Here is a 56564-nt window from a genome sequence, read left to right as displayed (position 1 = left end):
ATGAATCGGGATAAGTTCGATTCGCTCTGCCGCGAATTTGATACGCCGCGAAGAGTCGCGATTTCCGGCCTTCACCTTCAGGCATCGAGAGCGTTTCGATACGCTGGTCTCTACTAGCGCCTCAGCGTAAACTCGTCCGCACTGCGCCGGTGCTCCCATTTCGCCTGCTCCAGTTCGGGCTGGTCGCATTGGACTTCCGGATAGCCGATGCAGAGATAGGCGATGAACTTCCATGATTCCGGCACGTCAAGAATGGCGTGAACGCGCGCAGGATTCAGGATCGAGATCCAGCCGAGCCCGATGCCTTCGGCGCGCGCGGCGAGCCACATCGCGGTGATCGCCGCGACGACCGAATATTCCGTCGTCTCCGGCATGGTGGCACGGCCGAGGCCGTGACCGATGTCGCTGGCCTTGTCGGCAAACACGGCGAGGTGGCCAGGAGCCTGTTCGAGACCCGCCAGCTTCAGCGTGGCATAGCGGGTCGCGCGCTCGCCGGTATAGGCGTTCAACGCATCGGCATTGCACGATTGGAAGTCGTCGATCACGGCCTGGCGCCGTGCGGCGTCGTCGACCGTGACGAAGCGCCAGGGCTGGCTGAGACCGACCGATGGCGAGAGACAGGCGGTCTCGATCAGGCGCTCCACCGCGCCGCGTGGTAACGGATCGCTGCGAAAACGCCGGACGTCCCGGCGCCATACGAACAGCTCGCGTAATTGTCGGCGGAAGGCGTCGTCGAACTCGACCATGGGTCAGCGTCCGATCTGGAAGGCCGCGGCAACCAGCAGGATCATGATCTCGCCTGTCTGCTCGAACGCGCCGAGGATATCGCCGGTTTGCCCGCCGATTTGGCGGATGGCGAGCCGCGCCAGCATGAACCCGGCGAGCGACAGCAGGATCAGGGCGACCAGCGCCTTGCCCGGCCCGAGCGCGAGGGCGAGAGCGAGTGTCCCAAGTGCGAAGGCGATGGCGACACTGCGGCCCGGCGGCGGCCCCGCGCTCGCCGAAAGCCCATCCGGTCGCGCCAGCGGGACAAGCGACATGAAGGCCGGCACGCCTGCGCGGGCTGCGATGTGCGCCGCGCACAGCGCCAACGTGACCGTCCATGGATTGGCGATCGCCGCGAGCGCACTCCAGCGCAGGCCGAACGACAGGATCAGCGCGCAGACGCCATAGGTCCCAATCCGGCTGTCGCGCATGATCTCGAGCTTGCGCTCGCGCGTTCGGCCGCCGCCGAGGCCATCGGCGGTATCGGCAAGCCCATCCTCGTGTAGCGCGCCGGTGATGAGGGCGGTGGCGGCCAGCGCCAGCAGGGCGGCAAGGTTCGGCGTCAGTCCGAACCGGCTGCACATCTTATAGACCAGCGCGCCGGCAAGTCCGACCAGCAGTCCCGCGACGGGCAGCGCCCAGGTTGCACGCGCGATGGCGCCGTCGCCTGCAGGCTTCGACGATGCCGCCGGCAGGATCGTGACGAACGATGCCGCCATCCTGAGATCGGCGATGACGTCTCGCAGAAATTCGGCGCGCGGCATCATTTCAGTTTCATCGGCAGGCCGGCGACGACGAACTCGACCTCGTCGGCAGCCACCGCGATAGTCTGATTCATGAGGCCGGCGGCGTCGCGAAAGCTGCGTGCCAGGGCGTTGTCAGGAACGATGCCGAGACCGACCTCGTTGGTGACGAGAACAACCGGGCTTTTCAGCTTGGGCAGGGTGCCGGCAAGCTCTTTTACCTCGCTCTCCCAATCGCGCTCCGCATGCATCAGATTCGAGAGCCACAGCGTCAGGCAATCCACCAGCCTTGCGCCGCCGCCATCGCTTGCGACCAGCACCGGCACGAGATCAAGCGGCACCTCGCGCTCGATCCAGTCAGTTCCGCGCCGCGCACGATGCGTGGCGATGCGCGTCTCCATTTCGGCATCGAGCGCCTCGGCCGTCGCGACATAGACGGGCTGCCCGGGAAAGGCCCTCGCGCGCGCTTCCGCACGCGTGCTCTTGCCCGATCGCGCTCCGCCCGTGATCAAGATGACGGCCATGAAGGTCTCCTATCAGCCCTGACTAATCACCAAACACGGCCAAAGACAAAGCCGAAATCGGGCCTGTAGGGGCTTGCGCTCTGCCTTCGCTTTGCGCAACAGGGGCGGAACAGGAGGCGCGTGTGGGCTTTGCGGGGGCGATGGTGGTGGCGATGGCGGCGGATGCCCTGCTGGGCTGGCCGTCGTGGCTGTTCGCGCGGATCGGCCATCCCGTGACCTGGCTGGGCCGCCTGATTGCGACTGTCGACACCGCCTGGAATCGCGCGTCTGACCCGCCGGCGTTTCGCCGCGCCGCCGGCGTTGCCGGAGCGCTCGCGGTGATCGCGGTCTCAATCGCGCTCGGCTGGGTGCTTCAGTCCGTGCTTCCCTGGGGCTGGATTCAGATCGCGCTGGTCGGCGTCCTGGCCTGGCCCCTGGTCGCGCTGCGCTCGCTGCATGACCATGTCGCGGCTGTCGCGACGCCCTTGCAGGCTCGCGACATCGCCGGCGCGCGCGACGCGGTCTCGCGCATCGTCGGCCGCGATCCCGCGGCGCTCGATGAGCCCGGCATCGCACGCGCGGCAATCGAGAGCCTTGCCGAGAACGCCTCCGACGGCATCGTGGCGCCGGTGTTCTGGGGCGCGGTGTTCGGCCTCCCCGGCATTCTCGGCTACAAGGCGATCAACACACTCGACTCCATGATCGGCCATCGCAGCGAGCGGCACGAAGCGTTCGGCTGGGCCGCAGCGCGCATCGACGATGTCGCCAATTTCGTTCCGGCGCGCGTGACTGGCTTCCTCTTCGTGCTGCTGGCGCAGCGGCGATTAGAGGCGCTGTCGTGCATGAGGCGCGATGCGCGCCGCCACCGCTCGCCCAACGCCGGCTGGCCGGAAGCGGCCATGGCTGGCGCGCTCGGTGTGCGGCTGAGCGGCCCCCGCATCTATCACGGCAGCGTCACGAACGAGCCCTGGCTCAACGAGGGCGCGCGCGATCCGCTCGCTGCGGACATCAATCATGGATTGGCGGTCTATCGCAGGTCCATGCTGCTTCTCGCCGCGGTGCTTGCGATCCTGGCCTTCGCGTGAAAGAACGGGGGATGCGCGAGCACGGTGGAAATCTCGATTTGGCCCAGCAGCGTTTTGGCGGACGCGCAGAGGATTGGATCGACCTCTCGACAGGGATCAACCGGCTGCCTTATCCCGTAGGCGAGGTAAGCACGCGCGCCTGGGGCGCGTTGCCGTCGCGCGCCGAAATCGATGCCTTGCATCAGGCCGCGCAGTACGCCTACCGCACGAGCGCACCTGTTGTCGCGATGGGCGGTGCGCAGGCCGCCATTCAATTGTTGCCGCAGCTCGCGGCGCCTGGCCGCGCGCGCATTCTCGCGCCGACCTACAACGAATATGCCGGGGTCCTGTCGGCCGCGGGCTGGGATGTCCAGGAGGCCGGCGAATTTGACGCGATGGCCGGCGCAGACCTCGCGATCGTCGTCAATCCCAACAATCCCGATGGCCGGCGCCATATGCCGAAGGATCTGCTCGCATTGCTGCCGCGCGTCGGCCGTCTCGTGATCGACGAGAGCTTTGCCGACGCCGTTCCGCAGCTGTCGCTTGCTTCGGAAGCCGATCGGCCAGGGCTGTTGATCCTGCGCTCGTTCGGTAAGTTTTATGGCCTTGCCGGCCTTCGGCTTGGCTTTGCAATTGGCAATGCGGCGGACATCGGCAAGCTTGCGTCGATGTCGGGTCCATGGCCGGTCTCGGGAGCGGCGATCGCAATCGGCTGTCGCGCCTTGCGCGACGATCCCTGGGCTGAGGCTACCTCAGCGCGGCTCGCACGCGATTGTGTTCGGCTCGACGCCATGGCGCAGTCGCAAGGCTGGACGCTTATCGGGGGCACGCCGCTGTTTCGTCTTTACCAGACACCTAACGCGCTGGCCGCGCAGGAAAAGCTCGCGCGCGCCCAGATCTGGTCGCGCGTTTTCGCGCGAGAGCCGGCATGGCTGCGCCTCGGGCTTCCCGGCAGCGAATCCGAATGGACGCGCCTTGCCGAGGTGCTAGCGCGCTAACGCGAGCAGGCCTTCGAGGTCGAGGTGCCTTTCGATGTGATCGGCGAGGGCATCGAGCGCGCTCTCGATCCTGGCATGATAGGGCTCGTTACCCGCGGGAATATCGAGCTTTGCCAGATATGCCTTGCGGAAATCATCCGACGTGAACAGGCCGTGCAGATAGCTGCCCTGGACGCGGCCATCGCGCGAGATCGCGCCTTCCGGCTCGCCGTTCAGTTTCGCAAATGGCCGCGCGCGATCGGGCCCGTCGGTGTGGCCGATGTGGATCTCGTAGGCCTCGATCGGCCGATCTGTGGCGGCATGCACGGCCGCGACCCGCGTCAGCGTCTTCTCCGCGCTCATTTCCGTTGTCACGTCGAGCAGCCCGAGACCCGGCGTGTCGCCCGTAGGTCCCTCGATGCCATCAGGGTCGGCAACGCTGTGTCCGAGCATCTGATAGCCGCCGCAGAGCCCGAGCACATGGCCGCCCCGGCGGTGATGCGCCACGACATCAATGTCCCAGCCCTGTGCGCGCAGGAAGGCGAGATCGCCGCGGGTGGATTTGGAGCCGGGGATGATGACCAGCCTGACATCGCCGGGGATTGCTTCGCCCGGACGCACCATGACGAGATCGACGCCGGGTTCGAGCTTGAGCGGGTCGAGATCGTCGAAATTGGCGATCCGCGACAGGGCGAGGCAGGCGATCTTGCATTGGCCCGGCTTGCGCGCGTCACGCAGGCCCAGCGCGTCCTCGGCCGGCAGCTCGCTGGCGCGCGCGAACCAGGGCAGCACGCCAAAGCCGCGCCATGCGGTTTTCGCTTCGATCAGCCGGTAGCCGTCGTCGAACAGCGTGGGATCGCCGCGGAACTTGTTGATGACGAAGCCCCGGATCATCGCGGCATCGTCGGGGTCGATCACCGTCTTGATGCCGACGAGCTGGGCGATGACGCCGCCGCGGTCGATGTCGCCGACCAGCACGACCGGTACGTCGGCTTTGCGCGCAAAGCCCATGTTGGCAATGTCGGCCTTGCGCAGGTTGACCTCGGCCGGGCTGCCCGCGCCTTCGACCAGCACAAGATCGGCGCGCGTCTTCAAGCGCGCGAAACTCTCCAGCACGGCGCCCATCAGCGAGGGCTTCATCGCCGCATAATCACGCGCACGCGCGGTTGCGATGCGCTTGCCATGGACGATGACCTGCGCGCCGACATCGGTCTCCGGCTTGAGCAGCACCGGGTTCATGTCGGTGTGCGGTTCGACGCGAGCGGCGAGCGCCTGAAGCGCCTGGGCGCGGCCGATCTCGCCGCCGTCGATGGTGACGGCGGCATTGTTCGACATGTTCTGCGGCTTAAAAGGGAGCACGCGCAGGCCGCGCCGCGTGAAAGCGCGCGCAAGGCCGGCGACGATGAGCGACTTGCCCACGTCCGAGCCGGCTCCCTGGATCATCAGCGCGCGCGCCATGGCGAGATCGTATCAGAACTCGACGCCGGCTTGCGCCTTGATGCCGGACCGGAAGGGATGCTTGACCAGCGTCATCTCGGTAACGAGATCGGCGATCTCGATCAGTTCGTCCTTGGCGTTGCGCCCGGTGAGCACGACATGCGTCATCGGCGGCTTTTGCGTCGTCAGGAATTCGACCACCTCGGCGACGTCGAGATAATCATAGCGTAGCGCGATGTTGATCTCGTCAAGCACGACCATGCGCAACGCAGGGTCGCGAATCAGCTCCTTCGCCTTGTCCCAGCCGGCGCGCGCGGCGGCGATGTCGCGGGCGCGGTCCTGCGTCTCCCAGGTGAAACCTTCGCCCATGGCGTGGAATTGGCAGAGGTCGCCGAAATGGCCAGTGAGAAGGCGGCGCTCGCCGGTGTCCCAGGCGCCTTTGATGAACTGCACCACCGCGCAGGGCAAGCCATGGGCGACGCAGCGGACGATCATGCCGAAGGCCGAGGACGACTTGCCTTTGCCGGCGCCGGTGTGGACGATAACGAGGCCTTTTTCGCCGCTCTTGGTCGCCATGATCTTGTCGCGGGCGGCCTTCTTCTTCGCCATTTTGGCGGCGTGGCGGGCGTCGGTTTCCTCGCCCGTTTGGATATCCGGTTCAGGCGTCATCGTACCCGGTCCTTCGGCTTGACAAGTGGCGGCCACCGGCAAATGGTGGGCCTGCGCTGGTTCCTGTCCTATGACAGGCGAAGAGGGAATGCGATAGGGTCCGAATCGGCAAGATTTGGGTCCAAAATGCAGCCGCCCCCGCGACCGTGACCGGAGAGATGCCCGAAGCCACTGACCCCTAGCAGGATCGGGAAGGCGGGGATCGAAGGGCAAAAGCCCTGCTCCGCAAGCCGGGAGACCTGCCAGCGCGGACGATTTTGGACCGGCGGACGGGGTGTTCCGCGACGGGGAAACGGGCCTCTCACAATGGTTCGTGCGCCTCTTCGCCTCCCGCTGTTATTCTGGAAGAGGCGATGACGGTCACACTTCACGTCTGCATTACCTGCCGTGCCGGCGAGACGCTTGGCGAAGGCGACGTCACGCCGGGCAAGCGGTTGCATGGCGCGATCCTGGGCGCCGGCGTGCCCGATGGCGTCAATGTGGTTCCGGTCGAATGCCTCTCTGCCTGCAGCCAGGGCTGCTCGGTCGCGTTGAGTGCGCCCGGCCGCTGGTCCTATGTCTATGGCCGCCTGTCGGAGACGAATGCGCGCGACGTGGTCGCCGGCGCTGCGGCCTATGCGGCCGCGCCCGATGGCCTCGTGCCCTGGCGCAGCCGTCCCGAAATTTTCCGCAAGCAGTCGCTTGCCCGCATTCCCCCCATCGCCGTCGTGCCGGAGGCCGCCGAATGAATTCGCTCGCAAAAGTCCCGGTCACGGTGATCACCGGTTTTCTGGGCTCCGGCAAGACGACGCTGATCCAGCATCTGCTCGCCAATGCCGACGGCAAGAAGCTCGCCGTGCTCGTCAACGAGTTCGGCAGCGAGGGCGTCGACGGCGAGATTTTGAAGTCGTGCGCTGCCGCCAATTGCCCGGAGGAGAACATCATCGAGCTCGCCAATGGCTGCATCTGCTGCACCGTCGCCGACGATTTCATTCCAACCATGGAGCAATTGCTGGCGCGCCCCGTGAAGCCCGATCACATCCTGATCGAGACCTCGGGCCTGGCGTTGCCGAAACCGCTGCTGAAGGCGTTTGACTGGCCGGAGATCCGCTCGCGTATCACTGTCGATGGCGTGATTGCGCTGGCCGATGCTGAGGCCGTCGCTGCTGGCCGCTTCGCGCCGGACCCGATTGCAGTCGAGGCGCAGCGCGCGGCGGACGACAATCTCGACCACGAGACGCCGCTGTCGGAAGTGTTCGAGGACCAGATCGCCTGCGCCGACATCGTGCTGCTGACCAAGGCCGATCTTGCCGGCAGCGCTGGGATCGAAGCCGCCAAGGCGGCGATCACCGCCGAGATGCCGCGCCGCGTGCCGATGCTTCCCGTCACCGACGGCGCGATCGATGCGCGCGTCATCCTCGGTCTCGGCGCCGCCGCCGAGAACGATCTTGCCGCGCGTCCCTCGCATCACGACGGCGAAGAGGAGCATGAGCATGACGATTTTGCTTCCGTCGTGATCGACCTGCCGGAAGTTGCCGATATCGATGCGCTGGTCGCCTCCGTTCAGCGCCTGGCGCGCGAGCAGAACGTGCTGCGCGTCAAAGGCTATATCGCAATCGCGGGTAAGCCGATGCGCCTCTTGCTGCAGGCGGTCGGCGAGCGTGTGCGCCACCAGTTCGACAAGCCCTGGGGCGCAGGTGTCAGGCAATCAAAACTCGTCATGATTGGCGAGCACGGCGATATTGACGAGGCCGCGATCAGGTCAGGGCTAGCAACCTGATGCACGTCGTTTTCCGCGAGAGCCGCGGTCTTGAGGAGACCGCGACGCCAAGGGACATCGGCCAGGACCCGGCCGATCTCGTGGTGCTCTCATATTCGGATTCCGACCTTGCCGCCTTTGCGGCCGGCTGGCGGCGCGGCCGTACCAGCCTGCCGTCGCTGCGGCTCGCAAATCTTGCGGAACTGCGTCATCCGCTCTCGGTGGACACCTATATCGAGCGCACGCTCTCCCATGCGCGTGGCATTCTGGTACGTCTGATCGGCGGTGAATCCTATTGGCCGTATGGTCTCGCAACGCTCCAGCAACTTGCTAAGGACCGCAACATCGTGCTGGCCGTGCTGCCGGCCGACGGCCGTGACGATACGCGGCTCGACGCGTATTCGACCTTGCCGGTCTCGACCCTGCGCCGGCTCAAGGTGCTCTGTGACACCGGCGGCCCGGTCGCGGCCCAAGCCGCGATCGCGCAGCTCGCGCTGGCCTCGGGCCTCTATGCCGGGCCAGTCGTCGGCGAAATGGATGTGCCCGAGACGGGATTTTATGATCCCGCGCGCGGCGTCATTGCTGCGCCGGCGGGCGGCGAGGGGAAGCCGCTCGCGCTGGTGACGTTCTATCGCTCCTATCTCACCGCTGCGGACACCGGGCCGGTCGATGCCTTGATCGCCGCGCTGCGCGATAAGGGTTTTGGTGCCTATGGTGTCTTCGTCACCTCGCTGAAAGCCGCAGGCGTCGCGGATTGGCTGCGCGCGCATCTCGCGCGAAATCCTCCGGCGGCGATCGTCAATGCGACGGCGTTCTCGGCCGTAGGCGACGATGGCACGACGCCGTTCGACGTAGCCAAGTGTCCGGTGTTCCAGGTTGCGCTCTCGACGGCACGGCGCGAGGATTGGGCTACCTCGCTGCGCGGCCTCTCGCCGGGCGACCTCGCGATGCATGTGGTGCTGCCCGAGGTCGATGGCCGCTTGTTCGCGGGCGTGGTGAGCTTTAAAGCCGCTGCGGAGCGCGATCCCGATCTGCAGTTCTCCCATCTTGCGCATCGCGCTGACGAGGAGCGGGTGAAGGCCGTCGCCGCACGGGTTGCGGCCTGGCGGCGGCTCGCCGAGACGCCCGTCGCCAAGAAGCGTCTGGCGATCGTGCTTTCGAACTACCCGGGCCGTCCACACCAGATCGCGCATGCGGTTGGTCTCGATGCGCTGGCGTCCGTCGAGGTCTTGCTGTCCGACCTCGCGCAGACGGGCTTCGATGCCGCGCCAGTTCATGCGCTCGGCGAAACGCTGCTGAGGCAGCAGCTGACCTGGAGCGTCGCTGAGTACCGCACGGCGCTCTCGCGTCTGCCGCAAGCATTGCAGGATGATCTCGCACAAGCTTGGGGTGCGCCGGAGGATGATCCGAGCTGTCGCGACAGCGCGCTCCACTTCGCCGCGATTCGGTGCGGCCAGTCGATCATCGCGGTTCAGCCCGAGCGTGGCGATGCAACCACGCGCGATGTCGATTATCACGATCTCGCCCGCACGCCGCGCCATGCCTATGTTGCGTTCTATCTCTGGCTTCGAGAGCAGGGCTGTGACACCGTCGTGCATATGGGCGCGCACGGCACGCTGGAATGGCTGCCCGGCAAATCCGTGGCGCTGTCATCGAGCTGTTGGCCGGAAGCCCTGATCGGCGATCTGCCGGTCATCTATCCCTTCATCGTCAATGATCCCGGCGAGGCTGCGCAGGCCAAGCGGCGCGTCGGCGCCGTCACGATCGGCCATCTGCCGCCGCCTCTTGCCGCATCCGTCGTTCCGGAGGGCTTGCGCCGGCTCGAACGACTTCTGGACGAATATTCCACTGCCGATGGTCTTGACCCCGCCCGCCGCCAGCGGTTGATCGCGGCGATCCGCGACGAAGCCCGTGCCGCGGGCCTCGAAGACGATCTTGGCCTCGATGCATCGGCCACACCAGCCGAAGCGATTCCACGGATCGATCGTTTCGTCTGCGACCTCAAGGAAAGCCAGTTCGGTGACGGCTTGCACGTGTTCGGCCGCGGCGCCTGCGGCGACGCGGAGCGGGACGCCTTGCGCGCCGCGCTTTCGGGGCAGCGCATTGCGCCGGGGCCGTCGGGCTCGCCTTATCGCGGGCGCCAGGACGTGCTGCCGACCGGGCGCAATCTCTTCGCCGTCGATCCGCGCGCGGTGCCGACGCCGTCGGCGCATGCGCAAGGCATCAAGCTCGCGGAAGAGCTGCTGCGCCGTCACTTGCAGGATCATGGTGACTGGCCGAAGGGGCTCGTGGTCGATCTCTGGGGCTCGGCGACGATGCGCACCGCAGGCGAGGAGTTCGCGATGGCGCTGCATCTGGCCGGTCTTGCGCCGCACTGGGACCACGCCTCCGGCCGCGTCACCGGCTACGACATCATCGCGCCGGCCGAGCTCGGCCGCCCCCGTATCGACGTGACGCTGCGCGTATCCGGCCTGTTCCGCGACGTCTTTTCGGGTCTGGCGCAGTTGTTCGAGGCTGCGTCCGAGGCTCTCGCAAACCGCGACGAAGAGGGCGAGGAGAATCCCTATCGCCACCGTGCCTCACGTGTCTTTGCGCCGCGGCCCGGACAATACGGCGTCGGCTTGTCAGCGATCCCTGGTACCTTCACGCCCGAAACGCGTGATGCCGCCGGGGAAGCGTGGCTGTCGGCATCGTCCTTTGCGTTCTCGGCGGATGGCGCGATCAAGCCGGATCGCGCTGGCATCGAGGCGCGGCTTGCGTCCGCCGATGCCTTCGTCCATGTCCAGGATCTGCCAGAGACCGATCTTCTGCTCGCCGCGGACTATGCTGCGCATGAAGCGGGGGTCGCCGCAGCTGCGGCACATCTCGGCGCGGCAGGACCATCGCTCTATCACATCGACACGACGCGTCCCGAGCAACCGCACGCGCGCACGCTGACCGAGGAAATCTCGCGCGTCGTCCGTGCGCGCGCGGCCAATCCCGCCTGGATCGCCGGCATGATGCGCCACGGGTTTCGCGGCGCGGCCGAGATCGCCGCGACGCTCGAGCACATGGCCGCCTTCGCGCATCTCGCCGGCGCCGTGCCGCCGCATCTGTTCGATATCTATTATGACGCGACGCTTGGCAACGCCGACGTCCGCGCTTTCATGACGCGCGAAAATCCGGCGGCGCTCGCAGCAATGGAGACGTGCTTCATGCGGTTGCATGACGCCTCGCTCTGGCGGACGCGCCGCAATTCGATCGCCGCTGCGTTGAAGGAGGCCTCATGAGCGCTTCCGCGGTCAAGGGCTGGTGTCCCGGCGCGCTGCGGCCGATGCAATCGGGCGACGGGCTCGTGGTCCGCGTGCGCCCGTTCGGCGGTCGCCTTACAGCGGCACAGACTTCCGGCCTTGCTGACCTGGCCGAACGCTTCGGCAATGGTCTCCTCGACGTGACGAGCCGCGCCAACCTCCAGATCAGAGGTGTCAGGGACGAAAGCCACGGTCCGCTGCTCGATGGCCTTGCGCGACTGGCGCTGCTCGATCCCGATGCCGACATCGAATCCCGGCGCAACATCCTGGTAACGCCGTTCTGGAACGAGGGCGACGACACGCAGGCGCTCGCCGCCGAGCTCGAAGAGGCGCTTGCCGACAGCGCGCTCGAATTGCCCACAAAATTCGGCTTCGCCATCGATGACGGGACCTCGCGCGTGCTCGCCGGCGACTCCGCCGACGTGCGCATCGAGCGCGATCGTGCGGGCCGGCTTCTCGTGCGCGCCGATGGTGCGAGCTTCGGTCGTTGCGTCGGACGCGGAGGCGTCGTGAGCACGGCGCTCGCGCTCGCAGACTGGTTCATTACCTCCGGCGGGGTCCGCAGCGGGCGAGGGCGCATGGCGGCCCACATCGCTTCCGGTGCGGCATTGCCGGGGACCTTGCGCGGCGAGACCGAACCTGCCCCCGTGATGGCTGCGCTGCAGCCCGGACATTATCCGCAGGGCGCCATGGTCGGGGTCGCATTCGGGCAGATGCTGCATACGACGCTGCATCAATTCGCCGGTTGCGGAGATGCCCTGCGCATGACGCCATGGCGGATGGTCTTGAGCGAGGGCAAGCGTGCGATGCCGAACGGGGCCGGTCTCATCACCGAACCCTACGATCCCGCGCTGCGCGTCATCGCCTGCAGCGGCGCCCCGCGTTGCCGCGAGGCGCATGCCGACACCCGCGCGCTCGCCGCCGCGCTCGCGCCGCGCATTGCACCCGATACGCGGCTTCACGTCTCTGGCTGCGCCAAGGGCTGTGCGCATTCCGGCGCCACCGCCGTGACGCTGGTTGCGACCGGTGCCGGATTCGATCTCGTGCGCGGTGGATCGGCCCGCGATGAGCCCGCTCTGCGCGGCCTGAACCGCGATGACATCGTCAGCGATCCCTCCATTCTGGTGGGAGGGCACTGATGCCGCACAGTTACGAAACCGACGGCGCGGCGATCTACCGGCAGTCCTTTGCGACCATCCGCGCCGAGGCTGATCTTGCGCGCTTCTCGCCGGACGAGGAGCAGGTCGTGGTGCGGATGATCCACGCCGCCGGCATGGTCGGCCTTGAGGCGCATATCCGCTTCACGCCCGGCATGGTCGCCACTGCGCGCGCGGCCTTGCAGAATGGCGCGTCGATCCTGTGCGACGCGCGCATGGTCTTGGAAGGAATCACGCGCGCAAGACTTCCTGCGGCCAACCCGATCATCTGCACACTCGGTGATGCCACCGTGCCGGCGCTGGCGCAATCCATGCGCAACACGCGCTCGGCTGCGGCGCTGGAGCTGTGGAGGCCACATCTGGGCGGCGCGATCATCGCGATCGGCAATGCGCCGACTGCGCTGTTTCATCTCCTCAACATGCTCGAGGACCGCGATTGCCCGCGGCCCGCGGCGATCATCGGCTGTCCGGTCGGCTTCGTCGGTGCCGCCGAATCCAAGGCCGCGCTGATGGCCGATCCGCCGGCACCTGCGCTGACGGTCGAAGGCCGCCTCGGCGGTTCCGCGATCACGGTTGCCGCCGTGAACGCGCTGGCGAGCGGGAGCGAATAGTCATGGGACGCATCATCTGCTGCGGTCTCGGCCCCGGCGATCCGGATTTGATGAGCGTGCGCGCCGACCGCATGGTGCGCGGTGCCAGGCACGTCGCCTATTTCCGCAAGAAGGGAAGGCCGGGTCAGGCGCGCAGCATCGTCGAGGGCATGCTCGCCGCCGACGTCACCGAATACCCCATGGAATATCCCGTTACGACCGAGATCGCCTTCGACAGCCCCAACTATGTCCATCTGCTCGCCGGCTTCTATGACGAATGGGCCGAGCGCCTGGCGCGGCTTTCGCGCGCGGTCGACCTCGTCGTGCTCTGCGAGGGTGATCCCTACTTCTACGGCTCTTTCATGCATCTGCACACGCGCCTGCAGGGCCGCGTCGAGATCGAGGTGATCGCGGGCATTCCCGGCATGGTCGGCTGCTGGAACGGCGTGGGACAACCGATTGCGCTCGGCGACGATGTGACGACGGTGCTGATGGGGACGCTTGGCGAAGACGAACTCGAGCGGCGCATGCGCGATTCCGATGCACTCGTCATCATGAAGACCGGCCGCAATCTTGCAAAGGTGCGCCGCGCGCTTGCATCCGCCGGCCGGCTGGACGATGCCTGGCTGGTCGAGCGCGGCACCATGCCGGGCGAGCGCATCGCGCGGCTCGCCGAAGTCGATGCCGCCGATTGTCCCTATTTCGCGATCGTGCTGGTGCACGGCAAGGGCCGGCACCTGGACGCCGCCGAATGACGGGTACGCTGACCATCGCAGGGCTCGGCCCTGGCAGTGACGCGCTGGTGACGCCGGAAGTCTCCGCCGCGCTCGCGGCCGCGACCGATATTCTCGGCTACGCGCCTTATGTCGCCCGCGTCTCGCCGCGACCGGGGCTTACACTGCACCCGTCGGACAATCGCGAAGAGCTGCAGCGCGCAAGCGAAGCCTTGCGGCTTGCCTCCGAAGGCGGCCACGTGGTCGTCGTCTCCTCCGGTGATCCCGGCGTGTTCGCGATGGCCTCTGCCGTGTTCGAGGCGCTCGAGCAGGCTCCGCAATGGCGGGAGCTGCCGATTCGCGTGCTGCCCGGCATCACCGCGATGCTGGCGGCGGCCGCCCGCGCCGGCGCGCCGCTCGGCCATGATTTCTGTGCGATCAATCTTTCCGACAATCTGAAGCCCTGGGCGGTGATCGAGAAGCGCCTGCGGCTTGCGGCGGAGGCCGATTTTGCCATTGCGATGTACAATCCGCGTTCGGCGAGCCGAGCGGAGGGATTTGGCCGCGCGCTTGCGGTGCTGAAGGAGTCCGGTTGCGGCGAGCGCCTGATGATCTTTGCCCGCTCGATCAGCGCGCCCGATGAAGAGATCGAGACCGTCGCTCTGAACGAAGCGACACCCGAGATGGCCGACATGCGCACGCTGGTGATCGTCGGCAATTCGCAGACGCGCCGCGTCGGCCGCTGGGTCTATGCGCCGAGGCAGGTCCGATGACCGAGCCACTGCATAACCTCGGAAACGCTCTCCACCCGCAACCGCTCGGGCAGGTTTGGTCGCGAGATCAGGATCACGGGCAGGCCGAGCATGCGGGCCGCATCGATCTTGGCGCGCGCACCGTCTCCGCCGGAATTACGGGCAACGATCCAAGTGATCCCGCGCCCCCGCAGCAGCTCCAGCTCGCTATGAAGCGTGAACGGCCCGCGCGACACGATCACGTCGGCCGGAAAGGGCAGGGTTGTTTCGGGCGGATCCACGAAACGCAGCGTGTAGCGATGCTGCGGCGTCATCGCAAATGGCGCGATGTGTTGGCGGCCGATCGCGAGGAACACTTTGGCCGGCCTTTCGGGCAGCGTCGCGACGGCGGCGTTGACGTCGACGACCTCGATCCAGTTGTCGCCAGGCGCTTTGGTCCAGGGCGCGCGCTCCAGCGCAATCAATGGCGTGCCCGTCTCCGCGCAGGCTTCGACCGCATTGCGGCTCATCTCCGCCGCGAAGGGGTGGGTCGCGTCGACCACATGTGTGATGCCTTCACGACGAAGGTATTCGGCAAGCCTGCCCACGCCGCCGAAGCCGCCGATGCGGGTCGGCAGCGGCTGATCGGCGGGCGTGCGGGTGCGACCGCCATAGGAATAGACGGCCTTGATGCCCGCGCGCGCGATCGCCGCGGCGAGCAGGCTCGCATCGGCTGTTCCGCCCAGAACGAGGGCGCGCATCATGGCTGATCCCTGGCTGACCATCATCGGTATCGGCGAAGATGGCCTTGCCGGGCTGTCCGAAGCAAGCCGAAAGGCGCTTGCCAAGGCAGAAACCGTCTTCGGCGGCGAGCGTCATCTTGCGCTTGCGCAAGTTGGCAGCCGCGGCCGTCCGTGGCCGGTGCCGTTCGATGCAGATATGGTGCTGAGCTGTCGCGGCCGGCCGACGGTCGTGCTCGCCTCAGGCGATCCGTTCTGGCATGGCGCCGGTGCAAGTCTTGCCGACAAGCTGCAGGCTGGCGAGTGGATTGCGCACTCCGCGCCGTCGACGTTCTCGCTCGTCGCCGCGCGGCTTGGCTGGCGTCTGGAATCGGTGATCTGTCTTGGACTTCACGCTGCGCCATTCGAACGTCTCGTGCAGCATCTGGCGCACGGGGCGCGGATCATCTGTCTCGTCCGTAATGGCAAAGCGGCCGGCGATCTCGCGAACTGGCTAACCGAGCGCGGCTGGGGCCCTTCCGCATTCTGGACTCTCGCCGCGCTTGGCGGGCCGAATGAAAGCGTCAGAGAGTATCGCGCTGACAGCTTTACGCGCGCTTCGTCCGGAAACCTCGTTGCGGTTGCGCTGGAGGCGAAGGGCGGGCAGGGGCTGTCTCGCGGTTCGGGCCTGCCGGACGATCTCTTCGCTCACGACGGCCAGATCACCAAGCGGCCGATGCGCGCCTTGGCGCTCTCGGCGCTGGCGCCGTGTCCCGGCAGGACGCTGTGGGACATCGGCGCCGGTTCGGGCTCGATCTCGATCGAGTGGGCGCTGTGCGGCGGAACGGCGGTGGCCATTGAGGCGCGTGATGATCGAACTGCAAACATCCGCAGCAACGCGGCCGCGTTTGGACTGGAGCATCGGATCACGGTCATCGCGGGCGAAGCACCCGATGCTCTGACAGCGCTGGACGCGCCGGACGCTGTCTTCGTCGGCGGCGGCCTCGATGGCGCGATGTTTGACGCCATCTGGTCGCGGTTGGCGCCTGGGGCGCGGCTCGTCGCGCATGCGGTGACGCTGGAGACAGAGGCGCTGCTCGGCGAACTGCACCAGCGCCACTGCGGCGAGCTGATGCGGGTGGAGATCGCGCATGCAGCCCCACTCGGCCGCTACCGGTCATGGGAGGCGGCGCGGCCGGTGGTGCAATGGAGTGTGGTCCGATGAAAGTTGCCGGGCTCGGATTCAAGAAGGATGTGACGCTGGCTTCACTGCGCGAGGCGCTGCTGGCCACCGGCGGTTTCGAAGGCCTTGCTGCGGTGGCAACCGTCAGCGACAAGGCCGATGCCGAAGCGCTGAAGCAGCTCGCGCGCGAATGCGGTGTGCCGATCAAGGCTGTTCCTGCCGATGTGCTTGCGAGCGTCGACACGCCGACGCAGTCGAAGCTTATTGCGGAAAAGTTCGGCACGGGATCAGTCGCCGAAGCCGCGGCGCTTGCCGCGGCTGGCCCTCGCGCGCGGCTGATTGCGAGGCGGGTTGTCTCGCAGGATCGCACCGCGACCGCCGCGATTGCGGAAGGAGACGGCTTATGACCGTGCATTTCATCGGGGCCGGCCCGGGCGCGCCCGATTTGCTGACCTTGCGCGGCCGCGACCTGATCGCCGCCTCTCCACTGTGTCTCTATGCCGGCTCGCTTGTGCCGGCGGGTGTGCTGGCGCATTGCCCGCCGGGCGCGCGGATCGTCAACACCGCGCCGCTGTCGCTCGACGAGATCATCGCCGAGATCGTCGCCGCGCACGCGGACGGCAAAGACGTCGCCCGTCTGCATTCCGGCGATCTCTCGATCTGGTCGGCGATGGGCGAGCAGCTCCGCCGCCTGCGCGCGCTCGGCATTCCCTATTCGGTCACGCCGGGCGTGCCGTCCTTCTCGGCTGCTGCCGCTGCGCTGGAGACCGAACTGACGCTGCCTGGTCTCGCCCAGACGGTCGTGCTGACGCGCACGCCGGGCCGGGCCAGCGCCATGCCCGAGGGCGAGAAGCTTGCTGCGTTCGCCGCGACGGGCGCGGTGCTCGCGATCCATCTGTCGATCCATCTGCTCGACAAGCTCATCGCCGAGCTGACGCCGCATTACGGCGCAGACTGCCCGGTCGCGATCGTCTGGCGCGCGAGCTGGCCGGACCAGCGCATCGTCCGTGCCACACTGGCAACGCTCGATGCGGCTGTAGGCAGCGAGATGGAGCGCACCGCGCTGGTCCTGGTCGGCAGGACGCTGAACGCCACGGATTTTGACGAGAGCCGCCTCTATGCCGCCGACTATGATCGCCGCTATCGGCCGGTTGGCGCCGAGCCGCGCTTCCCGGAGGCGTCCTGATGGCGGCAGGTCTCGTCATCTCCGCACCGGCCTCGGGGGTCGGCAAAACCACGCTGACGCTGGCGCTCGCCCGCGCTTGGCGCAATCGCGGCTTGAACGTGCAGTGCTTCAAGAGCGGGCCCGACTATATCGATCCCGCCTTTCACGCTGCGGCGACGGGACGGGCCTCCGTCAATATCGATAGCTGGGCGATGGATCGCGGGGCGATCGCGCATCTCGTCAGCCGCGGCGCGGATGCCGACGTCGTGCTCGCGGAGGGCTCGATGGGCCTGTTCGACGGCGTCGCCGCGCGCGGCGTCTCCGGCACCGGCGCCACCGCAGACATCGCCGAGATGCTGGGCTGGCCCGTGCTGCTGGTGATCGATCCCTCCGGCCAAGCGCAGACCGCGGCAGCAATTGCCGCGGGCCTTCGCGACTACCGCCCTGGCGTGCGCCTTGCCGGCGTGGTGCTCAATCGTGTCGCCAGCCCGCGCCACGAAGATCTCGTGCGTCGCGCGCTGAGAGACGCCGGCATCGCCGTGTTCGGCGCATTGCCGCGCCATGCCGAGATTGGTCTGCCGAAGCGCCATCTCGGCCTGGTGCAGGCCGAGGAGCAGGCCGGGATCGGCAAGCTGATCGACGAGGCCGCGCGCTTCGTTGCCGAGCATGTCGATCTCGATGCGGTGCTGCGGGCGGCCGCCAACTGGTCGCCGGCAGCGAGCAATGGTTTGAACGTGACGCCGCCCGGGCAGCGCATTGCGCTCGCCCGCGATGCGGCGTTCTCCTTCGTCTATCCGCACATGCTGGAGGCCTGGCGCGCGGCCGGCGCCGAGATCGTGCCGTTCTCGCCGCTGGCCGACGAACCGCCTGACGCGAGCGCCGATGTCTGCTGGCTGCCCGGCGGCTATCCCGAGCTTCATGCCGGCAAGATCGCGGCCAACGCACGCTTTCGCAGCGGCGTGCGGTCCTTCGCCGAGACACGGCCGGTCCACGGCGAATGCGGAGGCTATATGGTGCTGGGGACCGCTTTGACCGATGCCGATGGCGTGCGCCATGAGATGGCGGGGCTGCTCGGCCTGGAGACCAGCTTTGCCAAGCGCCGCATGCATCTGGGCTATCGTCTCGCCGAACTGGCCACGCCGATGCCGGGGCACCGGGCCGGCGCACGCCTGCGCGGCCACGAGTTCCATTATTCGACGATCATCGCCCAGCCCGACACGCCGCTGGCCGTGGTCCACGACGCAACCGGCGCGGTCATTGCCGAGACCGGCTCGCGGCGGGGCCAAGCCACCGGCACGTTCTTCCATCTGATTGCGGAGGACCGGTGAGCGGTTTTGTCAGTTTCGTCTCCGCCGGCCCCGGCGACCCCGAACTCCTCACGGTGAAGGGGACTGCACGGCTGCGCGAGGCCGACGTCGTGCTCTATGATGATCTTGCCTCCGGCGCGATCCTCGATCTCGCCCGTCCCGGCGCCAATCTCGTCGCGGTCGGCAAACGGGCAGGGCGGCCCTCGACCAAGCAGCACCACGTCAACCGCCTCTTGGTTGACTATGCCGCAACTGGCGCGCGCGTGGTGCGGCTGAAGTCTGGGGACGCCGGCATTTTTGGCCGGCTCGAGGAGGAGCTCGAGACGCTGCGCGAGGCCGGCATCGGCTACGAGATCATTCCCGGCGTCACATCCGCCTGCGTCGCCGCCGCGCAAGCCGGCATCCCCCTGACCCGGCGCCACACCTCGCGGCGGGTGCAGTTCGTGACCGGGGCCGACGTCACCGGCGAGCTGCCGCAAAACCTGAATTGGGTGGCGCTGGCAGATCCGGAGGCAACCACCGTGGTTTATATGGGTCGGCGCACCTTTCCGGCCCTTGCCGCAAAATTGATCGAGCATGGCCTCGCCGCAGATACGCCGGCGCTGTTTGCGGAATCTCTTGGCCGTTCCGACGAGCGGCTGGTGCGCACCACCATTGTCGAGCTTGCCGAGCAGCTTGCCCGCGGCGGCGCCGCTTCCACCGCCGCCGTCATCCTGTTCGGGGCGCTGGCAGGAGACGATCTGTCATGATGGCCGCGGCCGCCCTTGGCCCCTTGACGCCCGGCTCGCGAAAGGGGCACACAGGAGAGGCATGGTGCTCGACGCGGCGCAAAGCGCCGGAGCATAATCGGGAATGGGGGCGGGCGGACCCAGTTGCGGCGCCCAAATCCCCAGCCGCCCCCGCGACTGTAAGCGGTGAGGGGCTCCGATCAGCCACTGGGCCGCAAGGCTCGGGAAGGCCGGAGAACCGCAAGTGAACCGCGAGCCAGGAGACCGGCCCTGCACGTTTTGAGGCCAAGGCCGTCGGGTGTGACGGCAGGAAGGATCTGAGCCATGCATATCGAACCCGGAATCGTGACGGGCGCCAAGCTCGTGTTGAGTTACGCAACCGGCATCGCCGCAGGCGGCGTTGCCTTGAAGCTCGCCGTGGGGACCGTGCGCGAGCAGGGCATCGGCTCGTTCGCGACGCGCACGCTCGCCACCACCGGCCTCGTCTTCAGCTTCTTCCAGGTGCTGCCGCACTTCCCGGTTGGCGTCTCCGAGGTGCACTTCATCCTCGGCTCGACGCTGTTCCTGCTGTTCGGTGCTGCGCCCGCCGCCTTCGGCCTTGCGTTCGGGCTGCTGCTCCAGGGCGTCTTCTTCGTGCCGACCGACCTGCCGCAATACGGCATGAACATCACGACACTCCTGGTGCCGCTGTTCGCGATTCAGGCGCTGGCCACGCGGATCATTCCGCGCAACACCGCTTACGTCGATCTGCAATACCGCCAGGCGCTGGCGCTCTCGACCGCCTATCAGTCCGGCATCGTCGCCTGGGTGGCGTTCTGGGCCCTCTATGGCTCCGGCTTCGGCGCGACCAACCTCGCCAACATCGCGGCGTTTGCGGCATCCTATGCGCTGGTCATCGTGATCGAGCCGCTCGCCGATCTCGCGGTGCTGGCGCTGGCGAAGTCGCTGCGCGGTGTCACCGCGCCCGGCCTCGTCACGCCGCGCCTTCATAACGGCGCTTGAGAGACAAGCGAAGGGCGGCCGGTGCGGCCGCCCTTCGCGCTCGCGATGCTCACGCTTTCCTTAATAGGCATCGGTTGCGGCGATCCCGGGCAGCTCACGCGCGCCGCGGCCCGTGCCATCAACGCCGCCGATCTCGTCCTGATCCCGCGCAAGGGGACGGCGAAATCTGATCTCGCAGATCTCAGGCGGACGATCTGCGCGGATGTGCTCACCAGCGCGAGCACGCGCATCGCCGAGTTCGACTTGCCAGTGCGGGACACGACTGAGGCGGACTACCACAAGGGCGTGGACGATTGGCACGATGCCGTGGCGGCAACCTGGTCGCAAACCATCGCAAATCATCTCGGCGGCGAGGGCAAGGTCGCGCTGCTGATCTGGGGCGATCCTTCGCTGTACGATTCCTCGCTGCGCATTGCGCGGCGGCTCCATCCGTTGCCGACGATCGAGGTCGTGCCCGGCATCACCTCGATCCAGGCGCTGTGCGCCGCGCATGCGCTGCCGCTCAACGATATCGGCGAGCCATTCCTGGTCACGACGGGGCGGCGCTTGCGCGAAGGCGGCTGGCCACAAGGGGTCGATACCGTCGCTGTGATGCTCGACGGCGGCACGGCGTTCCAGTCGCTCGATCCGGCTGGTCTCCACATCTGGTGGGGCGTCTATCTTGGCATGCCCGATCAGATCGTCATGTCCGGTGCGCTGGCCGAAATCGGCCCGCGTATTGTCGCTGCGCGGCAGCAGGCGCGCCAGCGGCATGGCTGGATCATGGACAGCTACATTCTCAAGCGCACGCGTTAAGCGAGGCAGCATGCTCCCCGAATGGGTCTACCAAGAGTGTCCCGACATCTCCGCGATGCACCGCGAGGCAGCGATCGCGCGGCAGACGCAATTGACAAAGCCGACCGGCGCGCTCGGCCGGCTTGAGCAACTGGCGATCGAGCTTGCGGGCCTGCAAGCGACGGAATCTCCTCGCGCCGCGCGCGTGCCGATCATCGTCTTCGCCGGCGATCACGGCATCGTCGCGCAGGGCGTGTCTGCCTATCCGCAAGGAGTGACGATCGCGATGATGGCGAATTTTGCCTCCGGTGGCGCCGCGATCTCGGTGCTGGCGCGTGAGCTTGGTTCCAGCCTGGAGGTGGTCGACGCCGGAACGCTGGCGCAGGAACAGATGGCGGGCGTCGTCACCGACAAGCCGCGGAGCGGCACGCGCGATTTCAGCGTGGAAGCTGCACTCGAGCCTGCGGAACTGGCATTCGCCTTCGCAGCCGGGCAGCGCGCGGTTGCACGCGCGGAAGTCGGCCGGCCTGATCTGGTGATCTTCGGCGAGATGGGCATCGGCAACACCACGGTCTCGGCGGCCATTGCGGCGAGCCTGCTCGGCATCAGCGCCGAGGAGATCGCGGGCAGCGGCACCGGTATCGACGCGGCCGGCCGCGCGCACAAGGCGCGGGTGATCGATGCCGCGATTGCGCGCCATGGCATTGCGGGCGCTTCGTCCGAACACATCTTGTGTGCCGTCGGCGGTCTCGAGATCGCGGCGATCTGCGGCGCTATCATCGCGGCGGCGCAACGCCGCCTTCCCGTATTGATCGACGGCTTCATCGTGTCGGTCGCGGCGCTGGTGGCGGTGCAGATCAACCCCTCGTGCCGACCGTTCCTGCTGCCGTCGCATCAATCGGCGGAGCAGGGGCATCGGCTGGTGCTGCGTGCGCTGAACGTGCAGCCGCTGATCAGCCTCGATCTTCGGCTCGGTGAGGGCTCCGGCGCTGCGATCGCGTTGCCGCTGGTGCGGTCGGCTTGCGCGCTCCACAACGGCATGGCGACTTTTGCGCAAGCCAATGTGCCGGATCGCCCGGCCTGATCGGGCTCAGGCCATCCGCTGATTGACGGAGACGACGCGCCACCCAGTGGCGAGCCGGTCGATCCGGGTGAGCGACAGCGGATCGATCACGAAGCGCAAGGCGGCCTGCGGCGTCAGATCCAGCGCGATGCACAGCGCGGCGCGGATCGTGCCGGAATGCACGACGAGCGTTGCGGAGCCCGCGCTGATCCGCGAGAGCCCAAGCCGGACGCGCGCGACCTGATCCGCAAAGCTCTCGCCGCCCGGCGGACGTTCGCGCGCCGGATCGCTCCAGAATTGCGCATAGGCCTCGTCCCCGGCCGCGCCGATCTCGTCATGCCGACGCCCGGTCCATGCGCCGAAATCCTGTTCGCCGAATTCGGGGATCAGCTCGGGCGTGAGTCCCAGCGCATGCGCGGTCTCGATCGTGCGCCGCGCTGGGCTCGCATGGCTCGCCGCGCCTCTCGGCAGAGACTGCCGCAGCGCCTCTAGCTGCGCGCGATCGCGAAGATCGGCCGGCGCATCGGCGGCATGGATCGTCCCTGTGACGCCATCGACCGGCGCATGCCGTATCAGCCAAAGGAAGGTCTCGCCTTCCATGCTCGTCTCCAAGGAAGTTGGTTGCTGTGGCAATAACGCCGCAGCTTGCACATTGACTCTGTCTTGATCGTAATCCTAGATGCTGGCGACGGTTTCCCCGAGAGGGGATGAAAAGGGAATGCGGTGCGGGGAATTCGTCCCCAATGCCGCGGCTGCCCCCGCAACTGTAAGCGGTGAATCCTTCGTCAGAAGCCACTGGGTCCTCGGTCCCGGGAAGGCGACGAAGCGGTCACGACCCGCGAGCCAGGAGACCTGCCGTCAGCCGTGGTCACACGCGAAGATGTCGGTCGGGGAGTACAGACATTCGGCTTCATCGAAGGGCTGACAGGCCAAAGGTGAGACCTCGTTCGCTGTGACGTGCCACTGACGTCATACCGAGGTTTCGAAACCGTGTCTTCTCTCCGTTTTATACGACCGTACCGCTTCCTGCTTGCCTCCGCGGCGCTTACGTCACTGGCCGCCGTCGATGTATCTGCCGCCCTGGCGCAGCAGGTCCGCGAGTCGCTGCCGCCGGTCGAGGTGTCGCCCGCCCAATCCCGCAAGCAGGCCAAGCCGGCGGGCCGGGAGGCGCCGAGCGCCCGCCGTGCAACGGCGCGCAGGCCAGCGACTGCATCCACAGCGCCAAAGCCTGTCGTGCCGGCCGCCGCGGCACCAACGCCGCTCAACAGCAATGCCGTGGCTGAAAGCGCCTCGCGGCTCGGCCTCACCGTGCGTGAAACGCCGGCGACCGTCGAAGTCATCTCGGCCGAGACGATGCGCGAGCAGAGCTATCGCACTGTCTCCGAAGTGGCGCAGGGCGCGGTCGGCGTCACCTCCGGCGACAATCCGGCTGAACCTTCAGCCTTCTCCATGCGCGGCTTCACCAACAGCCAGATCAACACGCTCTACAACGGCATCAAGATCGGTCCGCAGAACATGACCTCGCGGATCGTAGACACCACCAATCTGGAGGCTGTTGAATTCCTGAAAGGTCCGGCCTCGCTGATATCAGGCGAGGGCGCTGCCGGCGGCGCCATCAACTTCGTCACCAAGCAGCCGCATACAGGACTGGTCCGGAACGAGGCTGATTTCTCTTGGGATTCCCTGAACTCGTTCCGCGTTCACTACGGCTCGGGCGGCAGCACCAACGTGCAGGGCCTGGACTATCGCGTCGACATCAGCCGTTCCACCCTCAACGGCTTTGCCGACGACACCAACGTCAAGACGTTCGGCACGTCCGGCCAGCTCAATTACCGCATCTCGGACAGACTCAAGATCTGGGGCGCAATCGAATACAGGGAGGATCGCTCCAAAGCCTACTGGGGCGCGCCGCTGGTGCCGATCGCCTTCAGCGGCTCGCACGCGACGACGGGGATCGTCTCCGGCAATTACGTCTCCAACTACAACGGAAGCAATCTCGGCGCCGTCACCATTGACGACCGCACCTTCAACACCAATTACAACGTCCTCGACAATCGCAACGCCGCGCAGGAGGTGTGGCTGCGCGGTGGCTTCGAGCTGAAGCTCGCGCCGGACCTGACGCTGAAGAGCCAGGCCTATGGCTACGGTGCAGAACGGACCTGGTTCAACAACGAGATCGAGGCGTTCAATTCCACGACGAACATGGTCGATCGTGAACGCTTCTATGTCGCGCACAGCCAGCGGCTGGTGGGCAACATCACCGACCTGATCTGGGACACGAACATTGCAGGCTTCGACAACCGGCTGGTCACGACGTTGTCGTCAAGCTATCTCGATTTCGTCAGGCCGGGTGCGGCAAACTTCCCAGGCGATTCCGTTTCGCTGGTCAATCCCGACCGCGGCTTTTACGGCCCGCTCACGATCCAGCAGCAAACCGCGCGCATCGACAACGAGGCGCTGTCGTTCGAGGACCGGCTGAAGCTGACACGTACCTTCGCACTGGTCGGCGGCCTGCGCGTCGAGCATATCGGGCTCGACCGCAACTCGACCGATAAGAACGGCCTGGAGAAGGCTGGCTTTCCGTTCACGAAAGACTGGGCGCCGGTCACCGGTCGCATCGGCTACACCTGGGAGGCCGTGCCCGGTCTGACCTTCTTCAGCCAGTACGCCACCGGCGCCGATGTCTCCGCCACCAACATCTTTCTGCTCGGGCCGACCCAGCCGCTCGAACTGACGACCGCGCGCACTTATGAGACCGGCGTCAAGCATCTGTTCTGGGACAACAGGGCGGAATGGTCGTTTTCCGCCTACGACATCGTGCGCAAGAACGTCTACGCCGCGGCCGGCGGCATGCAGTTGAATATCGCCGGACGACAGGAGTCGAAGGGCGTGGAGCTCGCGGCGTCCGTGCGCCCGATCGAGCCCCTGCGTCTCTGGGGAAACATCGCCTATGTCGATGCTCGCTACGCCGACTACAATTTCGTGGGCGGCTCGTTCACCGGCAATATGCCGCCGAACGTGCCGCGCATCGTGGCCAACGCCGGCGCGTCGTATCGGTTCTTCACGCCCTGGCAGGTGGAGCTCGGCATCACCGGCCGTCACGTTGGCGACCGCTACAACACCGATGCCAACGTGGTGACGATGAAGGCCTACACTGTGGCCGACGTCTATGCCTTCGTCGACATCCCCAAGACGGTGTTCAATGCGGTCGACCAGGCTCGCTTGATCTTCCGCGTCCGCAATATAACCGACAAGCGGTATGCGATCTGGGGCGATCCGTTCTACCCCGACCAAATCCTGCTCGGCGCGCCGCGGACCTACGAAATCTCCGCGGCGTTCAAATGGTGAGGTGTTAGACGGATGATGAGTGCGATCGTCCTGCTGCACCGCTGGCTCGGGATCGCCTTCTGCCTGCTGTTCGCGATGTGGTTCGCGACCGGGATCGTGATGCACTTCGTTCCGTTCCCGTCATTGACGGAGGCGGAACGCTTTGCCGGACTCGTGCCGCTGGATCGCGAAGAGACGAGAATACCGGTTGCCGGCGCCGTTGCCGCGAGCGGAATCGCGGATGCCACGCGCGTTCGGCTGATCCAGCGAAGCGACGGCGCGGTTTACATCGTCTCGGGTCCATCGCGTCAGCGCGCAATCCGCGCGGCCGACGGGAACGACGCGTCGGTGAAATCCGCCGATGTCGCGCTGGCTATTGCGCAGGCTCATGCGCGCCAGCGCGAGATCGATGCCTCGCATGCGAGGATTGTCGGCCGTGCGGATGTCGATCAGTGGAGCGTACCGAACGGATTTGATCGCCATCGACCCTTGTTTCGCGTGGCCCTCGGTGACGCCGCCGGGACAGAAGTCTACGTCTCGTCGCTCACCGGTGAGATCGTCCTGGATACGACACGGCGCGAGCGCGGCTGGAATCTTGTCGGCAGTGTGCTGCACTGGATCTATCCGACCGTTCTGAGAAGCAACTGGGCGCTGTGGGATCGGCTGGTGTGGTCGCTATCGTTGCTGGCTCTGATCGCGGCTGTACTGGGCGCGGTGCTCGGGATTGTGCGGATCAGGATTGGCAAGAGGCAAATCTCGTCGCCTTACCGTGGCTGGCACGCCTTGCATCACTTGATCGGCTTGGCAGCGACGGTCTTCGTGCTGACCTGGATCTGCAGTGGCTGGCTCTCGATGGACCACGGCCGACTGTTCTCGCGCGGGCAGTTGACCCCGACAGAGGCCGGCCTAGTGAACGCAGCGCCGGATTGGCGGGACGCTTCATCGCTCGATGGCTGGCCGATATCTTCTTTGGCTCGCGAGGCCGAATGGTTCGCCTTCAACGGCAATGTCTATCGGCGCGATCGGGTGGCGCTCGGCCGTCAGACGTTGATCAGGAGAGGGGATGGGCCGCGCGATGGACCGGCGGGATTCCTTGACGTGCACGAGATTCAGGGGCTGACCGGGCGCTTTGCAGACGGCTGCGCTCCACCATCCGTCCTTCCTGACAACGACGACTATCCCGCCCGATCCATGATGCCGGGTGCACCGGTCTACCGCTCGTTCTGCGGCGAGGACTGGTTCGACGTCGATGGCGCCGACGGCGGCGTGCTGCAAAGATTGGATCCGTCGCGGCGCGCCTACCGCTGGCTTTACGGCGCACTGCACACGCTCGACTTCCCGGTCCTGCTCTCGCATCCGCGGTTGCGCGACGTCGTGACCGTCGGGCTCTGTGCCCTCGGGCTGGTGTTCTCCCTCACCGGCATCGTCATCGGCTGGCGGCGCTTGCGGTCCTCGCTGGCAGCCTGAATTAAGGCGCAAGGGCGCCTCGATACGGCAGGGATCTGCAGATCAGCGGTGCGTGGGCTGCGCACGATGCGCCGTGTCGCGGCGGCGCCTGCCAGGACGCGCGAAGTCCGATCCAGATCCCGCTGGCGAAGGCGCGGTTAGTGGCATACCATTTGCACGCCAATGGGCTCTGGTTTCACCTGCCCTTGGCCAATGACGGCCGGCATCACGGCAATACTGGGAGGACTTCATGGATCGCAGGACCGTATTGAAGGGACTGGCTGGTGCGGGCGGTCTGGCGTTGACGGGTGGCCTTTCGGCCCCCGCTCTGTCGCAAGGTTCGGCGGCGCGCACCCTGCGCTTCGTGCCGCAGGCAAACCTCGCCAATTTCGATCCGATCTGGGGCACTCAATATGTCGTGCGCAACGCTGGCGCGATGGTCTGGGACACGCTCTACGGCATCGATTCCTCGCTCCAGCCGCAGCGGCAAATGGTTGAGTCCGAGGAAGTGACGGACGACGGTACGACGTGGACGTTTCGCTTAAGGCCTGGCCTCAAGTTCCACGACGGCGAGCCGGTGCTGAGCAAGGACGTCGTCGCGAGCCTTTCCCGCTGGGCGGCCCGCGATCCGATGGGCCTCATGATCAAGGCGCTCCAGCAGGAACTCACCGCCGTTGACGACCGCACCTTCAAATGGGTGCTGAAGCAGCCCTATCCGAAGATGCTTTACGCGCTGGCGAAGAACAATTCGCCTTGCTCCTTCATCATGCCGGAGCGCATCGCGCAGACCGATCCGTTCAAGCAGATCACGGATTACGTCGGCTCCGGTCCGATGAAGTTCGTCAAGGGCGAATGGGTGCCCGGCGCGAAAGCGGTGTTCGATAAGTTCGCCGACTACGTGCCGCGGCAGGAGAAGGCATCCTGGCTTGCCGGCGGCAAGCAGATCCTGGTCGATCGCGTGGAGTGGGTGGTGATGCCGGATCCGGCCACCGCGGCCGCCGCGTTGCAGAACGGCGAGGTCGACTGGTGGGAGAGCCCGATCGCCGACCTCGTTCCGGTCCTGAAGAAAAACAAGAACATCAGCGTCGATATCGGCGATCCCCTTGGCAATATCGGGTCGTTCCGCATGAATCACCTCTTTGCGCCCTTCAACGATGTGCGGGCGCGCCGTGCCGTGCTGATGGCGCTGAGCCAGGAAGATTATATGCGCGCGATCGTCGGCGACGACACTGCGCTCTGGAAACCGCTGCCCGGCTTCTTCACGCCGGATACGCCGCTCTACAGCGAAACCGGCGGCGAGATCCTGAAAGGCAAGCGCGATTTCGATGCGGCCAAGAAGCTGCTCGCCGAGAGCGGCTATTCCGGCCAGCCGGTGACCTGCCTGGTCGCGCAGGATCAGCCGATCACGAAGGCGCAAGGAGACGTCACGGCGGACCTCCTGAAGAAGCTCGGCATGAATGTCGACTTCGTTGCCACCGATTGGGGCACGGTCGGCTCGCGCCGTGCGCAGAAGACGCCGCCCGGCCAGGGCGGCTGGAACATGTTCCACACCTGGCATGCGGGTGCGGATTGCATCAATCCGGCCCCCTACACCGCCATTCGCGCCAATGGCGACAAGGCCTGGTTCGGCTGGCCGAGCAGCCCCGGCACCGAAAAAGAGGTCACGGCCTGGTTCGACGCCAAGAACATCGATGAGGAGAAGGCTGCGGTCGCCCGCCTCAACAAGGCGGCGCTCGAGGACGTCGTCTATGCGCCGACGGGATTCTTCCTGAGTTACACGGCGTGGCGCAAGAACGTCTCCGGCATCACCAAGGGGCCGCTGCCGTTCTTCTGGGGCGTGTCGAAGTCCGCATGATCCTGCGTTGAGGCCAGATGCTCTCGTACATCCTCCGTCGCATCGTCGCAACACTTCCGGTGATGGCGATCGTCGCGCTGTTCGTGTTCAGCCTGCTCTACATCGCGCCGGGTGATCCCGCCGTGGTGATCGCGGGCGACCAGGCGAGCCCGGAGGATGTCGAGCGCATCCGCCAGAGCCTCGGCCTCGATCGTCCCTTCCTGGTCCAGTTCGGAAGCTGGGTCTGGCGAATCCTGCACGGCGATCTCGGCACCTCGATCTTCACCAATCTGCCGGTGTCGGCGCTGATCGGCCAGCGCCTCGGACCGACGCTGTCACTGATGATGGTCACCCTGCTGCTCACGATCGTGGTCGCGGTGCCGCTCGGCGTGGTGGCGGCGTGGAAGGCTGGCAGCCTGATCGACCGCGTGATCATGGGCTTTGCCGTGTTCGGCTTCTCGCTGCCCGTCTTCGTGGTCGGCTACATGCTCGCCTACGTCTTCGCGCTCGAGTTGGAATGGCTGCCGGTGCAGGGGTATACGCCGCTCGCGCAAGGCTTCTGGCCGTGGCTCGAGAACCTGATCCTGCCGGCGATCGCGCTCGGCTGCGTCTACATTGCGCTGATCGCGCGCATCACCCGCGCCACCATGCTCGAAGTCTTGCAGCAGGATTATATCCGCACCGCCCGCGCCAAGGGCCTCGGGCAGGGCGGCATCCTGTTTATTCACGCGCTGAAGAACGCGGCGGTTCCGATCGTGACCGTGATCGGAATCGGCATCGCACTCCTGATCGGCGGCGCGGTGGTCACGGAGAGCGTGTTCGCGATCCCCGGTCTCGGCCGGCTCACGATCGACGCGATCTTGCGCCGCGACTATCCCGTCATCCAGGGCATCGTGCTGCTGTTCAGCTTCGTCTACGTCCTCGTCAATCTGATGATCGACGTCATCTACACGCTCGTTGACCCGAGGATACGCTATTGACCGATACCACCGTCGATCCGCAATCGCTTCCCGCTGGCTTCGTCGTCGCGCCACAACTACCCGAGATCCTGCGGCCGGTCAGGATCCGGCTCGGTTTCATCGGGTTCTTGCGCGGCCATCCGACAGTCGCGATCGGCGGCGCGCTGCTGCTGACGCTGGTCCTGATCGCGATCTTTGCGCCCTATCTCGGAACAGTCGACCCGACCGCGCTTGCGCCGGCCAAGCGCACGCGGGCGCCGTCGGCCGATTTCTGGTTCGGCACCGACGTGCTCGGCCGCGACATCTATTCGCGCGTGCTGTTTGGCGCGCGGGTCTCGCTCACGGTCGGGCTTTCAGTTGCGATCTTCGCATCCGCGGCCGGCCTTGCCATCGGCATGGTTTCCGGCTTTATCCGCTGGGCCGACGGCATCCTAATGCGCTTCATGGACGGTCTGATGTCGATCCCGCCGATCCTGCTTGCGATCGCGCTGATGGCGCTAACCCGCGGCAGCGTCGGCAACGTCATCCTGGCCATCACCATCGCCGAAATCCCGCGCGTTTCGCGCCTCGTGCGCAGCGTGGTGCTGTCGTTGCGCGAGCAGCCCTATGTGGACGCAGCCGTGGCCTGCGGCACGCGCACGCCGATGATCATCTTGCGCCACATCCTGCCCAACACGGTGGCCCCGATGCTGGTGCAGGCGACCTATATCTGCGCCAGCGCCATGATCACGGAGGCGATTCTGTCCTTCATCGGCGCAGGGACGCCGCCGACTATTCCGTCCTGGGGCAACATCATGGCCGAGGGCCGCGCGCTGTGGCAGGTCAAGCCCTATATCGTGTTCTTTCCGGCTGCATTCCTGTCGGTCACCGTGCTCGCCGTGAACCTGCTTGGCGACGGTCTTCGCGATGCGCTCGATCCGCGCATGGCCAAGAGCCTTTGAAGAGGGGCTGATCGCGATGCCACTGCTCGAAGTCGAGAACCTCCAGACCCATTTCCGCACCCCCGGCGGCATCAACCGCGCGGTGGACGGCGTGTCCTTCCATGTCAACGAGGGCGAGACGCTCGCGATCGTCGGCGAGTCTGGCTGCGGCAAGTCAGTGACGTCGATGTCGCTGATGCGGCTGATCCCGGAGCCGCCGGGCCGGATCGCAGGCGCCATCCGCTTTGCGGGCAGGGACCTGCTGCAACTGTCCGATCGCGAGATGCGCGCCATCCGCGGCAACGACATCTCGATGATCTTCCAGGAGCCGATGACGAGCCTGAACCCGGTCCTCACCGTCGGCCGCCAGATCCGCGAGACCTTGATGATTCATCAGGGCCTGGACAAGCAGGCCGCCGAGACGCACGCCATCGAGATGCTGACGCTGGTCGGCATTCCCGAGCCGAAGCGCCGCGTGCGCGAATATCCGCACCAGCTCTCCGGCGGCATGCGCCAGCGCGTCATGATCGCCATCGCGCTCGCCTGTAATCCGAAGCTTCTCATCGCGGATGAGCCGACTACCGCTCTCGACGTGACCATCCAGGCACAGATCCTGAAACTGATGTTGGATCTGAAGCGCAGGGTCGGCGCAGCCATCATCCTGATCACGCACGATCTCGGCGTCGTCGCCGAAATCGCCGAACGCGTCATGGTTATGTACGCCGGCTGCAAGGTCGAGGAGGCGCCTGTAGCCCAACTGTTCCGTTCGCCGCGCCATCCCTATACGCAAGGCCTGCTCGGCGCGGTGCCGCGGCTCGGCTCCTCGCTGACCGGCACTGCGAGACGACTGGCCGAGATTCCCGGGCAGGTGCCTGACCTGCGCAAGCGGATCACCGGCTGCGTCTTTGCCGGACGCTGTGCGCTTGCGACCGACCTCTGCCGGCAATATGCGCCGGGGCTCGAAGAGAAGGGGCCCCGTCATATCGCCGCCTGCCACTATGCGGCCAAGGGAGCCGTCGCGGCATGAGTGCTCCGCTGCTCCAGGTCAACGACCTCAAGAAGCATTTTCCGGTCAAGACCGGCTTGTTCGGCCGCAAGTCCGAACGGGTCTATGCGGTGGACGGCGTGTCGTTCGAGATCGCGCGCGGCGAGACGCTGTCGCTGGTCGGCGAATCCGGCTGCGGCAAGTCGACGGTCGGTCGCGCCATCCTGCGGCTGTTCGACATCACCGCGGGGCAGGTGATCCTCGACGGCCAGAGGATTGACGATGCCGCGTCGAGCACGATGCGTGAGATGCGCCGCCGCGTGCAGGTGGTGTTCCAGGATCCGTTCTCGAGTCTCAATCCGCGCATGCGCGTGCGCGACATCCTGGCCGAACCGATCCGCAATTTCGGCCTCGCCAAATCCGCGCAAGACCTCGAGCTGCGCGTCACCACGCTGATGGACACGGTCCGCCTGCCGCGCGAGGCGCTGAATCGCAGGCCTCACGAGTTCTCCGGCGGCCAGCGCCAGCGCATCGGTATCGCGCGGGCGCTCGCGGCCGAGCCCGAGTTGATCGTCTGCGACGAGGCGGTCTCGGCGCTCGACGTCTCGGTCAAGGCGCAGATCGTCAATCTGCTTCAGGATCTGCAGCACGAGTTCGGCCTTGCGCTCTTGTTCATCAGCCACGATCTCGCGATCGTCGAGCACATGACCCACCGCGTTGCAGTGATGTATCTCGGCAAGATCGTCGAGGTGGCGCCGCGCCGCGAGATATTTGCCGCGCCAAAGCACCCCTATACCAAGGCGCTGCTTTCGGCAGTGCCGCTGCCGGAGCCAGGCGCCCAGCGCAATCCGATCATCCTTACGGGCGACGTGCCGAGCCCGATCAATCCGCCGCGCGGATGCCGCTTCCACACCCGCTGTCCCTTCGTCTTCGACCGCTGCCGGACCGAGGAGCCGACGCTTCGCGCGACGGACGCCGAGCAGTGGGTGGCCTGTCACCTCGAAGACGCGCCGTAGCGCCTCAACCCTGGCGGCGCAGGAAGCCCGTAATCGTCACCTTCTCCCAGATGCCGGCGGCGGCAAAGGGATCGGCGCGGTTGAAGGCCTCGACGTCGGCGCGACCTGCCGCCTCGATCAGGAACAGGCTGCCGATCATGGTCGCGCCGTCGTCGGCGACGAGCGGTCCCGACATCACGATCTTGACGCCGAAGCGCGAGGTGTCGCTGAGGAAAGCCTTGTGGGCGTCGTAATTGGCGAGCCTGGTCGGCAGCGCGCCGGCGCGGTCGAGGGCGTGAATGGCGAACAGCATGGAGAGATCCGTTTCTTGGGACGGCCGCGAGGAGGCGGCCGTCCGGGCCTGTCGTGAGCGGTTGGTCTACTTCGCGCTGAGCTTGCCGGCCTCCTCGAAGGTCGGACATTTGCGCTGCTCAAGCGGCACGTCGAACGGCTGGTAATTGTCCTTGGTGATCACGGTCGGCTTCAGCACGATCTCGGCGATGACGGGCTCGTTGCGCAAGGCGCGGATGGCCATCATGGTGCCGAGGCAGCCTTGGGCAAATCCGTTGTAATCCCCACTTGCCAGCAGCTTGCCGGACTTGATCGCGTCGATCGCCTCCTTGGTGCCGTTGATGCCGATCACCTGCGCCTTGCGGTTGGCGCCGTCGAGCGCCTCGATCGCGCCGACCGCCATGGCATCGTTGGCGGCGAGCACGCCGTCGATCTGTGAATTCGACTGCATCAGATTCTCCATCACCTGGAGCGCCTGGAGCCGCTGGTAATTGCCCGGCTGCGAGGCGAGCAGCTTGGCCCCCGGGCTTTCCTTCAGCGCGTCGTTGAAGCCGCGGACCCGGTCGACATTGGTCAGCGAGCCCTTGACGCCTTCGATGATGACGATATTGCCCTTGCCGCCGAGCGTCTTGAGCAGGAAGCGCGCAGTCTCGAGCCCGAGGCTGTAATCGTCGGCGCCGACGAAGGAGAGGAACTTGCCGCCCGCGGAACGATCGGTGATGTTGACGACGGGGATCTTTGCCTCATTGATCTTCTCGACACCGGGCACCATCGCCTTGTAATCGACCGGCGTGAAGACGATCGCGCTCGGCTTCTTCACCACGACGTCCTCGATCTGGCTGAGCTGCTCGGGGATCGAGTCCGGCTTGGTCGGGATGTAGTGAAGCGTCTTCGCGTTCAGCGTCTTCGCCATATTGTCGGCGCCGACCCGAACCGTCTGGAAGAACGGGTTGGTCTGGTTCTTGGTGAAGACGGCGATGGTCTCGCCGTCGGCGCGTGCTTGCGTGGTGAACGCGGCCGCCATTAGCAGCGGTAGCGCCAGATAGCCCAGTTTCTGCTTCATGTTGCCTCCATCCCTCATTTTGCTTGTTGGAACCTCAAAAGCTCATTGCGTGTGGCGGCGGGTCTTCATGTCGAGCCAGACCGCGAGAATGACGATGATGCCGGTCACGAGCGGCTGCCAGTTGGCGCTGACCGAGAGCAGGTTCATGCCGTTCAGCACCAGCGTCAGGATCAGTGCGCCGATGAACGTGCCGAACACCGTGCCAACGCCGCCGAACAGCGAGGTGCCGCCGATCAGCACGGCCGCGATCGCGGGCAAGGTCAGGCTCTCGCCGATATCGGCCTCGGCCGAGTTCAGCCGCGACAGGAAGATGATCGAGGCAAGTCCCGCCATGGTGCCGGAGACGGTGTAGACCAGCAGTAGGCGGCGCGCGACCGGGATGCCGGAGAGGCGGGCGGCGACCGGATTGGCGCCGATCGCATAGATCTCCTGGCCCCAGATCGTGCGCTGCGCGAACAGCGTTCCGATCCCGAGGAACACCAGCAGCAGATAGACCGGGATCGGCAGGCGGAACAGGTAGCCGCTGCCGATCTGGCGGAAGCCTGCGGGGAAGCCGTGAAGGGTCTCGCCCGCCATGTACCAATAGGTGAGGCCGTTCAGCACCCAGAGCATGCCATAGGTGGCGATGAAGGAGGGGATGCGCAGCGCCGTGACCATGACGCCGTTGAGGAGGCCAACGATGCCGCCGCAGGCAAGCCCGGTGAGGATGCCAAGCGCCGGCGAGCCGGTCTTGTGGATCACGGTCCCGGCGATGCAGGCGGACAGCGCGACATTGGCGCCGACGGAGAGATCAAGGCCCGCGGTCAGCACCACCAGAGTCAGGCCGGAGGCGATGAAGAAGGTCAGGCTCGCCTGCCTCAGCACGTTGAGGATATTGCCGAGGCTCAGGAAGGAATCGCTCAGCACGGCGAGCACGGCGCAGATCAGCAGCGCCGCAAGCAGGCGATAGAACAGCTGGATCGCATCCTGCGACAGGAACGAGCGGGGCGGCGCGATGGCGTCCTTGGTGATGTCGGTCATGCGCGGCTCCTGAGGCCATCGAGGAACAGTGCGACGATGACGAGCACGCCGACGCTTGCCACCTGCACCGAGGACGGCAACGAGATCAGGTTCAGCCCGTTTCGCAACACGCCGACGGAAAGAACGCCGAGCAAGGTGCCGAGCAGCCAGCCATTGCCGCGCTCAAACGAGGTGCCCCCGACGGCAACGGCCGCGATGGCATCGAATTCAAGCCCGAGGCCGGCGGTGGGGTGGCCGGAATTCATCCGCGCGGTCATCAAGAGGCCGGCGATGCCAGCCATGGCGCCGCCGATCGCGTAGACCGCGATCAAGAGCCGGTTCGGCGACAGACCCGCATAGCGCAGCGCCTCGCGGTTGCCACCGAGGGCGAAGATGTAGGTGCCGAAGCGGGTATGATAGAGCAGGCCGTGAAACCCCGCGTAGGTCACGAGCGCCATCACGATCGGCACGGGGATGCCCAAAAGCGTCGCCGAGTAAATGTCGCGCACACTGTGGGGAATGCCGACCACGCTCTGGCCGTCACTGACGATCAGCGACAGGCCCTGCGCCATGCCGAGCGTGCCGAGCGTCGCGACGAAGGGCGGAATGCCGAGGATGGCGACCAGCCAGCCATTGGCGACACCGAAGGCGGTGCCGACCAGCAGGCCGGCACCTAAGCCCAGCAACATCGATTTCGTGGCGAGCGATACAATCGCGACGCAGAGCGAGGTCAGCGTCAGCACCGCGCCCATCGACAGGTCCAGCCCCTCGGTCATGATGATCAGCGTCATCGGCAGCGCGAGCATGGTGAGAATGGTCGATTGCACCAGCACGTTGGAGAGGTTGGCGACCGACAGGAAGCCGGGCGCGATCACGCTGAACAGCGCGATCAGCAGCACCAGCACCATGGCGACGCCGGGAATGCGTTGCAGCGGATTCGGCTCTGAGACGATCGCGGCTTCACGCATGATGCATCCCCAGTCGCACGATGTTCTCCTCGGTCAGTTCGTTGCGTGTCAGATGCCCGGCGATGCGCCCCTCGCGCATCACATAGGCGCGGTCGCAGACATGGCAGATCTCGACCTGTTCGGACGAGATCATCAGGGCGGCCGCGCCCTCCGCCACGAGGCGGTCGATCAGGGCAAAGATCTCCGACTTGGCGCCGATATCGATGCCGCGCGTCGGCTCGTCGAAGATGAATAGCTTCGAGCCGGCCGCTAGCCATTTGCCGATCACGACCTTCTGCTGGTTGCCGCCCGAGAGCAGGCCGACGGTCTGCCGCGCGCTCGGTGTCGCGATCCTCAATTGCCGGATCAGTCCGTCGGAGGTGCGCTGCGCACGCCGCTGGTCGAACAGGCCGCTCGGAAACAATTTTCGCAGCGCAGACACGACCAGATTATCGCTAACTGATCGCAGCAAGGCCAAGCCCTCGCTCTTGCGGCTCTCCGGGATCAGCGCGATGCCGCGACGGGTCGCGAGGTCGGGCTCGCCGGAAATGGTCTTGCCGTCGAAGACGATCTCGCCCGACGTTACGGGATCGGCGCCAAAGATGGCGCGCGCAACCTCGCTGCGGCCCGAGCCGACCAGGCCGCAAAGGCCGACGATCTCGCCCCGGCGCACCTTGATGTTGATATCGGAGATGCCGGTCGGCGCGGTCAGGCCCTTGACTTCCAGCAGCACCTCACCGGGCTTGTCAGCAAAATGGCGCGGATAGGTCACGTCGACATTGCGGCCGACCATCATGCGGACGAGTTGGTCCGGCGTGACGTCGGCGGGACGGACACCGTCGATGCGGCGGCCGTCGCGCAGCACGGTGATGCGATCGCCGAGCGCGAACACCTCGGCCATGCGGTGGGAGATGTAGACGATCGAGACCCCGTCGGCCTTCAGCCGCGCAATCAGCGCGAACAGCAGCTCGGTCTCGCGGTCCGACAGTGCCGCGGTCGGCTCGTCCATGACGAGGATGCGGGCGTTCTGGCTGATTGCTTTCGCGATCTCGACCATCTGCTGCTGCGCTACGCCGAGCTTGTCGACGGTGGTGGAGGGATCGATGTCGAAACCGATGGTGCCGAGCACGCGCCTGGCGTCGACCAGGATCTGGCGGCGGTCGATGGTACCGGGAATGCGGCCCTTCGGCTCGCGGCCGAGGAAGATGTTCTGGGCGATGTCGAGATAGGGGACCAGGGAGAATTCCTGGAAGATCACGGCAATGCCGAGCTTTTGCGCATCGGCAGTCGAGTTGACCGCAACCTTCTCGCCCTTGTGGTAAAACTCGCCGGCGTCTGCGCGGTAGGCGCCGCACAGCACCTTCATCAGGCTCGACTTGCCGGCGCCGTTCTCGCCCAGCAGCATATGGACTTCGCCGGGGTAGATGGCAAAGGAAACGTCGTCGAGCGCCTTGACGCCGGGAAATTCCTTGCTGATGCCGCGCAGCTCGAGCAGCGGCGTGGGTGAGGTGACCTCGATCGGAAGCGCGTCGCTCATACCATGGCTCCGCTCGCAAAGATCTTGCCGGGGTTCATCAGTCCATCAGGGTCCAGCGCCGTCTTGATCGACCGCATCACGTCGACGGCCTCGCCGAGCTCGTCGGTGAGATAGCCGATCTTGCCGAGCCCGATGCCGTGCTCGCCAGTGCAGGTGCCGTCCATGGCGATGGCGCGGGCGACCATGCGCGCCTGAAGCGCCCTGGCGCCTTCGGCTTCGTCGGGCTTTGCCGGGTCGATCAGGATCAGCATGTGGAAATTGCCGTCTCCGACATGGCCGACAATCGGTGCCGTGAATCCGTGCGCGTCCGCATCCCGCCGCGTCTCGGTCAAGCATTCCGCCAGCCGCGAGATCGGCACGCAGACGTCGGTGATCACCGCGCGCGCACCGGGCCGCAAGCCGAGGCCGGCATAGAGCGTGTTGTCGCGAGCATGCCAGAGCCGGCTGCGGTCTTCCGGCGCCTTGGCCCAGGCAAAGCCATGGCCGCCATGGTCGGCGGCGATCGCCTGCGCTGCCTCGGCCTGCTCGGCGACGGAAGCCGCGGAGCCATGGAATTCGAAGAACAAGGTCGGGGCCTCACGATAGCCGAGCTTTGCATAGGCATTGATGCCGTGCATCATGACGTCGTCGAGCAACTCGATGCGCGCAACGGGGATCGCCGACTGGATCACGGAGATCGCGGTATCGACGGCATTGTGCAGGCTATCGAAGCTGCACACTGCGGCCGAGATCGCCTGCGGCACGGGATGGACCTTGAGCGTGATCTCCGTGATGACACCAAGCGTGCCCTCTGCGCCGACGAACATGCGTGTCAAATCATAACCGGCCGCCGATTTGCGCGCGCGCCTGGCCGTCCGAATCACGCGCCCGTCCGCGAGCACCACCTCCAGCGCCATGACGTTGTCTTTCATGGTGCCGTAGCGCACCGCCATGGTGCCTGAGGCGCGCGTCGACGTCATGCCGCCGATCGAGGCGTCCGCGCCGGGGTCGATCGGGAAGAACAGGCCGGTCGTCCGTAGCTCCGCATTGAGCTGCTTTCGCGTGATGCCGGGCTGCACCACGACATCCATGTCGCTGTCGTGGACGGCAAGCACCCTGTTCATGCGCGCGAAGTCGAAGCAGACGCCGCCGGCGACCGCGGCCGCATTGCCTTCGAGCGAAGTGCCGGCGCCGAACGGGACGATCGGCATGCCCGCGCTCGCGCAGAGTTTCACGATCTCGGCGACCTCCTGCGTGGTTTCAGGGAAGACGACGATGTCGGGCGGCAAGTTGCGGTAATGCGACTCGCTCTGCCCGTGCTGGTCGAGCACGCCGCGCGCAACGCTCGCGCGCGGGCCGATCATGCCGGTAAGGCGATCGGCCAATATGCTCGTGCTGACCGGCGGTCCCATCCTCAGCTCTCCGTCTGCCCCCTGTTGCCGGACTCTTGTTGGTCCGCCGCCGCTTCAGCTTAAGCGGCCTTTGCGTTGCTCGCGACCTGCTTCAGGCCGAAATCGTAATTCAGGTGAAAATACTCGCGCTGCACCATGCGACCATCCGGCGCACGGCCGGCGGGATGCCGGACGAATTCGCGGATCAGGCTGTCCTTGACGCCGAACACCACATCGCTGTCGAGATACTGGTCGCCCGCGACGAACACGTGCGTCACCAGCTGCTCGAAACCCGGCGCTGAGATCATGAAATGCACATGGGCGGGGCGCCAGGGATGGCGGCCCTGGGCTTCCAGCATCTCGCCGACCGGGCCGTCATGCGGGATCGGATAGGCTGCCGGCTTGATCGACCAGAAATGGAAGCGGTCATTGGCATCGGTGTGAAAGCGCGCGCGCATCGCGAGATCGCCGATGGCGTCGAGCTGCTGCACGTCGTAATAGCCGTCGTCGTCGGAATGCCAGACGTCGACCACGGCGCCCGCAAGCGGCTTTCCGTCGACGCTCGAGACCAAGCCGGTGACCAGCATCGGATCGCCTTGCATCGGACCCGAGATATCGGCGCCACTATCCTTCTCCGGCGCAGCCTGGACGAAAAACGGGCCGAGCACCGTGGTCTCGGTCGCGCCTTCGGGCACCGGGTGATTGATGGCATCGACCAGCATGGAGACGCCGAGCGTGTCCGATAGCAGAATGAATTCCTGGCGCTTGTCGTCGCACATCTGCCCGGTGCGGGTCAGGAAGTCGATGCCGTATTCCCATTCCTTCTGGGTCGGCCGCACCTCGCGGACGAAGGCATGAAGGTGACGGACCAGCGCTTCGCTGATTTGCTTGATGCGCGGATCGGTCGCGGCCGCGATCCGCTCCAGCACCGCGTCTGTGATCGTGTTCTCATTGAAGTTACGCATGTGTGCCTCCATTGATCACAGCTTCGGCTCGCCGAGGCCGGCCAGCCGTTCGAGATGCTTGACGGTCGCAATGAAGTCGGTCTCGCCGTCGCCCTGCGCGACCAGCGAGCCATAGGTCTCGCGCACTTGCGCCGCGAGCTGTAGCGGCACGCCGACGGCGCGGCCGGCGCCGAGGATGAGGTCGAGGTCCTTGGCCATCTGCTTGCAGGAGAAAGTGGACTCGAAATCGCGGTTGCGCAGCGGCGCGGTCTTGTACTTCACCATCGGCGAAGCCACGGCACTGTCGTCGAGCACCTTCAAGATGTCCTGCCAGGCAATGCCGCCCTTGCGCGCCAGCGCCAGGCTTTCCGCCATCATCGCGGCCGAAACCGCGATCATCAGATTGACCGAGAGTTTTGCGTAGCGCGCTTCCTCGGCGGGTCCGAGATAGGTCTGGGCACGGGTGAAGGCGGCGAACAGCGGCTTTGCGCTTTCGAAGGCGTCCTTTGGACCCGAGACGAAGCAGGTCAGCGCGCCGGTGTGGACGATGCTGGCATTGCCGGAGACCGGCGAGCGAAGATAGGCAATGCCGTGCGCCTGCGCGGCGGCTGCAATCTCGGTAGAGGCCTCCACACTCACAGTGCTGGTCTCGATGAGAACAGCTCCGGGCGTCATCGCGGCGATGAGGCCGGCAGGACCGAGCAGCGCGCCGCGCAAGGCGGCGTCGTCGGGCAAGGACGTGACCACTGCCGTCTTGCCGCTCACGGCCTCGGCCGACGTAGCGGCAATTGCAATGCCTTGCGCGCGTGCCTCGGTGATCCGAGCCGCGTTCTGATCGAACGCGGTGACCGCGTAACCGGCCTTGGCGACGAGCACCGACATCGGCAGGCCCATCTTGCCGATCCCGATGAAAGCGACATTCCTTGACGTGTCAGTCATTGCTCTTGTCCATTGACGCCTTCAGGCGGCGCGTCCCTGTCGTTCGATGTCCTGCACCAGCCGCCGGCCCGATTGCGCCAGCAGTTCTTTTTTGCTCTCGAGCCCTTCGATCAGCAGCCGGCCATTTCGCTTCTTCCAGGCGCCGCCGATCATGACCGCCTCGATGTTGACGAGGCTCGTCTGCATCACGACGGTTGCGACGGCGTCGTGCACCGGGAAGAGGTTGAGATCGGAGGCGTTGATGATGACGAAGTCGGCGAGCTTTCCGGGCGTCAGCGAACCGATCTGGTTCTCGCGGCCGAGCATGCGGGCGCCCTCCGTGGTGATCCAGCGCAGCGCCTCGCGCACGGGGATCGTGGTCGTCGCCGGGATGGTGCCACTGGCCTTGCGCGTCTCCGCATTGTCGAGCGCGCGCTGCATTGAGAGCGCGACGCGGGCGGCGGAGAAGAGATCGCCGGCCAGCACGGATTCGAGATCAATGCCGATCGTCGGCCGCACGCCGCGCTTCAGCAACCGTCCGGTAACCGGAAAGCCGTGACCCTGGATCATCTCGTTCTCCGGCGTCACCGAGAACGAGACGCCAAGATCGACCATCCGGTCCAGGAGATCGTCGGGCAAATCGTTGCCATGGACGATGTTGATGCCGGCGCCGACGAGGCCGGCCTCGATCAGCTTCTCCCAGCCGCCGGGCGTTTTGGCGGGACCGCCGCCCTGATGCATGGAGGCGATCAGCTTGAACTCCCGCGCCAGGCGGAAATCGTGCATGGCAACGTCGAGCGTTGAGTAATGCGGGCCGAGAATGGCGAGCCCGAGCGTGACGAGCCCGTCGCGGCCGGCGAGGGGACCTGCCAGCAGCCGCTCGACTTCGCGGCGCGGATGCGGGATCTCAGAGAAATGCGGCTCGCCGGGCTTCGGCTCAGGTTTTGGCGAGCCATGGAAGAAGGCCGCGCGGATGCCACTCTCAATCAAGCCGCCGACCGCGGCGTCGGTATGGTCAGGGGTCGGATTGTTGTGGCACCAGTCGACGAGTGTCGTCGTGCCGCAATTGATCTGGTTCAGCGCGCCAACCAAGGTGGCGATGTAGATGTCGTCCGGCCGGAATACGGTCGCGAGCCCGGCATGCATGCGGCGGAAATATTCGAGCAGCGTCCAGTTCGCTGCATAACCGCGGAGCGCCGTCTGCCAAGTGTGCATATGCGCGTTGATCAGGCCCGGAATGACGATGCGCCCGGTGCCGTCAATGATCTCTGCCTCGCCGCTGCCGATATCGATCGACGGACGCACGCTGGCGATGCGGCTGCCCTCGACCAGCACGTCGCCGGTCTTGAGATCGCCGATCGCGTCATCCATGCTGATGACGGTGGCGGATTGGATCAGCGTGCGCCGCATCGCGTCACGTCACCGCTTTGTTGGCGGCCGGCCGGTCGCCGGCCCAGGCGCGCGCGATCAGGTCGCGGATGGCGGCCCTTTCGAGGGGCCGCGGATTCCAGTAGGGATTGGTGACAGCGAGATCGGCCGCCTTGCCGATGCCGCTCTCGGGCATGCCGACGTCGCGCAGCGCAAGCTTTGCACCTAGTCGCTGCGCAAGGTCGTACAACCCCTGCGACGCATCGGCTGCGCCGATCGCGCGCGAGATGCGCGCAATCGCATCCGGCACCGCCGGTGCGTTGTAGGCCAGCGCATGCGGCAGCACGATCGTGTGCGTTTCGGCATGCGGCAGATCGAAGGTGCCGCCGAGCGTGTGGCAAAGTTTGTGATGCAGCGCCATGCCGACGGTGCCGAGGCAGACGCCGCACAGCCAGGCGCCATAGAGCGCTTCGGTCCGGGCCTCGCGGTCGTCGCTCCTCGCGGCGATGGCGGGGAGGGCGCGGGCCAGCGCGCGGATGCCTTCCTCCGCCATCAGCGACGTGACGGGATTGGCGTCGCGCGCATAGAGCGCTTCCACCGCATGTGCGATCGCATTGATGCCTGAGGTCACAGCCAGGCTCGCTGGCAGCGTCAGGGTCAGCTCGACGTCGTAGATCACCGTCTCCGGCAGCACGGCGGCATCGCGCACCGTGGTCTTCAGGCCGTTCTCGGTCTGGCCGACGATCGGCGTCATCTCCGAGCCGGCATAGGTGGTGGGAATGCAGAGCTGGTTGACGCCGGTGCGCAAGGCCAGCGCCTTGCCAAGGCCGGTGGTTGATCCGCCGCCGAGCGAGACGACGCAGTCGGCCTCGCACGCCTTCATCGCCGCCAGCGCCCGCTCGGTGACCTCGACTGGCGTGTGCATAGTGGCGCCGGAAAACAGGCCGGCATAGACCGGTCCGAGCGCTGCACCGAGACTCTTGCCTTGCGCCTCCTGCTGCGGCGTCGTCAGCACCAGTGCGCGCTTGCCGCCGAGCCGTTCGACCTCGGCCTTGACTGAAGCAAGCGTTCCGCTGCCAAACACGACGCGGCAGGGCAGGCTTTCAAAGGTGAACGACCCGATCATGCGCCGGTCTCTTTGATGGGATAATCGACCTGGAAGCGCCCGATCCGCAAGTCGCCCAGCGCCTCGCGGACGCGCAAATGTTCGGGGTGGCTGGCATAGGCGGCAAGCGCAGCCTGGTCGGTGAATTCGGAGAACAGAACGACGTCACAGGCGTAGTCGACATCGCTGACGTCGAGGCCGACCTCGATATGAGTGAGGCCGTCGATCCGGCCACGCAGGCCCTCGAACAGGGACTTGACCTTGATCCGGGCGGCGGAGCGCTCCGCAGGCGTCTCCCCACGCAGCCGCCACATCACGATGTGCCTGATCGGCCCCGACATTTCCTGATTTCCTCGCCTGCGATTGTGCTTTGTTGGCGCCATTTTGCCTTGCAGAAATCGGAAATAAAGGTCAAAATTTGTAAGTCTCTTTTCCTCATTCTGCAAAAATGGACCGGCTGCTCCAACTCGAGGTCTTCTCCAAAACCGCTGACCTCGGCAGTCTTTCCAAAGCTGCCGAAAACCTGCGGATGTCGAACGCGGCCGCGAGCCGTCATCTCAGTGCGCTGGAGGAGCGGCTTGCGGTCCGGCTGATCGAGCGCAATACGCGCCGGCAATGGCTGACCGAAGCCGGGCAGGAACTCTTGCAGCGTTGCAGCACGCTGTTGAACGAGCTCGCCGAGGCCGAGGACGCGGTCTCGGACCGCGCGCTGTCGCCGAAGGGCATGCTGCGCGTGACGAGCTCGCTGTCCTTCGCGATGATCTATCTCGCGCCGATGCTGCCTGCCTTCCGCGCGCTCTATCCCAATCTCAGCGTGCAGATCATCAGCGCAAACCGCTACCCCGACTTCATCGAAGCCGGCATTGACGTTGCCATACGCACGCGGGAGCATGAGCCGGATTCCAACATCATCGTCCGCCGCATCGGCCAGATGCATCGTGTGCTCGCGGCCGCTCCGTCCTACCTGGAGAAGCAGGGCCGGCCCGAGCATCCAAGCGATCTCACCCGTCACAACATGCTGATCTACAATCTCGCCAATGATCCCTATTCGCTCCGGTTGAGCCAGGGCAGCACGACGCAGACGGTCCGGATCGCGCCGACGCTCGACAGCAATGACGGCCAGATCATCTGTGGCGCAGCGCGTGCAGGACTCGGAATCCTGATCCAGCCGCTTTACATCGTGCAGGGCGATATCGCGGCCGGCCGGCTGGTGCCCGTCTTGACGGGCTGGGAGCTGCCGCTGCTCACCATGAACATCGCCTATCAAAACCGCGTCAGGCTGCCGGCCAAGATCCGGGTGTTTTCCGACTTCCTCGTCAGCTACATCCGCGAGCATTCGCAGCCGGGAATCTGGATCGACGCGGCGAAGTGAGCGGGACGCATTCATGTATCTCGGCATCGATCTCGGCACCTCCGCGGTCAAGACGGTTCTCGTCGACGCTGCGCAGCACGTGATTGCAAGCGAGAGCCGGCCGCTCGCGACCGTCTCGCCGCAATCCGGCTATTACGAGCAAGATCCCGCGCAGTGGATCGATGCGACCTTTGCCACGCTGGATGCTCTGAAGGCATCGCATGCCGACGCGCTGGCGGCGGTCGAAGGCATTGGGCTGTCCGGCCAGATGCATGGTGCCACGCTGCTCGATGCGAGCTTGAGGCCCTTGCGGCCCTGCATCCTCTGGAACGACGGACGCTCGGGCCCTGAGTGCCGTATCCTGGAGCAGCGCTGGCCCGCATTGCGTGCGACGACGGGCAACAAGGCGATGCCGGGATTCACCGCGCCGAAGCTGCTTTGGGTCGCGGCGAACGAGCCTGACATCTTTGCAGCGACCAAGCTCGTTCTGCTTCCGAAGGCCTATTTGCGCCTGGTGCTGAGCGGCGAGGCCATCGAAGACGTTTCCGATGCATCGGGATCGCTGTGGCTCGACACCGCGCGCCGCGACTGGTCGGACGCAGCATTGGCAGCGACCGGCCTGACGCGCGATCACATGCCACGCCTGGTCGAGGGATGCGCGCCCGCAACGCGCCTGCGCGGCGAGCTCGCGCGGCGCTGGGGCATGACCCGGCAGCCGGTGATCGCGGGCGGAGCCGGCGACAATCCGGCCGGCGCCGTCGGCATCGGCGCGATCCGGCCGGGAAGCGCGTTCATATCGCTGGGAACCTCCGGTGCCCTCATGGCTCCGACCAGCAGCATCGCCGCCAATCCGGACCGCGCGGTGCATACATTCTGCCACGCCATTCCCGGCATGTGGATTCAGGCCGGCGCGATCCTCTCGGCCGCCTCTTGCCTCGCCTGGGCCGCGCGCCTGTTCGGCGTCAGCGAGGCAGAGTTGCTGGCGCCGCTTGGAGTGCGCCCCCAGGCGCCGTCGCCGGTGAGCTTCCTGCCTTATCTCGCAGGCGAGCGGACGCCGCACGACGATCCCGCCGTGCGCGGCATGCTGGATGGTCTGAGCCACGGCACCGAGCGCGTGACCATCGTGCAGGCGGTGCTCGAAGGCGTTGCCTTCGCGCTTGCCGATTGTCGCGACGCGCTCGCGGATGCCGGCATTGCGATTGTGGAAGCCGATGTCATTGGCGGTGGTTCGCGGTCCCGGTTCTGGCTCTCGGTGCTGGCAAACGTGCTGAATGTTCCGCTCCATCGCTTTGCCGGAGGTGAGACCGGCGCCGCGTTCGGTGCGGCGAGATTGGGGCGACTTGCTGTCACCGGTGAGGCAATCGCCGCCGTCTGCACGCGGCCAGAGCGCATCGAGACGTTCGAGCCCGACGCTGAACTGGTCGCTGCTTATGCACAGCGGCTTGCCGCATGGCGCGAACTGTATCGGCCGCGCCACTAGCATCGCTTCGATGTTGCATTCACGTCTGTTCGGTATTGCCCTGTGCTGCGACGTTTTGTTTAATGCGCGAACCGCGCTGACAAAACCGATAGAGACGCGGGTGGGAAACGCATTGTGCGCCGGGAGGCACGATGAACGATCCGATCCTCGAGATGCGCGGGGTCTCGAAATCCTTCTTTGGCATCAAGGCGCTGCGGGCTGTCGATCTCACCGTCTATGCCGGCGAAATTCATGCCCTGATGGGAGAGAACGGCGCCGGAAAGTCGACGCTGATGAAGATCCTGTCTGGCGCCTACAGGCCCGATCCCGGCGGCGAGATCCGAATCGAGGGCAGCCCGGTGCGGATCGAAGGCCCGCTCGGCGGCCGCGCGGCGGGCATCTCGATCATCTATCAGGAGCTGTCGCTCGCTCCCAATCTCAGTGTTGCCGAGAATATCTATTTGGGACGGGAGCTATCGCGATCAGGATTGCTGGCGCGCGGCGCCATGCGCGAGGGCGTCGGTCCGATCCTGAAACGATTGGGCGCGGACTTCCTGCCCTCGACGCTGGTGGCGCATCTCTCCATGGGCCAGCGGCAACTGGTCGAGATCGCGCGTGCGCTGCATGCCAGATCGAAGATCCTGATCATGGACGAGCCGACCACCGCGTTGTCAGCCGGCGAGAGCGCGCGGCTGTTCGCGCTGATCCGCCAGCTTCGCGCCGAGGGGCTTGCCATCATCTACATCTCGCATCGCATGGACGAGGTTTACGCACTCGGCGACCGCGTCACCGTGCTCCGCGACGGCCGGCTGGTCGGCTCGCTCGACAAACCTGAGATCCGCGCCGACACCATCGTCCGGTTGATGGTCGGGCGTGACGTCTCCTCATTCTACAAGAAGGATCACGATCCGGAGGCGGGTCGGGGACATCCGGTACTCCGAGCGATCGGCATGGCGGATGGCCAGCGCGTCAAGGGATGCTCGCTGACCGTGCACGCAGGTGAGGTCGTCGGGCTCGCGGGCCTGATCGGCGCCGGTCGCACCGAGCTCGCGCATCTCATCGTCGGCGCGGCGCAGAAGTCCTCCGGCCGTATCGAGCTGGAGGGACGTCCGATCGAGATCCGCACGCCGGGCGAGGCCCTTGAGGCTGGCATCGCCTATCTTACGGAAGACAGGAAGGCGCTCGGCCTGTTTCTCGACATGTCATGTCTGGACAACATCAATCTCGCTGTGCTCGCGCGCGATGCGAAGCTCGGCTGGTTTCTGGATCGCGACAAGGCGCGCGAGCGCGCCGAGCGGGCCTTCGCCGGGCTCAGCATCCGTGCCGCCAATGTCGCCGTCCCCGCTGGCGGCCTGTCCGGCGGTAACCAACAGAAGGTGCTGCTATCGCGGCTTCTCGCTATTGCGCCAAAAGTTCTGATCCTCGACGAGCCGACGCGTGGCGTCGACGTTGGCGCCAAGTCCGAGATCTATTCGATCGTTGACAATCTCGCCAAGGCCGGCACCGCGATCCTCGTCATCTCATCCGATTTGCCCGAGATCATCGGCATCTGCGACCGCGTCATCGTGATGCGCGCCGGACACATCGCCGGTGAGATCAGGCGCGAAGCTGCGGCTCCCCTCAATCAGGAAGACATCATGGCGCTCGCGACAGGGACGGAGCAACTCGATGCATGACAGCTCGCCGAAAGCGGAAGCGGCTGCCGCTGCCGGCCTTGCGGCTGCGCAGGAGACGAAGCGTCAGCGCATAAGGATGCTGATCAGCGCGCTCGGCATGCTGCCGGTACTGCTAATTCTCTGCATCGGCTTCCACCTGTTGTCCGAGGGCCGCTTCTTCACCGGACAGAATCTCGGCATCGTATTGCAGCAGGCCGCAGTGAATACCGTGCTCGCTGCGGGAATGACTTTCGTCATCCTCACGGGCGGCATCGACCTGTCGGTCGGCTCGATCCTGGCGGCCTCAGCGATGGCCGGATTGACGCTCTCCAAGCTACCGGAGCTTGGCATGCTGTGGCTGCCAGCCGCGCTGCTCACGGGCCTTGGTTTTGGCGTCGTCAATGGCGCGTTGATTGCGTTGCTTCGCCTGCCGCCTTTCATCGTCACGCTCGGCTCTCTCACCGCCGTACGCGGCCTGGCCCGATTGCTCGGGGCTGACACCACCGTCTTCAATCCGTCGATTCCTTATGCCTTCATCGGCAACGGCTCGCTGACGCTCGTCCCCGGCGTCGCCTCGATCCCGTGGCTTTCGGTGATCGCCTTGCTCGTTATCCTCGCCTCGTGGCTGTTGCTGCGCCGGACCGTACTCGGCGTGCACATCTATGCGGTAGGCGGCAATGAAAGCGCGGCGCGGCTTGCCGGCATCAAGGTCTGGGCCGTGCTGATCTTCGTCTACGGCGTCTCCGGCCTTTTCGCCGGCCTCGGCGGCGCCATGCAGGCGGCGCGGCTCTATGCGGCCAATGGCCTCCAGCTCGGCCAGTCTTACGAACTCGACGCAATTACCGCCGTGATCCTTGGCGGCACCTCATTCGTCGGCGGCATCGGCTCGATCTGGGGTACGTTGGTCGGCGCGCTGATCATCGCCGTGCTGTCGAACGGCCTCATCCTCATCGGTGTCTCCGACATCTGGCAATATGTGATCAAGGGCCTGGTGATTATCGGCGCCGTGGCGCTGGACCGCTACCGGCTGCAGGGCTCTGCCAGAACGTGAAGGCTCCGCGAGAACCTGAAGGGTTTGGCGCGCACCTGGACTGCGCATGGCTTGATGAGAGATTCCGTTGCGGCAACTGGTCTGCCGTGCCGGAGATGAAGACAGACCAGGGGAGGAAGCCAATGTTGAAGACGATCACGCTCGCCGGCGCCGTGGTGACGCTTGCCCTAAGCACCGCGCCATCCTTTGCCAAGGAGCTCAAGTCGATCGGCGTCTCGCTGGGATCGATGGGCAACCCGTTCTTCGTCGCGCTGTCGAAGGGCGCCGAGTTCGAGGCGAAGAAGACCAATCCCAACGTGAAGATCACGACCGTCGGTTTCGAATACGACCTCGGCAAGCAGGTCACTCAGATCGACAATTTCATCGCCGCTGGCGTCGACCTGATTCTGTTGAACCCCGGCGATCCCAAGGCGATCGGGCCGGCGATCAAGAAGGCGCAGGCCGCTGGCATCGTCGTCGTCGCGGTCGACACTGCGGCCGAAGGCGCCGACGCCACGGTGACCACGAACAACGTGCAGGCCGGCGAGATCTCCTGCCAGTACATCGTCGACAAACTGAGCGGCAAGGGCGACGTCATCATCGAGAACGGGCCGCAGGTCTCCGCGGTGATCGACCGTGTCGTCGGCTGCAAGAAGGTGTTCGCGAAGAACCCGGGTATCAAGGTGTTGTCCAGCGACCAGGACGGCAAAGGCTCGCGAGAGGGCGGGCTCACCGTCGCGCAGGGTTATCTGACCCGCTTCCCCAAGATCGACGCCATCTTCGCCATCAACGATCCGCAGGCGATCGGCACCGACCTTGCAGCGCGCCAGCAAAACCGCAGCGGGATTGTCATCACGGCGGTCGACGGCGCACCTGATATCGAGGCCGCGCTGAAAGATCCGCAGTCGCCGCAGATCCAGGCCTCGGCTTCGCAGGACCCGTTCTTCATGGCGCGGCGGGCCGTGCAGGTTGGTGTCGGCATTCTCAATGGCCAGAAGCCGGCCTCGACCGTCGAGCTGTTGCCTTCGAAGCTCGTGACCAGGGACAATGTTGCCGAGTACAAGGGCTGGACGTCGGATCGTTCGCAGTAGAACGCCGCACCTAGCCGGTGCGCTCGACACACGAGATGACGGGCGGCGTCTCGAGCGATGCCGTCCGCTAAGCGATTCAGGAAGCGGTGTGTGGATTGGCTCGCGGAGACAAGACGGCCGATGGAGATCCGCTCGTGAAGGCGCGGGCCTTCGGTTGAACGCGCGATCCGTCGATCACCTCGAGCTGGCCGCAGCGGTTCAGCGTGTGCAACTTCCGTCCGGGCCATGCCGGTCCGGGCTTGAGGGAATGGCGGACGATTTGCCCAAATGTCGTCGGTGACAGTTCGACGATTTCTGCTAGTGCGAGCGCTGCACCGTAACCGTTCGTACAATTCTGGACCGGCCGCCACAATTTTTCATCGATAGTGACGAAATTCCCCGCCGGTCGCGTGCTTGCACGATCGATCAGGACCGGATTGCTAGCATGGGGCAACCACGGACCCGAGAGGCGATCGGCGTAATAGATCGCCAGCGCATCCGAATAGCCGCCCGCGCCGTCGCGCCAGGCTCCAAACAGATAGTGCAGGCCCTTGTGCTGCGTGATCGTGACATCGGCGAGTTCGAGCCCGGAAAGCAGCGTCGCGTGACGCTCCCATTTGTCCGGAAAACGAACGCATTTGTACAGCGCGACGTCGCCGTGAACCGAGCTCTCCGGGATCATCCACAGCGCACCATCGTTCTCGATCAGGAACGGATAGGAGAGGTGCCAGGGCTCCTCCAGCACCGGCACGACTTCGCCGACCGGACCTGCGTCGTTGAACTCGATCGCGGAAATGATCCCCTTTCCAATCCGGTGATCGAGATCTTCGAAGAAGACGAATGTTCGTCCCTGCCATGTGATGGGAAACGGATCGGCGTAGAAGCGATGGCCGGGATCGCCGAGGACATTCCAGCCCGGTCCGGACAGATTTCCGGTCTGCCAGACGCCTGCACCGTCATTGAAGCGCCATCCGATTTGCCAATGCGGGGCATAGCAGCAGAGCCGATAGATCTCCTTGGCGATCGACACGGCGAGGCCGCGCGCAACGTATGCCGCCGGCTGCCGGCCGGTGCCGTCTCCGGCGGGACGCGCCAGCTGCGGCACGATGCGCGGCCGTCCCGACAGGATTGCCGCCACCATGGTCAGGGTTCGCGCCATGACGGTTTCGAGTGCGCCACTCAAGCCGGCCGCAATCTCTCCGGACGGGTGACCGCGATCGAGCACTGCACCGTCGAGCTCGTTGACGATCTCGATCACCGGCAGGTCGCCGGCGAGAATGGCGGCGAGGGCGGCGTTTTCGCCGGCGACCCCGTTGAAGAGAGGGCGCAGATACAGCCGGGCGGAACAATCGGGATCGCGCGCGGCGCCCGTAAAATCGACGATCACGTCGGCCGTCCCGGTGCGAGCCTGCATCCGTTCCGGGATGATCTTCAGCTTGCCGGCGCCGCTGTGCCGGCCTCTGTGCAACACCATGCGTTCGAGTTCGAACAGGGCGTCGAGGCCTCGGGGCCGTGCCTCCGTGCTTGCTGTCCAGGCGATTTGAAGCGGGACATCTCGGCCGTCGATCGACAGCGCGTCGCGGTCCATCCACCGCCGCGCATGCTCTCGTTCACAGCGAAACTCGATGATCATGTCGAGCCAATCTGTTCCCACACATTCCGGTCAGATGACCTGGCCGAGAATCCGAACGTATTCCTCCACCATGGCATCTACCGAATAGCGCAGCCGCAGGCCTTTGGCGTTTTGTCGCAGTTTCTCGCTCAGTTGCTGGTCCGTCAGTAGCCTGGAGACGGCCGTCGACAGCTTCGCATGATCGGAGGCATCGACGAACAGCGCGGTAGGTTTTCCCTCGAAGGACAACACCTCCCGTAACACGGGTAGATCGGTGACGACGGAGGGGACACCGGCGTTTGCGGCTTCGACCGCAGCCAGGCCGAAGGTTTCGGCCTGTGTCGGGAACACGAACACGTCCAGACAGGCGAGAAAATCCGCCATCTGACGCGGGGCGATTTCGCCGAGCAGATGCAGCCGGTCCGATACGTTCAATTCATCCGCCAGCTGTCTCAGCCGGGCTTCGTCGGCTCCCTGTCCGGCCAGTGCAAGGTGCCAGGATGGTTGATCCGGCAACAGGCGTATCGCCGCGTCAAGCCGCTTGTGCGGGTGCAGCCTCGCTGCGCAGCCAAGCAGGACGCGAGCCGGCGGCAGATTGAATTTTTGTCGCGCAGCTTCCTTCGGCAATGTGAGGGCCTTGTCGTCGAAGCCGTGCGGGACATGCACCATGCGTGAGCGATAGGCCGCGGGGTAGCGCGAATACTCGCGCTGCATGTCCTTCGAGTTGAGCGTGATGCGGTCGAAGAAGCCGAGACTGCCCATCACGATGTCGGCAGCGCGGACGGGCCAGCTCATCGAGAGCGCGGACGAGACCTGATTGGCGATGACAGGCGCGCGGCAGACGAGGCGCGACACGCCGGCGCCGATCACGTTGCCAAAATGCTGAAAGGTCAGAACGGCGTCGGGTCTGCTGGTCCGGATATGGCGGCCGAGCGTCCACACCATCCGCAGCAGGGCCAAGGGATTGCCCGGCCGGCTCGAGGCGCAATAGAACGTATCGGGCGGCTCGTCGAACGAATCCGACTGGCGGAAGAAGAACAGATTGGTGACTCGGTAGCCACGGGCGGTGAGGCCGGCACCGAGCAGCCTGGAGATCTCCTGCGCGCCGGCGTTTTCGGCCTGGGTCTGTACGAGAAGGACATGAAGCTTCGGCCCGCTGCCGTCGGACGGCATGAGTGCTGTCGCAGTCGTCTCGGCCAACTCCTTGTTTGGCTGGTAATGGAGCACGGATCCCGACCCGCTGAAGAAACGAAATTTTCACCCTTCTTGATCCCGTACCTACCATGCGAGCATCGCGCGGACACCGGCTAGCAACAAACGGAGTTAATGCGCAGCCTGCCGGAACGGCATCGTTTGCCAGAGAATTCCGGTGGTTTGCAAATGAAGGGAGCGACCGCGTTAACCAATTGGTCATGGTCGCGCGAGGGGCGGGTAACGGCGGATTAACCATAGATATTTACGGTGGAGCAGGCCACTGAACAGTGTTCGCCAGTTGAATCCGAGTAGAGTCCATGACGTTCGGTCGCCGCGCAGACCCGACAAGTTCCGGATCGACCGGCGTTGCCGCGTCTTGGAGCCAAAATTCGTCGGGCGTCGAGGGGGCCGCCGGAGCCGCTGCACGCTTTGGCGGCATGTTCACTGCCGCCGGTGCGCTCGCCTTCCTCCGCGAAAACGCTCGGCGGATATTGGCGCTCGGTGTTGCGATCTTCGCGCTTGGCGCCGTCGTTCTCCTGATGATTCCGGTCCGGTTCGCAGCGACCGCACTGGTCGTCGTCGATCCCCGCGAGCAACGCGTGACCACGGAGCAGGACGTTCTGCCGGGCATAGGGCAGGATAGCGCCGCGCTGCAAAGCCTGGTCGAAGTGGCGAAATCCGACGGCTTTCTCGAGCCGCTGATCGAGCAGCTCAAGATCCGCGATGACGAAGACATTTCCGGCGGCTACACGGCCCCCGCGCGCCTGCTCGAGCGTTTCCGCAACCGTCTCGACATTTCCCGTCGCGGGCTGACCTATGTCATCGCCATCCGCTTCACCTCGAACCGGCCGGAGCGGGCTGCCTATTATGCCAACGCCATTGCCGAGGCGTTCGTCGCCAGACAGAGCCGCATCCGTACCGAGGCGACCGACGAGGCTGCCGACTGGCTCGGTGGCCGGCTCAAGACGTTGAGCGACCGGCTGAAGGCGTCGGAGGACGCCGTCGCCACATTCAAGCTCGAGCACAGGATCGTGAACGCCGGCAAGGACGCGACGACCCAGCAATTGCGGGTGACCGAGCTGTCGCAGCAGGTCGCCGCTGCGCGCGCGCGGACCGAGGAGGCCAAAGCCCGCTACGAGCAGGCGCAGCGTGACGTGAAGGCGAATGTCGAGGGCCCCGTCAAGCAGGACCTCCTGAGCGCGTTGCGCGCCCAGCGGTCGGCCCTCAATGATCAGATTGCGCAGAAGCGGGCGGTGCTCGGCGATCGCCATCCCGATCTCGTGATGTCGTACAGCCAGCTAAACGATTTGAACAGACAAATCGAGGTCGAGCGGACGAAAGGCATCGATACCGCGAAGTCGGAATATGAGGCTCAGCGCGATCAGCAAAAGGCTCTGGAAAGCCAGATGAAGGCGGCTGAATCGCAGCTCCTGGTCGACGGTCAGGCTCTGGTCCGGCTCCAGGAGCTACAGCGCGACGCCGAGGCCAACAGAAACATCTACGAGCAGTTCCTCTCGCGATCCAAGACGACGAATGAACAGCGCCTGTTGCAGAGTTCTCAGACCAAGGTCGCCTCGCCCGCCATTCCGCCGCTTCGCTCGACCCTTCCGCCGCTGTCTTTGCTGCTCGCCGCGCTGGCGATCGGATCGCTGCTGACATCGACGGCGGTCGTTGCCGCAACGGGACGCAGATCGAACAAGCCCGTTCCGGACGTTCGCGCGCCCGAACCGGCTCCGCGCCAGCCCGGCGCGTGGTCGCGTCCGCCGGTGTGGGCCCGCGTTCCCGAACTCTTGCCCAGCGATGTCCCGAGAAACATCTGGCAAGGTCCGGTGTCCGCGACGCGTGAGCTCGATCTCGGTCCTCATCTGCGTCCGCTCATTGACAGGCTGGAGCAATTGCCTGGAAGCCGGGGCAGGGTTGCGCTCGTGATGTCGGTGGGGAAGCGGGCCGGCGGCAACACCGTCGCGCGCTCGCTCAATCGGTGGGCGCTGAACAGGGGAAAGCTGAGCGTCCTGATCCGGGTCGAGCCGGATCTCGGTGGTGCCGGGGCCACCCTCGCCAAGGCGCCGGTGGATGGCGCAACCACGGCTGACTTTCGCAGCATCGAGGCGCTTCTGAACGTCGGCAACGGACCTGAATCGTCGCCCGCGGACGATATTCGTTCGGAGTTCGATCTGATCGTGATCCATGCCACCTCTCTGGCCTTGCAGCCGGAGGCGGCGGCGCTGGCCGCTCACGCTGATCTCGTCATTCTGGTCGTCCGCGAAGACGCAATCGATTCAGCCGCAATGCGCAGGGCGACGGCCGCGCTCTCACGCTTTGGCGGCGTGCCGACCGGGATCGTCGTCAATCGTGTGCCAGCAGACCCGTCGTCGGCTCAACGCCGGGGTGCAGCGCTCGGCCTGGCTGGTTGATCGTCGTCCGGCGTGTGCGCTGCCTGTCGCGATCGAACCGAAGCCTAATCGGCCGCGTCAGCGCTGCGGACTGCGTACGTGCCGCGCTTCGATGCGCCGAGGCGCAAGAGCACGAGAATTGAAGGGTCGACCCCCGTTCGCCGGCGACAGAGGACGTTGAGCGCGATGGTCGTTAGCGCCAACGACACCGTGGCCGAGATCGCCGCGCCAAGCACGCCAAGCCAGGGAATCAGCACGAGAAATCCGACCACCCGCAACGCCACGTTCGCCGCAACGACGGGGACATAGATGCGCTCATGGCCGGTGAGCTGCAAGATCGCCGCGGATGGACCGCCCGCTGCCTGAAACGCCGTTCCGATCGCGAGCACGATAAGGACCCAGTGCTGCGCGGCGAAGTGAGGCCCGAACAGGTTGAGAAGATGGGGGCCGCCGATCCAGATCAGGAAGAGCCCGCTGACCACACAAAGCGCGGTCACCTCCGCCATCAGCTGCAACGTCCGCTCGAATTCCTGATGGTTCTTGCTGAAGTACAGCGAGGGAAGCCGGCGCGCGCCGAAACTGTATAGCGCCGCCGACAGCATGGCGAAGATATTGGCAAGGCGCGAGGCGGCGAAATAGATGCCGGCTGTCGTCGGATCCAGCATCCAGTACACCAGAATGACGTCGAAATACTGATTGGCGGCTTCCAGGACGGATGCGATCCAGAAATGAAGCGCGCTCGATCTCCAGCGAGACGGCTCGGACCGTGCCGCCGTACCGCGAAGATCCGGCAGAGCTCGCGCAATCGAAACGATCTGCGCGACCAGGCCAACCGACATCGCGATCGTCATCACGGCGAACAATTCGGTGGGGTCGAGCCGCCGATGGTCGAACATGATTGCGAGCAGAAACAAGACGACACCGACCCGCCAGAAGAACTCTCTGTTTCCCTCGCCCATGAGGATGCTGACCAGCGAGCGCGCAACCTGGCTGCCGAGCATCACCCCCGCATTAACGGCGGTGTAGGCGGACACGGCGAGGATCAGCAGCCACCAGTCGCCCTTCAAGCTCGCCGCAATCGACATTGCGGCGATCACAACCAGCATTGCGACGGAGGAAATCTTCAGGCTCGACAGCAGCACTCCCTTGGTGAGATCGGGTCGATTTCCGACCTGATACTCGTTCAGAAAGCGCACCAGGAGCGATTCTTGGCCGACCAGGCCCACGACCGATGCGACCTGGGCAACCGAAAGCCAGGTTGCAAAGATACCGAAGCCGTCGGGCGACATCGTTCGTGCCGCGAGCGAGAACACCGCAAACGCAAGCGCGCCGCTTCCAACCTTGAGGAGGATGGTCCCGACGACACCGCGCGTCACGTCGCGCCGCATGAGTTGGATGATGGATTCGATCATGGACGTTAAGGGGCAACTCTCCCCTGAAGAGATACGTGCCGATACCGGCGCCAGCCTAGCAT

The 56564-nt window shown here is 65.7% G+C and carries 51 protein-coding genes and 3 riboswitches; of the genes, 30 read left to right on the top strand and 21 right to left on the bottom strand.

Annotated features, from left to right (window positions below):
* Positions 1 to 113 precede the first annotated feature (113 nt).
* Genes bluB through cobU form a run of 3 tightly spaced genes read right to left on the bottom strand, consistent with a single transcriptional unit; the run spans position 114 to position 2032 of the window.
* A complete protein-coding gene (gene bluB / locus IVB12_RS33495; protein WP_247306125.1) occupies positions 114 to 746 on the bottom strand; it encodes a 5,6-dimethylbenzimidazole synthase in 633 nt (210 codons plus the stop codon).
* A 3-nt stretch (positions 747 to 749) separates the two neighbouring features.
* On the bottom strand, positions 750 to 1532 hold the full coding sequence (cobS, locus tag IVB12_RS33490; protein WP_247306122.1) for an adenosylcobinamide-GDP ribazoletransferase: 783 nt from the start codon (positions 1530 to 1532) through the stop codon (positions 750 to 752).
* Positions 1529 to 2032, bottom strand: coding sequence for a bifunctional adenosylcobinamide kinase/adenosylcobinamide-phosphate guanylyltransferase (gene cobU, locus IVB12_RS33485; protein WP_247306119.1), 504 nt, complete (start codon positions 2030 to 2032; stop codon positions 1529 to 1531). Before cobU ends, cobS begins: the two co-directional genes overlap by 4 nt.
* Positions 2033 to 2154: 122 nt before the next feature.
* Here cobU and cbiB point away from each other — a divergent pair, with 122 nt between their 5' ends.
* Together cbiB and cobD are read left to right on the top strand one after the other, a co-directional pair.
* Positions 2155 to 3096, top strand: coding sequence for an adenosylcobinamide-phosphate synthase CbiB (gene cbiB, locus IVB12_RS33480; RefSeq protein ID WP_247306116.1), 942 nt, complete (start codon positions 2155 to 2157; stop codon positions 3094 to 3096).
* An 11-nt stretch (positions 3097 to 3107) separates the two neighbouring features.
* Positions 3108 to 4073, top strand: coding sequence for a threonine-phosphate decarboxylase CobD (gene cobD, locus IVB12_RS33475; protein WP_247306113.1), 966 nt, complete (start codon positions 3108 to 3110; stop codon positions 4071 to 4073).
* Here cobD and IVB12_RS33470 read toward each other — a convergent pair.
* Together IVB12_RS33470 and cobO are read right to left on the bottom strand one after the other, a co-directional pair.
* The gene (locus tag IVB12_RS33470; RefSeq protein ID WP_247306111.1) at positions 4062 to 5510 is read right to left on the bottom strand and encodes a cobyric acid synthase; all 1449 of its coding nucleotides are present in this window, start codon (positions 5508 to 5510) and stop codon (positions 4062 to 4064) included. The genes cobD and IVB12_RS33470 overlap by 12 nt on opposite strands.
* Before the next feature lie 12 nt (positions 5511 to 5522).
* On the bottom strand, positions 5523 to 6158 hold the full coding sequence (gene cobO, locus IVB12_RS33465) for a cob(I)yrinic acid a,c-diamide adenosyltransferase (RefSeq protein ID WP_247306109.1): 636 nt from the start codon (positions 6156 to 6158) through the stop codon (positions 5523 to 5525).
* 40 nt (positions 6159 to 6198) lie between these two features.
* Positions 6199 to 6420, top strand: a riboswitch (cobalamin riboswitch).
* 91 nt (positions 6421 to 6511) lie between these two features.
* On the opposite strand from cobO, the gene IVB12_RS33460 reads away from it, so the two are divergent.
* From IVB12_RS33460 to cobJ, 7 genes are read left to right on the top strand one after another with little or no spacing between them, the layout of a single operon-like run.
* Positions 6512 to 6886, top strand: coding sequence for a DUF1636 domain-containing protein (locus tag IVB12_RS33460; protein ID WP_247306107.1), 375 nt, complete (start codon positions 6512 to 6514; stop codon positions 6884 to 6886).
* On the top strand, positions 6883 to 7917 hold the full coding sequence (gene cobW / locus IVB12_RS33455; protein ID WP_247306105.1) for a cobalamin biosynthesis protein CobW: 1035 nt from the start codon (positions 6883 to 6885) through the stop codon (positions 7915 to 7917). Before IVB12_RS33460 ends, cobW begins: the two co-directional genes overlap by 4 nt.
* Positions 7917 to 11165 (top strand): cobaltochelatase subunit CobN, encoded by a 3249-nt coding sequence (gene cobN, locus IVB12_RS33450; RefSeq protein WP_247306102.1) that lies wholly within the window; start codon positions 7917 to 7919, stop codon positions 11163 to 11165. The genes cobW and cobN overlap by 1 nt, the downstream gene beginning before the upstream one ends.
* A complete protein-coding gene (gene cobG, locus IVB12_RS33445) occupies positions 11162 to 12325 on the top strand; it encodes a precorrin-3B synthase (protein WP_247306099.1) in 1164 nt (387 codons plus the stop codon). The genes cobN and cobG overlap by 4 nt, the downstream gene beginning before the upstream one ends.
* Positions 12325 to 12954 carry a precorrin-8X methylmutase gene (locus IVB12_RS33440; RefSeq protein WP_247306097.1) on the top strand — a complete coding sequence of 210 codons (630 nt, stop codon included), beginning with the start codon at positions 12325 to 12327 and terminating at the stop codon, positions 12952 to 12954. Before cobG ends, IVB12_RS33440 begins: the two co-directional genes overlap by 1 nt.
* A 2-nt stretch (positions 12955 to 12956) precedes the next feature.
* Positions 12957 to 13688, top strand: a complete 732-nt coding sequence (locus IVB12_RS33435) for a precorrin-2 C(20)-methyltransferase (protein ID WP_247306095.1) — start codon at positions 12957 to 12959, stop codon at positions 13686 to 13688.
* Positions 13685 to 14419, top strand: coding sequence for a precorrin-3B C(17)-methyltransferase (gene cobJ / locus IVB12_RS33430; protein WP_247306093.1), 735 nt, complete (start codon positions 13685 to 13687; stop codon positions 14417 to 14419). The genes IVB12_RS33435 and cobJ overlap by 4 nt, the downstream gene beginning before the upstream one ends.
* Here the strand turns inward: cobJ and IVB12_RS33425 are convergent.
* The gene (locus tag IVB12_RS33425; RefSeq protein WP_247306090.1) at positions 14395 to 15141 is read right to left on the bottom strand and encodes a cobalt-precorrin-6A reductase; all 747 of its coding nucleotides are present in this window, start codon (positions 15139 to 15141) and stop codon (positions 14395 to 14397) included. The two genes, cobJ and IVB12_RS33425, sit on opposite strands and share 25 nt — an antisense overlap.
* Between IVB12_RS33425 and cbiT the strand changes: the two genes are divergently transcribed.
* The 8 genes from cbiT (at position 15140) to cobT (ending at position 22339) form a co-directional block, all read left to right on the top strand.
* Positions 15140 to 16321, top strand: coding sequence for a precorrin-6Y C5,15-methyltransferase (decarboxylating) subunit CbiT (gene cbiT / locus IVB12_RS33420; RefSeq protein WP_247306087.1), 1182 nt, complete (start codon positions 15140 to 15142; stop codon positions 16319 to 16321). The two genes, IVB12_RS33425 and cbiT, sit on opposite strands and share 2 nt — an antisense overlap.
* Positions 16318 to 16686, top strand: a complete 369-nt coding sequence (locus tag IVB12_RS33415; RefSeq protein ID WP_247306085.1) for a cobalamin biosynthesis protein — start codon at positions 16318 to 16320, stop codon at positions 16684 to 16686. Before cbiT ends, IVB12_RS33415 begins: the two co-directional genes overlap by 4 nt.
* Positions 16683 to 17465 (top strand): precorrin-4 C(11)-methyltransferase, encoded by a 783-nt coding sequence (gene cobM, locus IVB12_RS33410; protein ID WP_247306083.1) that lies wholly within the window; start codon positions 16683 to 16685, stop codon positions 17463 to 17465. Before IVB12_RS33415 ends, cobM begins: the two co-directional genes overlap by 4 nt.
* The gene (locus IVB12_RS33405; protein ID WP_247306081.1) at positions 17465 to 18772 is read left to right on the top strand and encodes a cobyrinate a,c-diamide synthase; all 1308 of its coding nucleotides are present in this window, start codon (positions 17465 to 17467) and stop codon (positions 18770 to 18772) included. The genes cobM and IVB12_RS33405 overlap by 1 nt, the downstream gene beginning before the upstream one ends.
* Positions 18769 to 19500 carry a uroporphyrinogen-III C-methyltransferase gene (gene cobA / locus IVB12_RS33400; RefSeq protein ID WP_247306079.1) on the top strand — a complete coding sequence of 244 codons (732 nt, stop codon included), beginning with the start codon at positions 18769 to 18771 and terminating at the stop codon, positions 19498 to 19500. The genes IVB12_RS33405 and cobA overlap by 4 nt, the downstream gene beginning before the upstream one ends.
* A 45-nt stretch (positions 19501 to 19545) precedes the next feature.
* Positions 19546 to 19767: riboswitch (cobalamin riboswitch) on the top strand.
* Between the two features lie 36 nt (positions 19768 to 19803).
* Positions 19804 to 20481 (top strand): energy-coupling factor ABC transporter permease, encoded by a 678-nt coding sequence (locus IVB12_RS33395; protein ID WP_247306076.1) that lies wholly within the window; start codon positions 19804 to 19806, stop codon positions 20479 to 20481.
* 45 nt (positions 20482 to 20526) lie between these two features.
* Positions 20527 to 21276 (top strand): precorrin-6A synthase (deacetylating), encoded by a 750-nt coding sequence (gene cobF, locus IVB12_RS33390; RefSeq protein ID WP_247306075.1) that lies wholly within the window; start codon positions 20527 to 20529, stop codon positions 21274 to 21276.
* Between the two features lie 10 nt (positions 21277 to 21286).
* Positions 21287 to 22339, top strand: coding sequence for a nicotinate-nucleotide--dimethylbenzimidazole phosphoribosyltransferase (gene cobT / locus IVB12_RS33385; RefSeq protein ID WP_247306072.1), 1053 nt, complete (start codon positions 21287 to 21289; stop codon positions 22337 to 22339).
* A gap of 6 nt (positions 22340 to 22345) precedes the next feature.
* Here the strand turns inward: cobT and IVB12_RS33380 are convergent, their stop codons facing one another.
* Complete coding sequence (locus IVB12_RS33380) at positions 22346 to 22918, bottom strand: histidine phosphatase family protein (protein WP_247306069.1); 573 nt, start codon at positions 22916 to 22918, stop codon at positions 22346 to 22348.
* A gap of 72 nt (positions 22919 to 22990) precedes the next feature.
* Positions 22991 to 23193: riboswitch (cobalamin riboswitch) on the top strand.
* Between the two features lie 115 nt (positions 23194 to 23308).
* On the opposite strand from IVB12_RS33380, the gene IVB12_RS33375 reads away from it, so the two are divergent.
* The 7 genes from IVB12_RS33375 (at position 23309) to IVB12_RS33345 (ending at position 32805) form a co-directional block, all read left to right on the top strand.
* Complete coding sequence (locus IVB12_RS33375) at positions 23309 to 25666, top strand: TonB-dependent receptor (RefSeq protein ID WP_247306067.1); 2358 nt, start codon at positions 23309 to 23311, stop codon at positions 25664 to 25666.
* 12 nt (positions 25667 to 25678) lie between these two features.
* Positions 25679 to 27112 carry a PepSY domain-containing protein gene (locus tag IVB12_RS33370; RefSeq protein WP_247306064.1) on the top strand — a complete coding sequence of 478 codons (1434 nt, stop codon included), beginning with the start codon at positions 25679 to 25681 and terminating at the stop codon, positions 27110 to 27112.
* 229 nt (positions 27113 to 27341) lie between these two features.
* A complete protein-coding gene (locus IVB12_RS33365; RefSeq protein WP_247306061.1) occupies positions 27342 to 28946 on the top strand; it encodes an ABC transporter substrate-binding protein in 1605 nt (534 codons plus the stop codon).
* A gap of 17 nt (positions 28947 to 28963) precedes the next feature.
* Positions 28964 to 29905, top strand: a complete 942-nt coding sequence (locus IVB12_RS33360) for an ABC transporter permease (protein WP_247306058.1) — start codon at positions 28964 to 28966, stop codon at positions 29903 to 29905.
* Positions 29902 to 30825 (top strand): ABC transporter permease, encoded by a 924-nt coding sequence (locus tag IVB12_RS33355; RefSeq protein WP_247306056.1) that lies wholly within the window; start codon positions 29902 to 29904, stop codon positions 30823 to 30825. The genes IVB12_RS33360 and IVB12_RS33355 overlap by 4 nt, the downstream gene beginning before the upstream one ends.
* Before the next feature lie 16 nt (positions 30826 to 30841).
* Positions 30842 to 31831 carry an ABC transporter ATP-binding protein gene (locus tag IVB12_RS33350; RefSeq protein WP_247306053.1) on the top strand — a complete coding sequence of 330 codons (990 nt, stop codon included), beginning with the start codon at positions 30842 to 30844 and terminating at the stop codon, positions 31829 to 31831.
* The gene (locus IVB12_RS33345) at positions 31828 to 32805 is read left to right on the top strand and encodes an oligopeptide/dipeptide ABC transporter ATP-binding protein (protein ID WP_247306050.1); all 978 of its coding nucleotides are present in this window, start codon (positions 31828 to 31830) and stop codon (positions 32803 to 32805) included. Before IVB12_RS33350 ends, IVB12_RS33345 begins: the two co-directional genes overlap by 4 nt.
* Positions 32806 to 32809: 4 nt before the next feature.
* Here IVB12_RS33345 and IVB12_RS33340 read toward each other — a convergent pair whose 3' ends face one another.
* The 11 genes from IVB12_RS33340 to IVB12_RS33290 form a co-directional block, all read right to left on the bottom strand.
* A complete protein-coding gene (locus IVB12_RS33340; protein WP_247306045.1) occupies positions 32810 to 33097 on the bottom strand; it encodes a YciI family protein in 288 nt (95 codons plus the stop codon).
* 66 nt (positions 33098 to 33163) lie between these two features.
* The gene (locus tag IVB12_RS33335) at positions 33164 to 34138 is read right to left on the bottom strand and encodes a sugar ABC transporter substrate-binding protein (protein ID WP_247306043.1); all 975 of its coding nucleotides are present in this window, start codon (positions 34136 to 34138) and stop codon (positions 33164 to 33166) included.
* Positions 34139 to 34180: 42 nt separating this feature from the next.
* Positions 34181 to 35158, bottom strand: a complete 978-nt coding sequence (locus IVB12_RS33330) for an ABC transporter permease (protein ID WP_247306041.1) — start codon at positions 35156 to 35158, stop codon at positions 34181 to 34183.
* Positions 35155 to 36105 carry an ABC transporter permease gene (locus IVB12_RS33325; protein ID WP_247306039.1) on the bottom strand — a complete coding sequence of 317 codons (951 nt, stop codon included), beginning with the start codon at positions 36103 to 36105 and terminating at the stop codon, positions 35155 to 35157. Before IVB12_RS33325 ends, IVB12_RS33330 begins: the two co-directional genes overlap by 4 nt.
* Positions 36098 to 37621 (bottom strand): sugar ABC transporter ATP-binding protein, encoded by a 1524-nt coding sequence (locus tag IVB12_RS33320; protein ID WP_247306037.1) that lies wholly within the window; start codon positions 37619 to 37621, stop codon positions 36098 to 36100. The genes IVB12_RS33325 and IVB12_RS33320 overlap by 8 nt, the downstream gene beginning before the upstream one ends.
* Entirely contained in the window at positions 37618 to 39012 is a 1395-nt protein-coding gene (locus IVB12_RS33315; RefSeq protein ID WP_247306035.1) for an FAD-linked oxidase C-terminal domain-containing protein, read from the bottom strand. Before IVB12_RS33315 ends, IVB12_RS33320 begins: the two co-directional genes overlap by 4 nt.
* Positions 39013 to 39071: 59 nt before the next feature.
* Positions 39072 to 39956, bottom strand: a complete 885-nt coding sequence (locus IVB12_RS33310; RefSeq protein WP_247306033.1) for an intradiol ring-cleavage dioxygenase — start codon at positions 39954 to 39956, stop codon at positions 39072 to 39074.
* 15 nt (positions 39957 to 39971) lie between these two features.
* The gene (locus tag IVB12_RS33305; RefSeq protein WP_247306031.1) at positions 39972 to 40874 is read right to left on the bottom strand and encodes an NAD(P)-dependent oxidoreductase; all 903 of its coding nucleotides are present in this window, start codon (positions 40872 to 40874) and stop codon (positions 39972 to 39974) included.
* A gap of 21 nt (positions 40875 to 40895) precedes the next feature.
* On the bottom strand, positions 40896 to 42263 hold the full coding sequence (locus IVB12_RS33300; RefSeq protein ID WP_247306029.1) for an amidohydrolase family protein: 1368 nt from the start codon (positions 42261 to 42263) through the stop codon (positions 40896 to 40898).
* A gap of 4 nt (positions 42264 to 42267) precedes the next feature.
* Positions 42268 to 43347: a maleylacetate reductase gene (locus IVB12_RS33295; protein ID WP_247306027.1), complete on the bottom strand. Its 1080-nt coding sequence runs from the start codon at positions 43345 to 43347 to the stop codon at positions 42268 to 42270.
* Entirely contained in the window at positions 43344 to 43667 is a 324-nt protein-coding gene (locus tag IVB12_RS33290; protein WP_247278159.1) for a Dabb family protein, read from the bottom strand. The genes IVB12_RS33295 and IVB12_RS33290 overlap by 4 nt, the downstream gene beginning before the upstream one ends.
* A gap of 107 nt (positions 43668 to 43774) precedes the next feature.
* Between IVB12_RS33290 and IVB12_RS33285 the strand changes: the two genes are divergently transcribed.
* From IVB12_RS33285 to IVB12_RS33265, 5 genes are all read left to right on the top strand, one after another.
* On the top strand, positions 43775 to 44698 hold the full coding sequence (locus IVB12_RS33285; RefSeq protein WP_247306024.1) for a LysR family transcriptional regulator: 924 nt from the start codon (positions 43775 to 43777) through the stop codon (positions 44696 to 44698).
* Between the two features lie 13 nt (positions 44699 to 44711).
* Positions 44712 to 46157, top strand: coding sequence for a xylulokinase (xylB, locus tag IVB12_RS33280; protein ID WP_247306022.1), 1446 nt, complete (start codon positions 44712 to 44714; stop codon positions 46155 to 46157).
* Between the two features lie 131 nt (positions 46158 to 46288).
* The gene (locus IVB12_RS33275; RefSeq protein WP_247306019.1) at positions 46289 to 47812 is read left to right on the top strand and encodes a sugar ABC transporter ATP-binding protein; all 1524 of its coding nucleotides are present in this window, start codon (positions 46289 to 46291) and stop codon (positions 47810 to 47812) included.
* Complete coding sequence (locus IVB12_RS33270) at positions 47805 to 48842, top strand: ribose ABC transporter permease (protein ID WP_247306016.1); 1038 nt, start codon at positions 47805 to 47807, stop codon at positions 48840 to 48842. The genes IVB12_RS33275 and IVB12_RS33270 overlap by 8 nt, the downstream gene beginning before the upstream one ends.
* A gap of 122 nt (positions 48843 to 48964) precedes the next feature.
* Positions 48965 to 49912 (top strand): ABC transporter substrate-binding protein, encoded by a 948-nt coding sequence (locus IVB12_RS33265; RefSeq protein WP_247306013.1) that lies wholly within the window; start codon positions 48965 to 48967, stop codon positions 49910 to 49912.
* A 76-nt stretch (positions 49913 to 49988) separates the two neighbouring features.
* Here IVB12_RS33265 and IVB12_RS33260 read toward each other — a convergent pair whose 3' ends face one another.
* Positions 49989 to 51524 carry a hypothetical protein gene (locus tag IVB12_RS33260; protein WP_247306010.1) on the bottom strand — a complete coding sequence of 512 codons (1536 nt, stop codon included), beginning with the start codon at positions 51522 to 51524 and terminating at the stop codon, positions 49989 to 49991.
* Between the two features lie 30 nt (positions 51525 to 51554).
* Positions 51555 to 52730, bottom strand: a complete 1176-nt coding sequence (locus IVB12_RS33255; RefSeq protein WP_247306007.1) for a glycosyltransferase family 4 protein — start codon at positions 52728 to 52730, stop codon at positions 51555 to 51557.
* Positions 52731 to 53014: 284 nt separating this feature from the next.
* Between IVB12_RS33255 and IVB12_RS33250 the strand changes: the two genes are divergently transcribed.
* The gene (locus IVB12_RS33250; protein WP_247306003.1) at positions 53015 to 55111 is read left to right on the top strand and encodes a GumC family protein; all 2097 of its coding nucleotides are present in this window, start codon (positions 53015 to 53017) and stop codon (positions 55109 to 55111) included.
* Positions 55112 to 55155: 44 nt separating this feature from the next.
* Here the strand turns inward: IVB12_RS33250 and IVB12_RS33245 are convergent, their stop codons facing one another.
* Positions 55156 to 56502, bottom strand: coding sequence for a polysaccharide biosynthesis C-terminal domain-containing protein (locus IVB12_RS33245; RefSeq protein ID WP_247306000.1), 1347 nt, complete (start codon positions 56500 to 56502; stop codon positions 55156 to 55158).
* Positions 56503 to 56564 lie beyond the last annotated feature (62 nt).

Origin of the sequence: Bradyrhizobium sp. 179, assembly GCF_023073535.1 — a bacterium.
Classification (GTDB): domain Bacteria; phylum Pseudomonadota; class Alphaproteobacteria; order Rhizobiales; family Xanthobacteraceae; genus Bradyrhizobium.
This window is presented reverse-complemented; position numbering and strand designations above follow the sequence as displayed.

What these genes read in the sequence shown, in the direction of transcription:
- bluB (WP_247306125.1), bottom strand. Translation starts at nt 746, where the DNA reads ATGGTCGAGTTCGACGACGCCTTCCGCCGACAATTACGCGAGCTGTTC.
- cobS (WP_247306122.1), bottom strand. Translation starts at nt 1,532, where the DNA reads ATGATGCCGCGCGCCGAATTTCTGCGAGACGTCATCGCCGATCTCAGG.
- cobU (WP_247306119.1), bottom strand. Translation starts at nt 2,032, where the DNA reads ATGGCCGTCATCTTGATCACGGGCGGAGCGCGATCGGGCAAGAGCACG.
- cobD (WP_247306113.1), top strand. Translation starts at nt 3,108, where the DNA reads ATGCGCGAGCACGGTGGAAATCTCGATTTGGCCCAGCAGCGTTTTGGC.
- IVB12_RS33470 (WP_247306111.1), bottom strand. Translation starts at nt 5,510, where the DNA reads ATGGCGCGCGCGCTGATGATCCAGGGAGCCGGCTCGGACGTGGGCAAG.
- cobO (WP_247306109.1), bottom strand. Translation starts at nt 6,158, where the DNA reads ATGACGCCTGAACCGGATATCCAAACGGGCGAGGAAACCGACGCCCGC.
- IVB12_RS33460 (WP_247306107.1), top strand. Translation starts at nt 6,512, where the DNA reads ATGACGGTCACACTTCACGTCTGCATTACCTGCCGTGCCGGCGAGACG.
- cobW (WP_247306105.1), top strand. Translation starts at nt 6,883, where the DNA reads ATGAATTCGCTCGCAAAAGTCCCGGTCACGGTGATCACCGGTTTTCTG.
- cobN (WP_247306102.1), top strand. Translation starts at nt 7,917, where the DNA reads ATGCACGTCGTTTTCCGCGAGAGCCGCGGTCTTGAGGAGACCGCGACG.
- cobG (WP_247306099.1), top strand. Translation starts at nt 11,162, where the DNA reads ATGAGCGCTTCCGCGGTCAAGGGCTGGTGTCCCGGCGCGCTGCGGCCG.
- IVB12_RS33440 (WP_247306097.1), top strand. Translation starts at nt 12,325, where the DNA reads ATGCCGCACAGTTACGAAACCGACGGCGCGGCGATCTACCGGCAGTCC.
- IVB12_RS33435 (WP_247306095.1), top strand. Translation starts at nt 12,957, where the DNA reads ATGGGACGCATCATCTGCTGCGGTCTCGGCCCCGGCGATCCGGATTTG.
- cobJ (WP_247306093.1), top strand. Translation starts at nt 13,685, where the DNA reads ATGACGGGTACGCTGACCATCGCAGGGCTCGGCCCTGGCAGTGACGCG.
- cbiT (WP_247306087.1), top strand. Translation starts at nt 15,140, where the DNA reads ATGGCTGATCCCTGGCTGACCATCATCGGTATCGGCGAAGATGGCCTT.
- IVB12_RS33425 (WP_247306090.1), bottom strand. Translation starts at nt 15,141, where the DNA reads ATGATGCGCGCCCTCGTTCTGGGCGGAACAGCCGATGCGAGCCTGCTC.
- IVB12_RS33415 (WP_247306085.1), top strand. Translation starts at nt 16,318, where the DNA reads ATGAAAGTTGCCGGGCTCGGATTCAAGAAGGATGTGACGCTGGCTTCA.
- cobM (WP_247306083.1), top strand. Translation starts at nt 16,683, where the DNA reads ATGACCGTGCATTTCATCGGGGCCGGCCCGGGCGCGCCCGATTTGCTG.
- IVB12_RS33405 (WP_247306081.1), top strand. Translation starts at nt 17,465, where the DNA reads ATGGCGGCAGGTCTCGTCATCTCCGCACCGGCCTCGGGGGTCGGCAAA.
- IVB12_RS33395 (WP_247306076.1), top strand. Translation starts at nt 19,804, where the DNA reads ATGCATATCGAACCCGGAATCGTGACGGGCGCCAAGCTCGTGTTGAGT.
- cobF (WP_247306075.1), top strand. Translation starts at nt 20,527, where the DNA reads ATGCTCACGCTTTCCTTAATAGGCATCGGTTGCGGCGATCCCGGGCAG.
- cobT (WP_247306072.1), top strand. Translation starts at nt 21,287, where the DNA reads ATGCTCCCCGAATGGGTCTACCAAGAGTGTCCCGACATCTCCGCGATG.
- IVB12_RS33380 (WP_247306069.1), bottom strand. Translation starts at nt 22,918, where the DNA reads ATGGAAGGCGAGACCTTCCTTTGGCTGATACGGCATGCGCCGGTCGAT.
- IVB12_RS33370 (WP_247306064.1), top strand. Translation starts at nt 25,679, where the DNA reads ATGATGAGTGCGATCGTCCTGCTGCACCGCTGGCTCGGGATCGCCTTC.
- IVB12_RS33365 (WP_247306061.1), top strand. Translation starts at nt 27,342, where the DNA reads ATGGATCGCAGGACCGTATTGAAGGGACTGGCTGGTGCGGGCGGTCTG.
- IVB12_RS33360 (WP_247306058.1), top strand. Translation starts at nt 28,964, where the DNA reads ATGCTCTCGTACATCCTCCGTCGCATCGTCGCAACACTTCCGGTGATG.
- IVB12_RS33350 (WP_247306053.1), top strand. Translation starts at nt 30,842, where the DNA reads ATGCCACTGCTCGAAGTCGAGAACCTCCAGACCCATTTCCGCACCCCC.
- IVB12_RS33345 (WP_247306050.1), top strand. Translation starts at nt 31,828, where the DNA reads ATGAGTGCTCCGCTGCTCCAGGTCAACGACCTCAAGAAGCATTTTCCG.
- IVB12_RS33340 (WP_247306045.1), bottom strand. Translation starts at nt 33,097, where the DNA reads ATGCTGTTCGCCATTCACGCCCTCGACCGCGCCGGCGCGCTGCCGACC.
- IVB12_RS33335 (WP_247306043.1), bottom strand. Translation starts at nt 34,138, where the DNA reads ATGAAGCAGAAACTGGGCTATCTGGCGCTACCGCTGCTAATGGCGGCC.
- IVB12_RS33330 (WP_247306041.1), bottom strand. Translation starts at nt 35,158, where the DNA reads ATGACCGACATCACCAAGGACGCCATCGCGCCGCCCCGCTCGTTCCTG.
- IVB12_RS33325 (WP_247306039.1), bottom strand. Translation starts at nt 36,105, where the DNA reads ATGCGTGAAGCCGCGATCGTCTCAGAGCCGAATCCGCTGCAACGCATT.
- IVB12_RS33320 (WP_247306037.1), bottom strand. Translation starts at nt 37,621, where the DNA reads ATGAGCGACGCGCTTCCGATCGAGGTCACCTCACCCACGCCGCTGCTC.
- IVB12_RS33315 (WP_247306035.1), bottom strand. Translation starts at nt 39,012, where the DNA reads ATGGGACCGCCGGTCAGCACGAGCATATTGGCCGATCGCCTTACCGGC.
- IVB12_RS33310 (WP_247306033.1), bottom strand. Translation starts at nt 39,956, where the DNA reads ATGCGTAACTTCAATGAGAACACGATCACAGACGCGGTGCTGGAGCGG.
- IVB12_RS33305 (WP_247306031.1), bottom strand. Translation starts at nt 40,874, where the DNA reads ATGACTGACACGTCAAGGAATGTCGCTTTCATCGGGATCGGCAAGATG.
- IVB12_RS33300 (WP_247306029.1), bottom strand. Translation starts at nt 42,263, where the DNA reads ATGCGGCGCACGCTGATCCAATCCGCCACCGTCATCAGCATGGATGAC.
- IVB12_RS33295 (WP_247306027.1), bottom strand. Translation starts at nt 43,347, where the DNA reads ATGATCGGGTCGTTCACCTTTGAAAGCCTGCCCTGCCGCGTCGTGTTT.
- IVB12_RS33290 (WP_247278159.1), bottom strand. Translation starts at nt 43,667, where the DNA reads ATGTCGGGGCCGATCAGGCACATCGTGATGTGGCGGCTGCGTGGGGAG.
- IVB12_RS33285 (WP_247306024.1), top strand. Translation starts at nt 43,775, where the DNA reads ATGGACCGGCTGCTCCAACTCGAGGTCTTCTCCAAAACCGCTGACCTC.
- xylB (WP_247306022.1), top strand. Translation starts at nt 44,712, where the DNA reads ATGTATCTCGGCATCGATCTCGGCACCTCCGCGGTCAAGACGGTTCTC.
- IVB12_RS33275 (WP_247306019.1), top strand. Translation starts at nt 46,289, where the DNA reads ATGAACGATCCGATCCTCGAGATGCGCGGGGTCTCGAAATCCTTCTTT.
- IVB12_RS33270 (WP_247306016.1), top strand. Translation starts at nt 47,805, where the DNA reads ATGCATGACAGCTCGCCGAAAGCGGAAGCGGCTGCCGCTGCCGGCCTT.
- IVB12_RS33265 (WP_247306013.1), top strand. Translation starts at nt 48,965, where the DNA reads ATGTTGAAGACGATCACGCTCGCCGGCGCCGTGGTGACGCTTGCCCTA.
- IVB12_RS33260 (WP_247306010.1), bottom strand. Translation starts at nt 51,524, where the DNA reads ATGATCATCGAGTTTCGCTGTGAACGAGAGCATGCGCGGCGGTGGATG.
- IVB12_RS33250 (WP_247306003.1), top strand. Translation starts at nt 53,015, where the DNA reads ATGACGTTCGGTCGCCGCGCAGACCCGACAAGTTCCGGATCGACCGGC.
- IVB12_RS33245 (WP_247306000.1), bottom strand. Translation starts at nt 56,502, where the DNA reads ATGATCGAATCCATCATCCAACTCATGCGGCGCGACGTGACGCGCGGT.